The sequence below is a fragment of the Pseudoalteromonas sp. SR45-4 genome (assembly GCF_014163535.1).
GTDB lineage: Bacteria > Pseudomonadota > Gammaproteobacteria > Enterobacterales > Alteromonadaceae > Pseudoalteromonas > Pseudoalteromonas nigrifaciens.
On record NZ_JACJDO010000027.1, the window covers coordinates 1 to 56,527 of the forward strand.

Here is a 56,527-nt window from a genome sequence, read left to right on the forward strand (position 1 = left end):
TCACCTGGGAAATCGTATTCTGAAAGAAGTTCACGAACTTCCATTTCTACTAGCTCAAGTAGCTCTTCGTCATCAACCATGTCACATTTGTTCATGAACACGATGATGTAAGGAACGCCAACTTGGCGAGAAAGTAGGATGTGCTCACGTGTTTGTGGCATAGGACCATCAGTCGCAGCTACTACTAAAATAGCACCGTCCATTTGAGCAGCACCAGTGATCATGTTTTTAACATAATCGGCGTGACCAGGACAATCTACGTGTGCGTAGTGACGAGTAGGCGTATCGTATTCAACGTGAGACGTTGAAATTGTGATACCGCGCTCGCGCTCTTCTGGAGCGTTGTCGATTGATGCGAAATCTTTAGCAACACCGCCGTATACTTTTGCAAGTACGTTAGTGATTGCTGCAGTTAATGTAGTTTTACCGTGGTCAACGTGGCCAATTGTACCTACGTTAACATGCGGTTTTACGCGTTCAAACTTTGCTTTTGCCATGACGGAACCTATCAGTTTTGTGTATCTATATTACATATGAAAATAATCCACCATAGGTAGATTAAGTTGATTTTTTCAAATTTCAAATAGTTTTTTTCTGACAGATAAAGGAAGCGCTTAAGGAGGTTCTTAAAACTGGTGCTGATAGGCAGAGTCGAACTGCCGACCTCACCCTTACCAAGGGTGCGCTCTACCAACTGAGCTATATCAGCATCACCATAAACTGGAGCGGGCAGCGGGAATCGAACCCGCATCATCAGCTTGGAAGGCTGAGGTAATAGCCATTATACGATGCCCGCGTTAGGAACCTGTTCTTAAAATACCTCTAACCGTCAAGAATAAAGTGGTGGAGGGAGCTGGATTCGAACCAGCGAAGGCTGAGCCGTCAGATTTACAGTCTGATCCCTTTGGCCGCTCGGGAACCCCTCCACGATAATTCTTTACTAATGCACTTTCGGTAAAAAGGAAAGTGGTGCCGACTAACCGAGTCGAACGGTTGACCTACTGATTACAAGTCAGTTGCTCTACCAGCTGAGCTAAGTCGGCACTGCTTTAGTACGGGGCGAGATATTAGAGTAAGCTTTATTGGGATGCAACTATAAAATTAAAATAAATGAGAATTTATTGTTTAAATGCTCACAATTCAGGCAAAAACCGGATTTTTTATAATTTATTGCTGTTTTCATCTAATTCATACCAATAATTTAAGCCTTTAATAACCAACATAGGATCAAAAATACTCTCTTTGAATTGCTGTTGTAATAACGAACCATAACCACCGGCAAAAATAATTTGCGTATTTTTATCATTTAAATAAGGTTTAGCTTGGTTAATTGCTCCTATGGTGGCAACCAAGGCACCATTTTTTAAACCATTTGGGGTGTTTATTCCCAGTTGATTAGTAAATGGCGTATTTTCATCATCAAAAACGCGCTGGGTATTTTGCGTTAACGAGCGGGTCATTAAATCAAGGCCAGGTAAAATCCAGCCACCTAAATGCTGCCCGTCACAATTGAGTACATCAATTGTGGTAGCCGTACCGGCATCAACAACTATGCAGGCCTTATTTGGATACAAGGTAAAACTTGCAATAAGTGCCAGCCATCTATCTATACCTAAATTATTAAAATGCTCGTAAGCACAGGTGAGCCCGCCTAGCGTTTTAGTTACTTTAGCTTCAAAGCAGCTAATACTATTAAAGGCGGCTTGCGCTAAAATAGCATTAAGTAGCTCACTGCGCCCTACGCAAGCATAAATAACGTGTGTAATTGCATGCCAAGGTAAATTATTTAAATCACATGCTTGAACTTGCTCGTTTTGCCACAGCTTAGCTTTAAGTGAAGTATTGCCTACATCTATGAGTAATTTCATAGTTGCGCCTTTCTGAGCGAAATTTCGCCGCCGTAATAGCTTTTTACTTCACCATCTTGGCGAATACGAATTCCGCCTTGTGGGTCTATTCCCTCACATATTCCGCGCCAACTACGATGCCCGGTATTTAGCTCTACACATTCACCAGCAAATGCATTTAAAGCATTCCATTGCTGATGCATGCTCTGTAAGCCACTTTCACTATACTGCTCTAAACGCTGCTCTAAATAATAAGTAAGCGAGGCAACCAACTGATTTTTATTAAGCTGCTGCGTATGTTGACTTAAATCAGTCCATGCTTGATCAATGTGCTGACTAAAGCTCTCTGGCATTTGTAAGTTAATACCTATGCCTATAACTAACTGACAAGGACCTTGCGGTTGCGCGTCGAGCTCAACTAATACGCCAGCGAGCTTTTGTTTATTGAGGTAAATATCGTTAGGCCATTTTAGCTCTACTTCTATGTTGTATAGCGCTTTAATAGCATCATATACAGCTAAGCCAATCACTATAGATACGCCCATAGCGGCTTGTATGCCATCATCTAAACGCCAAAAGTAACTATAATATAAGTTGGCTCCAAATGGCGACTGCCAAACCCGGCCCCGACGCCCACGCCCCAACTGCTGCATTTCGGCCACAATAACAGTACCCGATTCAAGCTCAGTTTTTGCTTGTATGCGGCGCATTAGCTCACTATTAGTGGAGTCTATTATGGGGTGTACTTCTACTTTGGCGGTAGTTGCACCTAACGCTTGATAGTGTTGTTGTATTTGCGCTTGGTTTAACAGTCCGACTTGGCTATTTAAGCTGTAACCTTTACCAGTTACCTTAAAAATATCTAAGCCCATTTCTTGTAAGCTTTTAATATGCTTACTAATAGCTGCGCGGCTAATACCCAGTTGCTCGCCTAATACCTGCCCTGAAATAAAACCACCTTGATTGAGGGCATTTAAAATGGCGAGTTTATTTCCATCGGGTGCTTTCATGGCGTTGGCTCCGCTGTAATATGGCATTCACTATTGTTATTAATTAAGCGTACTTCGTGCTCTAACATAATGTTGTAACGAGAAAATACGCTGTGTTGAATATGTTTAATCATCGCAATTAAATCGCTTCCTTGGCTTTGGCCGTAATTTACTAGCACTAGGGCTTGTTGTTTATGTACCTCAATACCTGCAATGCGGTAGCCTTTTAAACCCGCTTGCTCTATTAGCCAACCCGCAGCCACTTTATGGTGCTTTGCACCGTGTTTATAATGCGGTAAATCTGCAAAGGTTGTTAATAAGGCAGCTAAACATTGATTAGTAATAATGGGGTTTTTAAAAAAACTACCTGCATTAGGTAAGGTATAAGGATTGGGCAATTTGCTGTTACGTGTTGCTATTACTTGCTCAAATAACGCTTGTGGCGTAACGGCTGCAAGTTGCTGCAGCGGTCCATAACTCAATACCGGCTGCCACTCTTTAGGCAAGGCTAAATGCACAGTAGTGATCACCGCTTTATTTTTTAACGCGTGTTTAAAAATAGAATCGCGATAGCCAAATTCACATTGCGCATTATTTAAGGTATTAAAGGTTTTGTTTGCTATATCAAAATACTCAACCGACTCTACAAATTTAGCCAATTCAACTCCGTAGGCACCAATATTTTGCACCGGCGCAGCACCCACAGTACCGGGAATAAGCGCTAGGTTTTCAAGCCCGGGAATGTTTTTAGCCAACAGCTCGCTGACTAGTTGATGCCAGTTTTCGCCAGCGGCCACGCTAATTAAGTAATCGTTTGCGCGCTCTTTTATTTGTACACCTTGAGTTGCCATTTTAATAACAGTACCGGTGTAATCATTTAAAAATACCGTATTACTGCCCTCGCCTAATAGGCAAAATGGGGGCTTAAAGCTTTGCGTTTTAAGCTGCTCTAGGTTATTAATTTTAACAAATTGTTGGCATTGGCTGGTTAATGCAAATGTATGTAACGTTTGTAATGAGTGCGCCACAAAGCTCTCTAAATATACCGGTAACTAATCGCGTTAGTTTAACGCATTGTCGCAAATAGCGCATCTGAATGTAAAAATTGCTCAACCCGCCTCGCCAATCATGATATAAAACCAACACTTATTTATTTGTGTTCAGGGTAATTATGAAAATCACACCTCTTTTTTTAAGCCTAGCTATGGCTGGTATGTGCTCACAAGCAATGGCCAATGCTATTGATCAAAACTCGTATGCTAATCTTAATGACGTTATTACTACGCATTTAAACCTTGATTTAGATGTCGACTTTGCCGACAAGCAATTAGAAGGTTTTGTTGAGCACACCCTAGAATGGCAAAATAACAACAGTAAAACTCTAGTGCTCGATACTCGCGATTTAGATATTGATAAAGTAATGTATCAAACGCAAAACGGCACATGGCATAAAGCTAAATTTAGTTTAGCAACACGCGATGATGTTAAAGGCTCAAAATTAACTATTACTTTTAAAAGCCAAGCGCCAAAAGTACGTATTTACTATAATAGCCGCCCTGAAGCGTCTGGCCTACAATGGTTAACACCAGAGCAAACAGCCAGCAAAACACACCCGTTTATGTACAGCCAATCGCAAGCAATTCATGCACGTAGCTGGATCCCAGTACAAGACACGCCAGCAATGCGAGTAACGTACTCGGCGCGCATTCATACTCCTAAAGATATACGTGCGGTAATGAGTGCCGACAATAAAGACGCACTTTATAAAGATGGCGACTACATTTTTGATATGCCACAAGCTATTTCGCCTTACTTAATTGCTATTGGCGCAGGTAATTTAGAATTTAAAGCAATGTCGCATCAAACCGGTATTTTTGCTGAGCCAACTATTTTAGATGCTTCAGTTGCCGAATTTAACGACACCCAAGCGATGATCGATAAAACTAACGCACTTTACGGCGATTATGCATGGGGTCGTTACGATTTGCTTATGCTACCGCCAAGTTTTCCGTTTGGTGGCATGGAAAACCCACGCCTTTCGTTTATTACCCCAACCGTGGTTGCAGGCGATAAAAGCTTAGTAAATCTAATTGCACATGAGCTTGCTCATTCTTGGTCTGGTAACTTAGTTACCAATGCAACCTGGGAAGATTTATGGTTAAACGAAGGTTTTACCTCGTACGTTGAAAACCGCATTATGGAAGAAGTATTTGGTCGCGACCGCGCAGTAATGGAACAAGCCCTTGATGCAGCAGGTATTCGCGCCCAAATTAAAACGCTTGATGCACCAGACACGCGCCTTAACTTAAAGCTTAATGGCCGCGATCCTGATGATGCGTTTAGCTCTGTACCTTATACCAAAGGGCAATTATTCTTAATTTACCTAGAAGAAAAATATGGCCGCGATAAGTTTGACGCCTTTGTAAAAACTTACTTTAACGAATTTGCCTTTAAATCTTTAACCACTGCACAATTTGTTACTTACCTAAAAGCTAACTTAATTGATAAGTACCCTGGTATTGTGAGCATGGATAAAGTAAATGAATGGATTTTTGCGCCAGGTTTACCAAGCGATACACCTAATCCAACATCAGATGCTTTTGATAAAGTAGATACAGCAACAGCTACTTGGTTAAATGGCGATATCACAGCAGCGCAATTGCCTACAGCTAATTGGTCGGTGCATGAATGGTTGCACTTTTTAAATAACTTACCGCGCGATTTAAGCCAAACACATATGAGCGAGCTTGATACTGCGTATAACTTAACGCAATCAACTAACGCTGAACGTGCCTTTGCTTGGTTTATGCTAGCGGTAGGTAATGGATACCAGCCAATTTATCCGGCGCTTGATAAGCACTTAACCAGTATTGGTCGTCGCAAGCTAATTGTCCCGCTTTATAAGTCACTTATTGATAACGGCAAAAAAGACTGGGCACAAAGCGTGTACTTAAAAGCACGCCCGGGTTATCACCCACTAGCACATGGCACTATAGACGCATTATTTGAATAAATTATTTAAATAAAAACGAGCTTAATAAGCGAGTGTTTAAAATACAAAAAGGGCCGACATTCGGCCCTTTTTAATTGTATAAAAGCTACTTGGTTACTTTTTCTAAAAAGGCTTGTTGCTGAGCTGGAGTTGCTTGTTGCCACCAAAAGTCGAGCATTGCTGCTGCGCTGGGCATGCCCTTACCATTAATAGGTGCAACGAGTTTACTTACTTCGCTTGCGCTTGTTGCCATTGCCGTTGTATTACTAACTTGCTGTACTGGCACAGTGTTTGTAAGCTGGGCATTAGAAATTACACTTAATGGCGCAGCCAGTGCACTTCCTTTTGCTTTTAAGCTTACTTGTGGCGACTGTGCAAATACTTTAGCCGCAACCGCATTTTTGGCACGATTAAACTCTAAAATATAATCTTTACCCGCTTCAATAGTTACATTTACCCAAAATGGTTCAGACTCTACCACTTCGTGATCGTCGTAACCTAGGTCATACAAGTCAGTATATTTAAGCTTTAATTTATAACTACCCGGTGCTAGCTCTATGTCGTCAACGCGGCTAAATATCGAGCTTTCAATAATACGCTCACCAACTTGCAGAGGTACAAACTCTTCTGGAAAGTGAATATTTTCTGCCATGCTCGACACACTAAACAATAGCGCTGCGGCACTACCTAATAATATTGATTTACGCATATTTTCTCCTTTATTTGATTTCAGTTTGACACTGCTTGTAAAGTTTGTCATTAGTGGAGCTTATTTTAATCATACTTAATTAGGGGCCATATAATGAGCCAAGAGACTATTTTTACTAAAATAATTAATCGTGAGATCCCAGCTGATATTATTTATGAAGATGAGCATACTCTCGCCTTTAAAGATATAAACCCTCAGGCGCCATTTCACGCGCTTATTATCCCCAAAAAGGCAATTGCTACTATTAACGATGTAACGCCTGAAAACTCGCATTTAGTAGGTAATTTATATGTAGTAGCGGCTAAATTAGCCAAGCAACTAAACTTTGCCGACGATGGCTACCGAGTGGTCATGAATTGCAATGAACATGGTGGCCAAACCGTATATCATATTCATTTACATATGCTTGCAGGTAAAGAGATGGGCTGGCCTCCTTATCAAAACACCAAAAAAGTGGCGCTATAAACAGCTATTTATTTTATACAATTAGTTATAAGCTTTTTAGGTTGTTTTATTTTGTAATCGCAATCAATAAATAATTACTTATTTGCAACATTTTATGTTTAAATAATCATAATATCGTACTTGCTTTTTGCGTTACAACGCGACTTTCTAATACAAAAGGTGTGGAGGTCGTGGTAAACTTAATCATAAGCTTTATAAAAGAGTAAAAATAATATGAGCAGTTCAGCCTTTTTGTTATTAGATGAAGAGCCCATTAACACTATTGGTATTAACGTTTTAGAACCTTTGTTAAAAACGCAAGGTATTAGCGTAACCACAGGCACCAATATTTTAGATGTGCCTGTAGGAACACGACTTTTGTTTATCGAAACATCGAGCAAAGATGCGTGGGGAAAATTAAAAGAGCAACTGGTTAATTTACGGATTAAATGCGATATCGTATTATTTAATTTGGATGAAAACCCAGAGCTTGCTAATCGTGCCTTACTTAGCGGAATTCGTGGTGTATTTTACACCACAGATAACGCCGATGTATTGATGAAAGGTATTCGCTTACTACTTGAAGATCAACTTTGGTATCGCAGAGATATAATGTGTAATGCATTAAATCGTATGTTGCAGTTTAATAAAGATGCACTGCATAAGCTTACCGAAGGCGATATTGAGCCAGTTAAACTTACCAAGCGCGAAAAAGCCATAATTTCATTAATGAGTAATGGCTCAAAAAATAAAGAAATTGCTGAAGAGCTAAGCATTAGCCCTCACACAGTTAAAACTCATTTATACAGCGCATTTAGAAAAACAAAATGTCGTAACCGTATTGAGCTACTATCGTGGGCACAGCAGCATATTCCAGACGAAATACGTTAATTTAAACTTTAGTTTAAATACAAAACAGGCACATACGTGTCTGTTTTTGTATCTGGGCAAGCTTAATCAGCAAACTCAAACTTTAAATAATAAGTCGCTCCCCAGCAAATAAAATATACGTTTTAATTTCAATACAGTTCAATGTGTTAAACAATATATTGAGCTATTTTCGGTTAAGTAATTATTGTTATACTTTTAATCTAATAACACGCTATTGGTGCCTCAATGCTCGACTCTTTTACCCTATATTTTGCCAGTATCGCCGTTATGGTTGTAATGACCCTGCTAAATTTTTTAACCTGGCGCACCAATAAACACACTCCAGGCACTCTGCTTTATATTTTTTATCCTGTTTTATTGCTCGGCGTTATTATTGGCTTTACTCTGATCGGGCGAGTCCCTGAACTTGTCGCCATTAGCATTGCCAATATATTGATGTTTGCGGCCTCAATTGTGCATTGTCTTGCTATTAGCCAGTTTTTAGATTATCGCGGTATTGGCTTTAAACTTGTTTGTGCATTTACTGCTTTTAGCAGCGTAATGCTGGGTTATTACAGCTTTTTTTCGCCATCTATTCAAGATAGGCTGTTTATATCTGATATACAGCATATAGCTGAAGCTGCATTTTTACTGTTTATATTTATAAAGTATGCACGTAAGCCCTATCCCAACGGCAGCATTGTTTATATTATAATTTTAACTTTAGTTGCCGTAAGCTTTATTGCCCGCTCGATATTTATGCAAAAAATTGAGCAACATGACACCCTATTAAGCCCTTGGTTTAGCTCGTTACTTTTTTTAAACGGGGTTATAGCACCTATGTTTTATGCCGCTGGCATGGCACTGTTGTGTAATGAGCGCAGAGAGCAGCATCTTAATAAGCTCACTAAAAAAGCCCGTAAAGATCTAGAAATACGTGGGTTGTTTTTATCAACTATCAGCCACGAAATTCGCACCCCTTTAAACGGCATTTTAGGCAGTGCTCAGTTAGTTATGAACCAAACAAGTGATGCTCGCAATAAAGCCTATTGCGAGGCAATTATTAACTCTGCCGAATCCCTTAATTTACTGGTTGATAAAGTACTCGACTACGCCAGCCTTGATCAAAGCGACGAAGCTCTTTACGAAGAAGATATTGAGTTTAAAACTTGGATACAAAATTTATGCTTATTACTAAGCCCTCTGGCAGAGCAAAAGCAACTAAAGTTTGAGCTACTTTGCAATATACCCGATCAAGCCTGTTACTACTGCGATCAGCAAAAACTCAGACAAATTATTATTAACCTTGTGGGTAACGCAATTAAATTTACCGACCAAGGTAGCGTTAAAATTCAAATTGATCTAATCACTGAAAAACAACTTGAACACACTATTAAAATAAGCGTAAAAGACTCAGGCCCCGGCATCGAGAATGACGAAATAGCCTACCTAACCGAACCCTATGTGCAAAGTAGCGCCGGAAAAGAAAAAGGCGGTACAGGCCTTGGTTTAGCAATAACCAGCCGCTTACTCGAAAAACTGCATAGCAAGTTAGAAATAGCCAGTAGCCTAGGGAGTGGCAGCGTGTTTAGCTTTGATATTACGTGTGCGCTGGGCGAACTCAGCCTAGTAGCGCAACGTCATCAAAGTAAAGATTATTTAACCGGTTTAAAGGTGTTGTTAGTAGAGGATTTAGATTTAAATCAAAAAATAGCCGTAGAATTTATGGCCGACGACGAACATAAAATTAAGTTAGCAAAAGACGGTAAAACTGCAATAGAGTTAATGCAAGCGCATCATTTTGATGTAGTGCTGCTCGATATGAACCTACCTGATTTGACCGGCCAACAAGTACTTAAAACATTGGCTAAAATTGAGCATAAAAACCAGCGCACTCCCGTACTAGCCTTTACTGCAAGCTTAAGCCCTAGTGAGGTAAAAGAGTACTTAGCGCTGGGTATAAAAGACATTGTAGGTAAACCTATTAAACACCAAAAATTGCGCCAAGCACTAAGCGATTCACAGTCAACTAAAACGGCTACTGTAGCTGTAGATTTGGTTGATACTTTATATGACGCAAACGCTAGCGAAACGCTTACCAGCTCTTTTAGTATTGATGAAGTGTCGTCTATTTATAACGAGTTTGTGCTCTCTACCCGCAGTAAACTAAATCACTGCCAAGCGCTCGTAGAACAACAGCCCGAGCAATGCATTAAATTATTACATCGCCAAGCCAATACCGCACTACAGCTGGGCTTTAACCGTTATGGTTTAGCGCTGAAAAAAATAGAGCGTCGTATGCTTGATAAAAAGCCGCTAAAAAACGCCATCAATGAAGCGCTCGACCTTTGGCAGCAAAGTTTAGAAGAGTATTTAAGGTGTGTACGCAAAGGGCTGCAGTAAAGCGTTGTTAGTTTCTGCCATATTTATCATCAAACCGTTCAATGTCGCTTTCATCTAAAATAGTGCCTGTTTGTACCTCAATTACTATTAACGGTGTATTTTTATTATTAGCCAAACTATGAATTTGCTTAGCGGCAATATAACAAGACTGATCTGCACTGAGTGTTAGTGCTTGCTTATCAATGCATACATCGGCAACCCCAGATACAACTACCCAATGCTCGGCACGATATTGATGGCGCTGCGTAGAGAGCTTAGCGCCGCTGTTTACGGTTATTTTTTTAACCTTAAATCCACTGCTTTCTACCAAGGTACGATAATTTCCCCACGGCCGATAAACAACTTGGTGGTGGGTTAACTTGTCAGTTTGCGTAAGCGCTACTTTTTTGAGTAATAACGGCAGTGCATCAAGCTCATTTTGATTCGCAATAAGCGTGGCATCGTGGGTATGAATAACAGCTAAATTACTTACCCCTAAGGTGGCAATAGTATGATCGGTTTCGCTTATTATTAGATTGTTTTTACTGTTTTGCGCTACATAGTTAGTATTTAAGTTATTGCCTTGCGGATCTTTTTTTAGCAACTTAGCAAGTGATGAAAAACCACCTACGTCACTCCAGTTTAAGGCAACAGGCATGACAACTACGTTATCACTGCGCTCTAAAATAGCATAATCTATGGAGTCACTCGGGCAAGCTTCGAGCGTTTTTGCACTGGGGCGTGTAAAGCCTAAGTCCTGACTAAAATTGGCGGCGTTAGCCACACAATTGGCAATTTTAGGTGCAAAGCGAGCCAACTCTTGTAAATACGCTGCAGCAGTAAACAAAAACATACCGCTATTCCAACTATAACTTCCATCTAACAGGTAGCTTGTTGCGGTGGTTAAGCTGGGTTTTTCTTTAAATTCAGCTACTTCAAAGCAGTCAGTACCGGTAATGGCGCTTCCTTGTTTTATATACCCGTAACCTGTGTGTGGCTCGGTAGGCGTAATAGAAAAGGTAACTAATTTACCTTGCTCAGCTAATATTGTCGCGCCGTGTAACTGCTCGGTGAGTAAGTTAAAATTATTTATATGATGATCCGCTGGCATAACTAACAGTGGCCCTGTTATGCCATTTTGTAGCGCATAATGCGCAGCTAAAGCAATTGCTGGGGCAGTATTTTTACCTGTGGGTTCTAAAAGTAATACGCGCGGATTTGCACTAGCAGCTTGCTCAGCGGCAATAAATCGGTGCTGTTCGTTACACACTAAAATAGCTCGATTGAATACCCTACCGGTTACCCGTGTTAGGGTATTTTGTAATAACGACTGCCCAGTAGGTTCAGCATCGAGTAAGGGTAAAAACTGTTTTGGCATTGCTTGGCGCGACAACGGCCATAAACGAGAACCAATGCCGCCCGCTAAAATAACTGGAGTGATTAAAGAGTTGTTCATAGTGCTGCCGCCAATAAATATCAGCGGCTATTTTAACACTTAATTAGCCGCTGGCTAATTTAAGCTGCTTTATACTAAGTTAAAAGCATCCGCATCTAAATGCGCCGGAAATTTAGCCTTAAAGTCATTTAATGGTGCTTTGTGCAAAGTAATGGTTATTAGCGCTTGGCTATTATCTGCAGCTTTTACTAAAGCATCACCTTTAAAGTCATATACCGCTGTGCCACCATTGTGAGCAACACCATTGGCATCATCACCAATGCGATTTACCCCAACCACATAACATACATTTTCCATCGCTCGCGCCATTAATAATGTATCCCAAACATGGCGTCGCACTGCGGGCCAATTAGCAATATTAATCATTACATCGTAATCGTTGTTATTGCGCTGAAATACCGGAAAGCGTAGGTCGTAGCACACTTGTGGTAATAGCTTAAAGCCATTAATAGTAAACACTTTGCGCGCTTGTCCTGCTACTACAAAGTCGCCTTCGTTGCCTAAACAAAACAAATGACGCTTATCGTAAAAGTCTACTTCTCCATTGGGCTGCACCCAATAAAACCGGTTGGCCTTTTTACTGCCTTGCGTAACAAATACTGAGCCTGCAATTACTGCATTATGTTTATGCGCTTGCGCCTTTAACCAGGTAAGTACTTTGCCGTTTTCAGGCTCAGCGCAATCTAAGTTTATTGCAAAGCCTGTGGCAAAGGTTTCGGGCAGTAAAATCAAGTCTGACTGCTGAGTCACTGCATCTAACTGCTTATTAAACATAGCTAAATTAGCGTCTTTATCGAGCCAGTGTAGTGAGCTCTGCAATAATGTAAGTGTTAACGTTGACATAGCTTTGTGCCGCCCTCTTTTAAGTTTTTAGTGTTTTTAGCTAAACCAACTTAATTGTTATTAGAGTTTGATAAAACATACCTTATGCTGGTAGCTTAGTTATTAACACTCTATATCCTTAATTGTGGTTTTGCACGCAAAGCGGTGCTACCATCACTTAAGATAGAAGTTTAGCCGTCTAAATACAATTAACTGATGCTCGTTTGTGAGGAATATATGCAAAACAACAATACCGCTATTTCGCAACTTATTGAAGCTGGGAAGTGGGTTAGCCAAAAAGAGTGGATACCCGCAACCGGTGGGAATTTTTCAGCAAGAACTGAGTCGGGCTTTGTAATAACAGCTAGTGGCCAAGATAAAGGCAAGTTGACCAATGAGCACTTTTTACAGCTAGATCTACAAGGCAAGCCTCTGGCAGGAACAAAAAAACGCTCAGCCGAAACACAACTGCACTTGAGCTTGTATCAGCTAATTCCCGAAGCGCAATGTGTACTGCACACGCATTCTGTTGCGGCTACCGTGCTTTCGCAAATAACAAAAAGTCATAAACTCGATTTAACTGGCTACGAAATGCAAAAAGCTTTAAGCGGTTTTACCTCGCATTTAGAAACCCTAAGCATTCCTATTTTTAATAACGACCAAGACATAGACCATTTAAGTTTATTGGTAAGCGACCATCATTTACACACTCCTATTGAACACGGAGTGCTTATACGTGGCCATGGTTTATATGCTGTAGGGCGAAATATTGATGAAGTTCGTCGTCATTTAGAAGTGCTGGAATTTTTATTTAGCTGTGAATTAGAGCGTTTAAAAATTACCGGCATTCAAGCAAATAATAAATAAATAAAATTAAGGCCCATTGTTATATTACGTAACAATGGGCCTTAATTAATGACCTAATAAATATTGAGTACATAAAAAAGCAGCTTAGTTTAGTGCGCTTAAGCACTCATATATTTAATGCTCACTGTGTTATTTATAATTTTCGTAAATTTTATCTAATGGCTCTGAAAGACCACTTTCTTGAACTATACGCACATGTTCACGTTTTAACTCTCGCGCACTAGATACGCCGCACGAGTGCGCGATTAAGCCCGCTCCATAGTGCACATACTTATTATAGTTTGCCACACGCTGTGCTTTGTCTGCCACATTTAAGCCACGTTGCAGGCGCTTGTCGTGCGTGGTGATCCCTGTAGGGCAAGTGTCTTTATTACATTGCATTGCTTGAATACACCCTAGTGCAAACATATGGCCGCGAGCAGATACAACAAAATCAGCCCCCAGTGCTAATGCCCATGCAACTTTAGAGGGTACGATTAACTTACCTGAGGCAATAACCTTTACTCGCTCTCTGAGCCCATGTTTTTCTAACAAATTAATTACTAATGGCAAGCTTTCTCGCAGTGGTAAGCCCACTGAATCTAATAATGACTGTGGTGCGGCGCCTGTGCCACCGTCTGCACTATCAATAGTAATAAAGTCGGGCGCTGACTCAATACCGCGATGATTTATTTCAGCGAAAAGAGTTTCTAACCAAGTATACTCACCAATTACCGCTTTAAAGCCGGTTGGTTTACCGGTTGCGTTACGTACGGTTGCCAACATATCAAGAATATCTGACGGCTTTTTAATTTCAAGATGGCCATTAGGGCTAATTGAATCTTGCCCTTCGGGAATACCGCGTATTTTTGCAATTTCAGCGTTAACTTTTCGCCCAGGTAACATACCGCCTTTACCTGGTTTAGCGCCTTGGCTTAGCTTTATTTCAAACATTTTTACTTGTTCGTGAGCTGCTATTTCTTTTAATTTAGCAGTGCTTAAATTGCCATTATCGTCGCGCACACCGTATTTAGCAGTACCAATTTGAAATACAATATCTCCCCCGCCTTCTAAATGATACGGGCTTAAACCGCCTTCACCGGTATTATACCAACAGCCAGCAAGCTTAGCTCCTTTAGATAAAGCACGTACTGCAGGTTTTGACAAAGCACCAAAACTCATACCTGAAATATTAAATATTGAATTAGTGGTGTAAGGTGTTTTACAGTAAGGGCCTAAAGTCACATTACTAGGATCGAGCGCTTCTTCATCTAAAGTAGGAAATGCACAGTTCATAAACATCACTGTACCGGTTACTTCAAGGCTTTGAGTCGAGCCAAACGCAGCAGTATGATCAACATCTTTTGCAGCGCGATATACCCAACTACGTTCAGCACGATTAAACGGCATTTCTTCTCTATCAAGTGCGAAAAAGTACTGGCGGAAAAATTCTCCTTGGCGCTCAAAAAAATATCGAAACCGACCAATTACCGGATAGTTGCGCCTAATTGCATGCTTTGTTTGGGTTATATCTCTAAAATAAAAAATAATAACCGATAAAACTATAAACCCTAATACAACAATAAAAAGGCTCGCAAATACATTAATACTTAGAACTATAAAATTGTTCACTCAAAACCCCTCTGCAGTACTTTTTCGCCAATAAATGAAAATGGCTTCAATAGACAAATGCGCATATCACTTATTATAGATGATATGCGCATTTTATTAATTTATAACCCTAATATAAGCCATTACGATTGATGCGGATTAATTAAATATCCTGTTTAGCTAGTTCGTTTTTAATATACAAACGAATTTGCTGCTCAAGTACAGATAACGGTACTGAACCATGGCGTAGCACTTGATGATGGAACTCTCGCACATCAAATTTTTGGCCAAGGGCCTGCTCCGCTTCTTTACGTAAGCGCTTAATAGTTAATTCTCCAATTTTATACGATAACGCCTGCGCAGGCCATGAAATATAACGATCTGTTTCAGTTTTAACGTTGTGCAACGACAAAGCAGTGTTATCGCCCATAAAGTTCATCGCGCGTTCACGGCTCCAGCCATACATATGCATTCCCGTATCAACAACTAAACGTGCAGCGCGCCACATTTCATAGGTTAAACGTCCGAAACGGCTATATGGATCTTGATAAAACCCAGCTTCTATTCCTAAGTACTCAGAATAAAGCCCCCACCCCTCGCCAAATGCTGATAAATAAGCATCACGACGATAACTCGGCAAATTTTCTAGCTCAGCATTAAGTGATATTTGTAAATGGTGCCCTGGTACAGCTTCATGCAGCGTTAACGCCTCTAGCGCGTAAAGAGGTCGCTTATCTAGCGCATAAGTGTTTACCCAGTAATAACCAGCTTGATCGTCGCGGTTCGAACCCGAGTAACGCCCTGTAGTATATTTAGGAGCAATATTGGCGGGAACAGCCACTACGCCATAAGGTTTGCGCGGCAAGGTATGAAATAATCTAGGCAGTTGCGCATCCATTTTTTTAGCAATATAAGCAGCTTCTTTTAGTAACTGCTCTGGAGTAGTTGCGTAAAACTGCGGATCAGTACGTAAAAAGTGGATAAATTCAGCGAACGTGCCTTTAAAACCAACTTCTTTTATTACCTCTTCCATTTCGCTACGAATACGTGCCACTTCTTTTAGGCCCAACTCATGAATTTCTTTTGGGGTCATATCTGTAGTGGTGTAATGCTTGGCGCGATTAGCATAAAAAGCAGCCCCATTAGGCGTTGCCGAAATACCAATACTGTCTCGAGCACCTGCTTGATACTCTTCAGTAAAAAAGGTGAGATAATCTTTATATGCTGCTATTACTTGTTCTTTAATTATTGTTTTAGCTTGGAGTTGCAGCTCATAAAATTCGCTGCTACTTAAGCCTGCAGTATTCGTTAAAAATGGCTGATAAAATTCAGATTGTGTTACATCATCAACAATATAAACACTAATTGAATCTTCATAACCTTTAAGTACAGCTTTAGGCTGCGTTAACCCTATTGCTAAACCTTGTTTCATCCAATAAATATTTTGCTCAAAAAAGCGTGGTACCTGAGCTAATCGCGCTAAATAATTTTTATAATCTTGTAACGTTTTATATTGTGAACTTTTAACCATAAACGACAAGCTTGAATGAAACCCATATTCAGATGTAAGCGGCATATAGTGGGCATTAAATACATATTCATCCACGCTATTTTGCACTTGAGCACGCAAAATACTAAAGTTAATCCGATTTTCATCACTTAACTTATCAATGTTTACCGTATCTAAATCGGCAAGTAGCTGGGTATTTTTTTTATATTCTTGCGCTAAATACTCGGCAGTTAAGTTAGGTAGTAAGTAGCCATCTACCCCCTGAGGATTATTACTGTAGGGGCTAGCATCTTGTCTATTTTGCACAATGTTTTCGGCAACTTGAGTAAATTGCTTATCGGCATTAAGTGAGGTTGTTTGGCATGCACTTAAGGTGCATAAAAAAGTAATTCCCAGTAGCGAGTGGCGTAATGGTCGAGATAAAAGTTGATTCATTATTATATAGCTTCACAATTAAATAGATTTTGTAAACCTATCGCAGGCTAAATAAATAGCAAGATAAATACGACCAAGCACGCAAAAACTGATACGACTGATATAAGCAGGTTGGTATTTAATAACCAGTAATAAAACATGCTTTTGAATGAAACAAAAAGTAATTGATGATAAAAGCAGCCATTATGTTGCTAAAGTTACAATTTAGATAACTAACTGTCGTTTTTACTTTTAAATAACCGATATAATGATTATGGTACAAGTGCTTGGATGCGAAACGCTTCATTGGATGAGTTTATAAATTAATACGCATATGTATTTAGTTGGTATTTGCAAATGATGTTCCATGACTCTATGGCTGTAGCACAAGATAAAATGACAAAAGTGTGTGTATTTTTAGAGCGCCATGTTTTGCCACCTACACCACTTAATTATCAGGTTGTTTATACTTATATTAGCCAAGTAAACAACGACCTTAATAGCGCCATTGAGCGCGCTATTGCAAGTAACACTCTTATTGACAGTTTATTTACCGAGCAACTCTACTTTGAGCATTTAAATCAAGGCCATGCCACTGAAGTGTCGATGATAGAGAATGTTAATGGGGTAATTAACTCGCTGTCTAAAAGCGCACAACACACTGAAAAACAATTTATTAATTTTGCCGGCCATATTAGCGAGTGTATGCATTCGCTTGATGAAAATAACATTAAAAATAGCCGGATCGCACTTACAAGGCTAGATCAGCAAACAGCAACACTGTTAACGCAACACAAACAGTTTAAACAACAATTAAGTAATGCTAAACAACTCCACGAAAAAACTAAAAAGCAGCTTAACACCCTGCGTAAACAACATATTATTGATAGTCAAACTGGCTTGTATAAACGCCATTATTTAACCAAGCAAGTGCAAATATGGGCAAATCAACATAAACCGGTTTGTGCTATTGCTATTCAAATAGACAATTTAGATCACTTTATTGATAACTTTGGCGATGTAATCGCAGAAGCAATTTTAAGCAAAGTGGCTAAACAAGTACAAAAATATGTGTTTCAAAGCGGCCTAGCGGGGCGTACTGCAAAAGATCAATTTACTGTACTACTTACCGACGTAGATTGTGAAACAACCAATTTAATTGCAGAAAAAGTACGCGCTGGTGTTGCAAAGCTGCGCTTTATCAGCTCAAAAAACGCGCTGGCATTACCTGCAATTAAGCTCTCTTTGGGGATTGCACAGCAACAACAAGCTGACTTTGAGCAATTAACTAAAAGTGCTTCTAATGCGGCATTTAAAGCACGCTCTTTAGGGCAAAATAGCTTTACTGCGGAGCATTAATTAGCTGATAAATCATATTCAAATTGCACCTTCAGGGCACAATCAAGTACACTAGTCTTTATTACCACGATAGAGATTAATGATGAGCGAAACACCACAAAAGACCACGCATTTTGGCTATAAAACGGTAGCCGAAAACGATAAAGCCTCAATGGTTGCAGACGTATTTCATTCAGTTGCGGCAAAATATGACGTAATGAATGACTTAATGTCTTTTGGGGTACATCGTTTATGGAAACGTCAAACAATAGCCAGCTCTGGCGTTCGTAAAGGCCACCATGTTTTAGATTTAGCCGGTGGTACGGGCGATTTAACTGCAAAATTTAGCCAACGAGTCGGAGAAACCGGTCAGGTTATACTCGGTGATATTAACTCGTCTATGTTAAAAGTGGGCCGTGAAAAACTCCATAATTTAGGCTTAGTTGGCAATATTGACTACGTGCAAATGAACGCTGAAGCCTTACCATTCCCAGATAATAGCTTTGATCTGATCACTATTGCATTTGGTTTACGTAATGTAACCGACAAAGACAAAGCATTACGTTCAATGTACCGCATTTTAAAACCAGGCGGGCGCTTACTGGTATTAGAGTTTTCAAAGCCAGAGCATGAAATACTCAGTAAGGCATACGACTTTTATTCATTTAACTTATTACCAACTATGGGTAAGTTAGTGGCAAACGACAGCGAATCGTACAAGTATTTAGCTGAGTCGATTCGTATGCATCCAGATCAAGACACGCTTAAAAGCATGATGTCTGATGCAGGCTTTGAGCAAACCACTTATCAAAACTTAACCGGTGGTATTGTTGCGCTGCATCGCGGCTTTAAATACTAAGGTAAATAATTATGGCGCTTGAGCAAGCAACCGAAAAAAATTCTACTGAGGCTCCCTCAACTGATTTTTTTATGTTACCCAACTTAGTACTTTCGCTCGTGGAGCGAATACTTAATCAAGCACTTAAACTCGATACAAGCCTATCGGGAAAGTTGGCAGCAGTTAAGCATCAGCGCTTAGTCGTTGATGTTAGGGGCTCTCAGCTAAAGCTGCTGCTAGTGTTTAGCGACAAGCAACTTCATTTATATAGCGCAACCAGTGATACAGACGCAGATTGCATGATTAGCGCCGACCTTAACACCCTGCTTGCGCTAAAAAACCCAGCCATGCTTACCCAGCTAATTCGCCAAGACAAACTTGATTTACAAGGCGATTTAAACATAGCTCAAACCTATAGCAATGCATTTTCAACACTAGATATAGATTGGCCTGAGCAGCTTTCATCGCACCTTGGTGATGCTCCCGCACAGCAATTATATTTACACTTCAAAACGCTCCAGCAACACGGCAATAAAGCAAAAACGCAGTTAAGCCGCACCCTAACAAGCTTATGCCAAGATGAATTGGCAATTACCATTCATCCGTTAGAGCTTAAACAATTTAAACAACAAAACCGTGAGCTTAAAGGCCAAGTTGCTGCTATAGAACAACGTATTAATGCCTTACTAACCACTTTGACTACCCGCTAAGGATTTTTTGTGTCAACTGCACGACTGTATTACATCACTAAAACACTGCTTAGCTACGGATTAGATGAGTTAGTACCAAAACATAAAATCCCTTGGTTTGCGAAAATAGCCCGAGGTAGTTTATTTTGGCTGCGTAATCAGCATAAAGATAAGCCCGCAGGGCTGCGATTACGTTTAGCCCTACAACAGCTTGGCCCAGTATGGGTTAAGTTTGGCCAAATGCTTTCTACGCGTCGTGACTTACTGCCGCACGAAATTGCATTAGAGCTGGCATTTTTGCAAGATCAGGTTGAACCTTTTCCCGGCGAACTTGCACAAAAAATAATAGAAAAAGCTCTCGAAATTAATGACATAAGCGAGCGTTTTAGTGAGTTTTCACAAACACCACTGGCGTCGGCATCAATAGCACAAGTACATACCGCAACGTTAGTTGACACAAATGGTATAGAGCAAGATGTAGTTATTAAAGTAATCCGCCCCAACATTAATCAACAAATTAACGCCGACTTAGCCTTAATGGAAAAGCTCGCTAAGGTGTTAGCAAAAGTACACCACGAGTCAAAACGTCTGCGTCCTGTGGAAGTAGTAAAAGAGTACAAAAAGACCCTACTTGATGAACTTGATTTAATGCGCGAAGGTGCAAACGGCATTCAACTTAAACGTAACTTTGAAGACTCAGATTCGCTTTACATCCCTACCGTTTATAGCGATTACAGCCGCCATAATATATTAGTAATGGAGCGTATTTATGGTATTGCGGTATCAGACACTGATGCTTTATTAGCGCAAAACACCAATATGAAACTACTGGCTGAGCGTGGCGTTGAAGTGTTTTTTACCCAAGTGTTCAGAGACAGCTTTTTTCATGCTGACATGCACCCAGGTAATATTTTTGTTTCTCGTGAGCACCCCGAAAACCCTAAATATATTGGTATAGATTGCGGTATTGTAGGCACCTTAAACAAAGAAGATAAACGCTATTTAGCGGAAAACTTTATAGCCTTTTTTAATCGTGATTATCGCCAAGTTGCGCAGTTGCATGTGGACTCGGGTTGGGTACCGCCCGACACCAGTATTGAAGAGTTTGAATTTGCTATTCGCACTGTCTGCGAGCCTATATTTAATAAGCCTTTAGCTGAAATTTCGTTTGGTCATGTATTGGTTAATTTATTTAATACTGCAAGGCGCTTTAATATGCAGGTACAACCACAATTGGTATTACTGCAAAAAACCTTACTGTATGTTGAAGGTTTAGGCCGCCAGCTTTATCCACAATTAGATTTATGGAAAACCGCTAAGCCCTTTTTAGAAGACTGGGTTAAGCAACAAGTTGGTCCGTTATCGGTTATAAAGCAAATGTATGCACAATTACCCTTTTGGGCCGAAAAAATGCCAGAGCTGCCCGATCTAATTTATCAAAGCTTAAAACGCCCACCACAAATTCAAGTACAGGCTCCGAAGGGATCTCATAAACCTTTGGTTTTAGGTTTGTTTAGCAGTGCGGCTATGGTTATTGCGGCATTATTTTATTTACAGCACGATTTAATTGCTGCAAGTATCGCTATAAGTAGCGCTATTATTGGTTTTATAGCAGCATGGCGTAGCACATAAACTAAGTGCTATTTACGTTTTTAGGCGTATAATTAGTATTTAAAATATACACTTTATAATTATGAAAACGGGAGATAAACATGGGATTTGGCGGTATTAGTCTTTGGCAGTTATTGATTGTATTAGCAATTATTGTACTTTTGTTTGGCACTAAAAAATTACGCGGTATTGGTGGTGATTTAGGTGGAGCAGTTAAAGGCTTTAAAAAAGCAATGTCTGACGAAAAAAATACAGATAAAGAAAAGCCAGAGCAGATTCAAAAATCAGAAGAAAGTGCACCGCTTGATTCTGCCCATACTGAAAAAAATAAAGACAATAACAAGGTTTAATTAGCATGGGGATGTGGGAGCTAATTGTTGTTTTAATTGTTGGTTTAGTGGTGCTTGGTCCAGAGCGTTTACCTGTAGCAATTAGAACGGTAAGCCGCTGGATAAAAACTGCAAAGTCGCTTGCTAACTCAGTGAAAGCTGAAGTGAGCGAAGAGTTGCGTGTGCACGAATTACACGAAAACCTTAAAAAAGCGGAGCAACAAAACTTAACCGATTTAAGTCCTGAACTACAAAGTTCACTAACTGAACTACAACAGGCCGCTCAGTCTGTGACCCACAGTTATAAAAAAAATCAAATCGATCCCTCTAATAAGCAAAATATTGATGATACAAAGTGAAATTAATTTCTCACTTTGTGGTCAACTTACTAAATGGTATAAAAAATAATGGCTGAGGAAGTAAAATCGGGGTTTGTCGCGCATTTAATTGAATTACGCGATCGGCTGATTAAATCACTATTAAGCATTTTAGTTATTTTTATTGCAATAGTGTATTTTGCAAACGACATTTATACATTTGTTGCAGCGCCATTAATTTCACATTTGCCAAGCACTGCAACCATGATAGCAACTGATGTCACAGCGCCATTTTTTGCCCCTTTTAAACTAACGTTATTTGTCGCATTATTTGCCTCTATTCCGTGGATATTACACCAGGTTTGGGGTTTTATAGCTCCGGGATTGTATAAGCACGAAAAACGCATGTTAATGCCAATACTCGCCTCAAGCATCTTTTTGTTTTATGGTGGTATTGCCTTTTGCTACTTTGTAGTACTGCCAATTATTTTAGGCTTTTTTACCAGTGCGGGTCCTGCAATGCTCACCTTAGCACCGGATATTAGTAGCTACTTAGGGTTTGTACTAAAACTATTTTTTGCCTTTGGTGTCGCTTTCGAAATTCCAGTAGCCATTATGCTGCTGTGCTGGAGCGGCGCTACAACAACGCAAAGCTTAAAAGAAAAACGTCCCTATATTGTAGTGGGTGTTTTTGTAGTAGCGATGTTTTTAACACCGCCCGATGTATTGTCACAAACTTTATTAGCGCTACCTATGCTTATTTTGTTTGAGCTAGGCCTAATTTTAGCTAAATTTTATACCGCTAAACCACAACAAGAATCTGAGGAATAACATGAACAAAAAACTACTCTCACTATTAGTTTTGTTAAGCGCACCGACTTTTGCAGCCACAGCTATTAACGAGCAAGCACTGCAAGCATGTAGCTTTATTGAAAACGACTTTAACCGCCTGCTTTGTTACGATAATACGGTTGCCGGTAAACCGCTGAGCAAGCCTACTGTAAATAAAACACTCTCACCAACAAATACAGAAGCCACCGCACCTGTTGCTGTAGCGGTAACACAAGCAGAAGAGTTTGGTTTAGAGCATAAAAATATTGCGAAAGAAAATGACAGCTCTATTAGCTCAACTGTATCAGCCATTAAAGAAGCAGCTTATGGTGAGTTAATTATTACTCTAGAAAACGGCCAACAATGGCGCCAAATTGGATCTGACGGCATAACGCTAAAAGAAGATGACAACGTGGTTATTAGTCGTGGTGTATTTAATTCTTTTTTATTAAAAAAAGAAGGTCAAAACCGCTCTATACGCGTTAAACGTACTCAATAATGCCATACAGCTTAATTGATGCTGGGGTTAATTTAACTAACCATCAGTTTGATGAACAGCATCAAGATATTATTGCCCGCGCTAATGCTGCGGGAGTAAAGCATATGCTGATTATAGGCTGCGACGTGGCAGCCAGTGAGCAGTCGCTTGAGCTGGCTATAGAGCATCAGCAATTTTCTACAGCAGGCGTACATCCTCACGATGCTAAATCGGCTACTGATGAGCTTGAGACACAACTCACTCAACTTGCAAGCCATAAACAAGTTATAGCCATTGGGGAGTGCGGCCTTGATTATAACCGTGATTTTTCGCCTCGCGATGTACAACGAAGCGTACTTAGGCGCCAGCTTGCCCTAGCTGAACAGCTAAACTTACCTGTATATTTGCATGAACGTGATGCCAGCGAAGACATGCTCAGTATTTTAAAAGAATTTAATGTACGCGGCGTATTACATTGCTTTACAGGTAACGCTCAGGCATTAAAAAGCTACTTAGCGTTAGGGCTTTATATCGGCATTACCGGCTGGGTTTGCGATGAACGCCGTGGAAAAGAACTACAACAATTAATCCCCAGTATCCCTTTTAATAAACTGTTAATAGAAACTGATGCGCCTTTTTTGATTCCGCGCACCGTTAGCCCAAAGCCTAAATCTCGCCGTAATGAACCTGCATTATTAACTTATGTGTGCGAAACAATTGCCCAATTATACAACCTTACTCCTGAGGCAATAGCGCAGCAAACTACTCTAAACTTTTATAATGTTTTTGGTTTAAAAGCTAAGTAATGAAAGTTATTGGAGTGTTATTAAGCTTATTAACTATCCTTTTTACTGGTTTAGCCGCCGCTAATACAATAGAGATCGATGAGCAGTTTACATCTGAAAAAATTAACTCTATTTATTATTCTTTTGCGCCTACATCCATAGCAACCGCCCAGCAGAGCGATCTTAAACAGTGGCAAACGTTAACCAACAAACCACTTAATTTAGGGATTGAACAACGCCCTGTTTGGATCCAATTTACAATTAAAAATACGCTCAATACGCGTGTAACGCCAATACTCTCTATCGATAATCCGCTATTAAATGAAGTACAGGTATATCACTTACTCGATAAGCGACGATCCTCCTCAATAAATATTAATGCCCCTCCTTTACTGCCACAACAACAAATAAAAAACGAACCTTTGCTGGTAAAATTAACGCTTCCTGCTCGCAGTAATACCACTGTTATCGTTAAAGTGAGCAATAGCTCAGGATTACGCGTGCCTTTAACCTTATGGCAGGCAGATGCGCTCTTTACATATAAAAGTAAGCTTAATTTGCTTTACGGATTATTAATTGGCTTTGTTTTTTCTTTAGCGATTAGCTGTCTTATTTTATATGCTTTTTCGCGTAAGCAATACTTTGCTTACACGGGCGCTATAACATTAATGCTCAGTATCTTATTATATTTTATTTGTGGCTTTAGTTTCATCCACACACGTTCTGCGGGCACAGTACAACTTATGATCCCCATGTTGGTGATGCTGATAACTGTACTTTTCTTACCTCTACAGCAACAGGTATGTCAGCCTAAAACCGTTACATGGTTTAAAGTGCAAAAAATTATAATAGCTATATATGCACTGCTTATTGCGTTTATTTGGCTTTTTCCCACACTTGTTGTCACCTTATTTTGCCTTATTACCACTCCCATTGTTTTAGGCTACTATGTTGTAACAACCTTACTTTGTATTCGCCAAAACCCATCAGAACCCCAAAAAGCACTTTTGCTAGCTTTATGCAGCTTTTTAGCCGCAATTGTTTATTTTATTATTACTGTTTCAGGGCTTTATATATTTACAAACAGTAGAGTGGCTTTTGTGTTTATTTGCTCTCTTAGCTGCGCTTTCTCCCTTGGATATGCGGTAATGAAACTCTTTATTTTACAGCGCGATGAACAAGTAACTACTCAACAAACCTTAATAGCTAAAAGTGCTGCCCAAGATGCCTTATTACATGAGCGGATATCTTTACAAGAAAGCGTGCGTCAAGAGCTCGAAACACAAGTAGATGAGCGTACTTTTGAGTTACAAGTAACACTAAGAGAACTAGAAGAAAAAAACCGTGAGCTTGAACAGCTAAACATGGAAGATCCCTTAACTGGTATTAAAAACCGACGCTTTTTTGATAAAAAATTAGTGATGGAGTTGCGCCGCTCGCGTCGCGAACAAACACCATTAAGTGTTATTATGCTTGATATAGACAAATTTAAGGTAATAAACGATACCTATGGCCACCTAACTGGCGATCAGGTTATTCGTACTGCTGCTGATACTATTAAAAAGCAATTACAACGCCCGCTTGATGAAGTAGCACGTTACGGCGGCGAAGAATTTGTGGTGCTATTGCCCAATACCCAAAATGATGGCGCGATAGCCATTGCTGAAAAAATTCGCCACGCTATTGCTACTAATAATGTGCATGTGGCTGGCACTACTATTTCATTTACAATCAGCGCGGGAGTGTATACTAGCGTTGCTGAAGATATAAATAACCCTGAAATTTTTACCGAACGTGCCGACAAAGCACTGTATTTTGCCAAGCAGCATGGTCGTAACCAAGTAATTAATTTTCCAATCCCACAATCCCAAAGTAGGAGCGTATAAATATGGCCCAATCTGGTCTAGATCTTTTCCCATATACTCGCATGCGCAGAATGCGCCGCGATGATTTTTCACGCCGTCTTATGGCTGAAAACCAGCTTAGCGTTAATGATCTTATTTATCCGGTATTTGTACTCGAAGGTAAAAACCGTCGTGAAGCAATTGAATCAATGCCCGGTATCGAGCGCTTATCAATTGACTTACTACTTATAGAAGCCAAAGAACTGGTTGAGCTCGGTGTGCCCGCCATTGCTATTTTTCCGGTAACACCGGCCGACAAAAAGTCATTACATGCTGAAGAAGCGTATAGCGATGATGGTTTAGCACAACGTACAGTACGTGCATTAAAAGAAGCATTCCCTGAGTTAGGTGTAATTACTGATGCCGCGCTAGACCCGTTTACCACCCACGGACAAGACGGCATTATTGATGAAAGTGGCTATGTAATTAACGACATCACAACTGACATACTAGTTAAGCAAGCACTGTCGCACGCCCGAGCAGGTGCTGACGTTATTGCCCCTTCGGACATGATGGATGGCAGAATTGCCGCTATTCGCGAGGCACTTGAAGCCGATGGCTACATTCACACTCGCATTATGGCTTACTCAGCTAAATACGCCTCAAGCTATTATGGCCCATTTAGAGACGCGGTAGGCTCTGCCGGTAACTTAAAGGGTGCTGATAAAAAAACCTATCAAATGGATCCAGCTAATTCTGACGAAGCCATTCGCGAGGTCGCGCTTGATTTGCAAGAAGGCGCCGACATGGTAATGGTTAAACCTGGCATGCCATATTTGGATGTTGTACGCCGAGTTAAAGATGAGTTTGGCGTGCCAACCTTCGCTTATCAAGTAAGTGGGGAATACGCTATGCACAAAGCTGCGATTGATAACGGCTGGTTAGCTGAAGAGGCCACTATTATGGAGTCGCTACTGGCATTTAAACGTGCTGGCGCCGACGGTATTCTTACCTATTTTGCTAAGCAAGCTGCACAATACTTAGCTAAAAAGTAAGCCTTACAAGGCGGGCAACAAGCCCGCCTTACTTTGCATTTACAATCATTCACACTGAATATTATTTTTGTAATATTTATTCTCTAAACTAATATCCTATCTGGAATTATAAACGGGAATAATGACCAATGTTTAAAACAAAAATAACCCCATTAGCGCTTATTATTGCAAGCATTAGTGCATCAGCCTCTGCCGAACTGATAATTTCTGAATACGTTGAGGGAAGTGGCTTTAATAAAGCTATTGAGATTTATAACACATCATCCGCAGAGGTTTCTTTAAATGGCTACTCACTTAGCTTGTATTCAAATGGCTCTGGATCAGCCAGTGTAACTGAAGAGCTTACGGGGTTGCTTGCTGCAAACAGTACCTATGTTATTGTCACTTCAGACTCTAGAGCAAATGATGAGCTTAAATTAAAAGCTCAGCTATTTAGTGGTGCAGTTAACTTTAATGGTGACGACGCATTAGTACTAATGCAAGGCTCTAATGTTATTGACAGTTTTGGGCAGCGTGGGGTAAAAGAAATTTGGTCTGCCGGGGGCGTAACTACAAAAGATAAAACGCTACGCCGTAAGGAAAATATTCTTATTGGTCGGGCAACCCCTGACTCCACTTTTAACCCAAGTGACGAATGGCTACAATTTGATAAAAACGACTTTTCAGGGCTAGGTTTTTTTGGTAGCGGCACAACACCTGAACCAGAGCCACTTGAACCACTGATATGTGGCAACGATAAAACAACCATTAACGCCATTCAAGGTACTGGTGCTGCCAGCCCATTGGTTAATACTACAGTAGAGTTAGAAGGGGTTGTAACGGCCAACTTCCAAGGTGACAATCAGTTAAAAGGTTTTTTTATTAGCTCTTTACCTGTTGATGACGATACTAACCCACTAACCTCTGAAGGCATCTTTGTTTATTTTGCAGCAGCAAATGTGAGTGTAGGCGACCATGTGCGTGTACAAGGCAGTGTTGAAGAGTATTTCAATGCCACTCAAATTGGTAGCGTTACCCAAGTGGCCGTTTGCAATTCGGGTTTAACTGTATCAGCAACTAAAATCTCACTCCCAGTTACAAATACAACAGATTTAGAAGCATTTGAAGGCATGCTTATTACACTAGAGCAGCCATTAATAGTGACTAATAACTTTGGTTTAGGACGCTATGGTGAAATAGAGCTGGCAACCGAGCGTTTGTATCAAGGTACACAAGTTGCCCTGCCCGGTGATGCTGCCAACACACTTGAAGCGAATAACTTAACTAAAAAAATTCTTTTAGACGATGGCTCAACTTTACAAAATATTGAGCCAATTTACCCTATACCGGGTTTATCTGCCGAAAATACGCTACGCACTGGCGATACCGTTAACACTGTAACTGGGGTACTTGCATATAGCTTTGATACTTATCGCATTCAGCCTACCATAACACCGCAGTTTATCACTACCAATGCACGTAAAAATGCTCCCGAACTTCACGTAGATGCGGATCTAAGGGTAGCTAGCTTTAACGTTCTTAATTATTTTAATGGCGATGGTCAGGGAGCCGGATTCCCCACTAGTCGTGGTGCCGATAGTGAAGCTGAGTTTATTCGTCAAGAAGCTAAAATTGTTAGTGCTATTAGTGCAATACAAGCCGATGTTATTGGCTTAATGGAAATAGAAAACGATGGCTTTGGTGAGTTTAGTGCAATTGCTAGCTTAGTAAATGCGCTTAACGACTTTGACACAGCTAACCAGTATGCATTTGTTAATTTTGGCCTTGAGAAAATTGGTAGTGATGCAATTACCACAGCCTTAATCTATCGTGTAAATAGAGTAGTAGAAGTAGGTAGTGCAGCAATCACCACACAACCTCCGTTTGACTTTGGAAACCGCCCACCAATTGCACAAAGCTTTAAAGTATTAGCAACAGATGAGGTATTTACCGCTGCAGTAGCGCACCTTAAATCAAAAGGTGGTTGCAATAGCGCAACAGGAGCAAACCAAGATAAAAGTGATGGCCAAGCATGTTGGAATGAAACACGCGTTGCCGGCGCTAATGCATACGCAAGCTGGCTTAATAGCAAGCCAACCGGTATTGATGATGAGGATATTATTCTTATTGGTGATTTAAATGCCTATGCCATGGAAGATCCTATTCGTGCATTTGCCGACAATGGCTATAAAAATGCAGTTGCAGAGCTTGATGGTAATACCCTTGGCTACTCTTATAGTTTTTCTGGACGTGCGGGTAGCTTAGATTATGCCTTAGTAAGCCCATCATTATTAAGCAAAATAGTTGCAACGAATGATTGGCATATTAATGCCGATGAGCCCACTTTACTCGATTACAATGTCGAGTTTAAAAGTGATGCTCAACAATCAAGCTTATACGCAGCAGGCCCATATCGTGCATCAGATCACGATCCAATAATTGTTGATATAAAATCTGAGGTTATTTTAACACCTGAGGAGCAAACCCCAGTTATAGCAGCTAACCAGACATTTATTGTTAATGAAAATAGCCCTGTTGGTACTGTGATTGGCCAGTTAGCGTTTAGCGATCCAAATGCTAATGACTCTCCCGTTGTTAAATTTATTGTGTCGGGTAGCAATAGCGTAACTATTAACAACCAGGGTCAGATCGTGGTGACTGCTGAACTTGATTATGAACAACAAAGTCTTATTACTTTAGTTGTGCAAGCCCAGGATGGTGCTGACAATATATCATTAGAGCAAACAGTTACTATAAATGTTAATAGTGATGAGGCTCAAAATGATGACGATGACTCTGGCTCATTATTTTGGTTAACTATTTTTTTGGCACCTCTTACTTTATTTCGCAGGTTTAAAAGCTAAAAGCCAACACTATAATTGTTAAAAAGCCGCTGTTGCGGCTTTTCTCTTTTTATACAAATGTAATTCAGACAAGCTTCAGTAAACTTTGTGTACTATCCGTACTAAATCTACTCACTCTCGTATTTAGCCTGTAAACAACAAAGCATACTTGAGCCTTTTTATACGTTTATTATTAAAAGTACCAATGAAACAAATTAATAAATCGATATTAATCTTAACTGTAAAAATAAGTCATGTTTTTATAAAGGAACGAAAATGAAAGCACCAATTCACCTAATATCAACATGGAAAAAAGCCTCAGTACCATTACTTAGCTTGTTTCTTGTTTTTTCAGCTCAGCAAGCATTTTCCGCTACGCTTGACGTTGCCATCCCGCAAGACAGTTTATTTGATGTGATCAGCGCCCGCGCTCAAAAATTAGCGAGTGAGGAGTATATTGCCCCTAAAAACATCGAGCTAGATGCGCTAAATAATATTGAATATCAAGATTATCGCTCTATTCGTTTTAAACAAGACAAGTCAATGTGGAAAGATGAAGGTCTTTACGAGCTACAGTTGTTTCACCCCGGCTTTTTATATAAAACACCAGTAACAATTAATACAGTTGATAGCGATTCTAAACTTAGCCGTTTGCCGTTTAGTACTGACTTTTATCAGTACGATGGTACTGCAGCACCTTTAAAAGATGAAATAGCCAAGAGTATTGCCAATAAACAATTAGGCCATGCTGGATTTAGGCTGCATTACCCAATTAATACCACTGAGTACAAAGATGAAGTAATGGTGTTTCAAGGTGCTTCTTATTTTAGAGTTGTTGGGCCTAATCAAGTGTATGGTCTATCGGCGCGAGGGTTAGCAATTGATACTGCTGAAGCGTCTGGTGAGGAGTTTCCTGTGTTTAAAGAGTTTTGGCTAGTAAAACCACAGCCAGAACAAACTAACATTATCATTTTTGCACTGCTTGATAGCCCATCGGTTGCCGGCGCTTATAAGTTTAGTATTGACCCTACCACCAACACCAGCGTTAAAGTAGATATGCAAATTTTTGCCCGTAAAGACGTGAAAAAATTAGGCGTAGCACCACTAACAAGCATGTTTTATCACGGCGAAAACAGCACTAAGTTTTTTGACGATTACCGCCCAGAAGTGCATGACTCAGACGGACTGTTAACCCAATCTCAGGATAACAACTGGATTTGGCGTCCGCTTAATAATCCGTCGCAACTTAGCGTAACCTCTTTTTCATACGAGAACCCTAAGGGATTTGGCTTAGCGCAACGTGATCGTGAATTTAATAATTACTTTGATATTGAAGCGCATTATCACAACCGCCCTAGCCTGTGGATAGAGCCTGAAGGTGACTGGGGAAATGGTCGAGTAGAGCTGGTAGAAATACCGACAGATACAGAAACAAACGACAACATAGTGAGCTACTGGGTACCTGAAAAACCATTTAAAGCAGGCGATTCGTTAAAGCTAAGCTATAAAATGACCACCTTTAATGCTTACTTAACTCAGCATGATAAGGCACGCGCAGTTCGCACTCGCATTGGTAGCGCGGCATTACCGGGTGAAGATAATCCGCCACCTAAAAGCCATCGCCAATTTACGGTTGATTTTGCTGGGCCTGATATAAATAAGCTTTCAGAAAAGTTAAATTTAAATGCCGACATCCAATTAACAACGGGTGAGGTTAGAGATGTAACTGTGCAAAAATTACCTGATTCATTAGGCTGGCGAGTTGCTTTTAAAATAGCTCCACAAAACGGCAAACCTGTAGACATGCGCTTATCGTTAAAGCTGCATGATAAAGAAATTAGCGAGGTATGGAGTTATGTTTGGTATCCAAATGACATCAAGTAAACAAACCACCAAAATATCTATGCCCTTTAAGGCACTTCGTATTTGGTTATTTGCCATTGCCGCAATTGGTATATCTGCGTATGGCATCTCTATTATGTTTGAAATTTTAAACTCAAATGGTATGACACCACTTGAATATGCTTTGCTGGCATTATTTTCAATTACCTTTGCATGGATTGTTACCGCATTTTGTAGTGGTACTATAGGGTTTGTACTGCAGTTACTGCGTATTGATCCGCTTACCCTTAGGCGCATAAAACCTATAATGCTTGATAGTCAGGCATTTTCTCAGCAAAAAACTGCCATAGTAATGCCTATTTATAACGAAGATACACACCGTGTTATTGCAGGCTTTGAAGTGAGCTTACAGTCATTAAAAGAGACTGGGGAATTAGCCAACTTTGATTTTTATTTACTCAGTGATACACAAGATCCAACAATAGCTAAAAATGAACTAAGTGCTTGGCATGCTTTGTGTGAGCGCCTAGGCGAGACATCAAAGCAGTTGTTTTATCGTCGCCGCGAAGATAATAAACACCGTAAAGTAGGTAATTTAACCGACTTTTGTGAGCGCTGGGGAAGCCAGTACGATCATATGATTGTCCTTGATGCCGACAGCGTTATGACAGGTAAATGCATGCTAGAGCTAACGGCAAGCATGATTAACAACCCGCAAGTAGGACTTATTCAAACCATTCCTATTCCGGTACGCCAAGATACCTTTTTTGGTCGTTTTTTACAGTTTGCTTCGGTACTTTATAGCCCTATGCTGGCAACAGGATCGGCATTTTGGCAAACCGATAAAGCAAACTACTGGGGCCATAATGCCATAATTAGAGTAAGCGCATTTATTGACTGCTGTGGTTTACCCACACTTAAAGGCAATGCTCCTTTTGGTGGTGAAATACTCAGCCATGACTTTGTAGAAGCATCATTACTACACAGTGCAAATTGGGAAGTATTACTGCTTGCAGATATTGAAGGCAGCTATGAAGAAGTCCCAAGTAATATTTTAGATTATGCCGTGCGCGACAGACGTTGGGTACAGGGTAATATTCAACACATTGGATTACTCCCGTCACCAAAGTTAAAGCTGATGAGCAAATTTCACTTTTTACTTGGCGCTACCGCTTATATTTCGTCATTAATATGGTTACTTATGCTCGCGTTAAGTACGGTTGATGCCGTAACACGTGCTTTAAATAGCGACGTTTATTTTAACCGCGCTTATCAATTGTTCCCTACTTGGCAAATAGCTAAAACCGATTTAATTGATGCTCTGCTCTATCTTACTATTGTTATTTTATTGCTACCAAAACTAATGGGTATAATCGTAACCTTGGTGCACAGAAAAAACCGCTTCGGTGGTGCTATTAAGCTTACGTTAGGCGCAATTATAGAAACAGTTTTTGCTATTGTCATGGCTCCATTAATGATGGTGTTTCATGCTTATTTTGTTGTTTGTGTGTTTTTAGGCAAAAAAGTTAAGTGGGATGCTCAACCACGAGAAGGCCGTATGGTGCCATGGAAAGAAGCGTTTAGTTATACGTTATTTTCTACTTTGGTCGCTATTGCTTGGGGTAGCACAGCGTATTACTTCACGCCGGTATTTTTTTGGTGGCTATCACCTATATTACTAGGTTTAGTACTAGCTGCACCTATAGTGCGTTATTCAAGCAGTATAAAACTGGGGGTTAAACTCAGAAAGCTAGGTATATTTATCTGCCCTAGTGAAGTAGATAACGATACCATGTTAGAGGCACTTAAAGTGCACCTTAAAGAGATTTCGGTACCCACCGCAGGGCAATACCCTTTAACTATACCCGCATTACCAAAAGAGCATTTGGTTACCATGCCAATACAAAGCTTTAAGAAATCACGCACGCCAAAGATGAAAGCGCTAAAAGAAAAGCTAATTAAAAAGCTTAGCTAGCGCCACACTTTAAAATAAAAAAGGAGCTACAAATAGCTCCTTTTTTATTGTCGGCAATTAGCTGTTTACACCTTTTTTATTAATTGTATTAAATTAGTAGCGTTTATAGGCAAAGGTATACCACTCAACAATAATATCATGGAGTATAGCGCATCATCGCAATACTCCTCACACTATATAACTTTTCATACACACAGCTAAGTTAATAACTCATTGGGCTCGCTGTAATCGTTATATTTAACGCCAAATTAGCGCATGCTGGGCATTTACGCGCCGTTATTACCTAGCCTTAAAAGGAAACGCAATGCTGTAAATTTAACCTCGAAAGATAAGCACACCCTAATATATCAATTTTATTATGGGCAATAAAAAACCCGCAACATGTGCGGGTTTTTTTAAAGAGTTAAGGTGCTAATTACTTAGCAGCTTTTTTCTCTTTTTCTGCAGCGATTACAGCTTCAGCAACGTTTTGTGGACATGGTGCGTAGTGTGAGAACTCCATAGAGAACTGACCACGACCTGATGTCATTGTACGTAATGAACCGATGTAACCGAACATTTCTGATAACGGTACGTCTACTTTAATGCGAACGCCAGTTAAACCAGGCTCTTGGTCTTTCATCATACCACGACGACGGTTAAGGTCACCGATTACGTCACCTACATGATCTTCCGGCGTGAACACGTCAACTTTCATGATTGGCTCAAGAAGTTGTGCACCCGCTTTAGGGATAGATTGACGGAAAGCACCTTTAGCAGCGATTTCGAACGCGATTGCTGATGAATCCACTGCGTGGAAGCCACCATCAAAAAGCTCAACTTCAACGTCAAGTACTGGGAAGCCAGCTAGAACACCAGTGCCCATCATTGACTTAAAGCCTTTCTCAACTGCAGGCCAGAATTCTTTAGGTACGTTACCACCAACAACGGATGATTTAAACGTGAAACCAGAAGCAACTTCGCCTGGCTTAATACGGTAATCAATTTTACCGAACTGACCAGAACCACCAGATTGTTTCTTATGCGTGTAGCTATCTTCAATTTCTTTAGTGATAGTTTCACGGTAAGCAACCTGTGGTTGACCAACAATAAGGTCTACACCGTAAGTACGCTTAAGGATATCTACTTTGATATCTAAGTGAAGCTCGCCCATTCCTTTAAGAATAGTTTCGCCTGAATCTTCATCAGTCTCAACTTGAAAAGATGGATCTTCTGCAACCATTTTACCGATAGCAACACCCATTTTCTCATTACCGCCTTTATCTTTAGGCTGTACAGCAATCGAGATTACTGGAGTTGGGAATACCATTGGCTCAAGTGTTACTGGGTGCTTAGGATCACATAATGTGTGACCAGTTTGCACGTTTTTCATGCCTACGATAGCAATGATGTCACCAGCTTGTGCGCTAGCTAATTCATTACGGTCGTCTGCTTGCATCTCAACCATACGGCCAACACGCTCAGTTTTACCAGTAAACGCATTAAGGATAGTGTCACCCTTGTTTAGTTTACCTGAGTAAATACGTACGAATGTTAACGCACCAAAACGGTCATCCATTATTTTGAATGCTAACGCTTTAAATGGTAGGTCTGTAGATACGATAGCGAATTCGCCGTTTTCATTACCTTCTTCATCCATAAGAGGTTGAGGATCAACTTCTGTAGGAGATGGTAAGTAATCAACAACTGCGTCAAGAATAAGCTGCATACCTTTGTTTTTGTATGCTGAGCCACAGTATGTTGGGAAGAAAGCAAGGTCACGAGTACCTTTACGGATACAACGCTTCACATCTTCAATTGAAGGGATTACACCTTCCATGTACGTTTCTAGTAGCTCATCGTCTTGCTCAACAGCAGTTTCGATAAGTAACTCATGGTATTCCTCAACTTGGTCAACCATGTCTGCAGGAACGTCTTCAATAGTGTAGTTTTCTGGAAGACCAGTCGCATCCCAAACATATGCTTGCTTGGTTAAAACGTCAACAACACCAACAAACTCATCTTCTCTACCGATTGGTAAAGTCATGATTAATGGAGTTGCACCAAGTACTTTTTGTACTTGATTAGTTACACGGAAGAAATCAGCACCCATACGGTCTAATTTGTTTACGAAAATAACACGTGCTACACCTGACTCATTCGCATAACGCCAGTTAGTTTCTGATTGTGGTTCAACACCACCAGAGCCACAGAATACACCGATGCCGCCATCTAATACTTTAAGTGAACGGTAAACTTCAACAGTGAAGTCAACGTGTCCAGGAGTATCGATAACGTTAAAACGGTGATCTTTCCAGAAACAGCTTACAGCCGCAGACTGAATAGTAATACCACGCTCAGCTTCTTGATCCATGAAATCTGTAACTGATGTGCCATCGTGCGTGTCACCACTTTTGTGGATTTTACCAGTAAGCTTTAGTATACGCTCAGTGGTGGTAGTTTTACCCGCATCAACGTGCGCGAAAATACCAATGTTTCTGTACTTCGATAAATCTGCCATTAGTTTACTCTTAATAAAGTCGAAAAATTATTCGGCCAGAGTATAACATCACTTAAAGCGAACATCACCATAGAAGTCGCTTAAAATGCAGCCAATTATATAAAAAAAATAATCCATCCTTTGAAATAGCTATTTTTTGTAGTGCGAGCGAGCGATCTATTTACCTAATGAGGCCTTACCTTACTCTGTACTCTTTATTTTATTGGCATATTTTATAGCAACGCTCTGGACGACCAATACTACCATAGCTTTGATCGGCTCTAACCTGTTCCGCTTCAAGCATATATTCTAGATATCGGCGAGCAGTCGATCGGCTTACACCCACTAAATCGCCCATTTGCTGAGCTGTAAATGCTGTTTCTTTATGTTCATTAAATGCAGTTATTATTTTTTTTAAGGTAAGCGAGTCGACTCCTTTGGGTAAGCGTGTTGTGGTGCTAACGCGCTCTTTTGAACCAAATAGAGTATCAACCATAGACTGCGTTACCTCAACAGCAGCCGAAAAACATTGTTGCCGAGCTTCAAAACGTGCCAGAGCTTGATCTAACCTACTTAACATGAGTGGTTTTATAACGCGGATTCAAATTGGTAGCTTTTTAAGTTATAAAAAAACCCGCAACAATGCGGGCTTAATTAATAAGCTATTATTAAAATGTCATTTCGGGTGTGTTTTTAGGGATAATTAAACGCCCCTGTGTTTTCGCTTGAATTTCTTCTACGCTCACTCCGGGGGCGCGCTCTAACAAATGAAATGCACCATCTTTAATTTCCAGTAAGGCCAAGTCGGTAATTACTTTATTAATACACCCCACGCCGGTGAGCGGTAAGCTGCACTCACTGAGTAATTTTGACTCACCATGCTTGTTAGCGTGGGTCATGGTGCAAATAATGTTTTTTGCACCGGCCACTAAATCCATTGCACCGCCCATACCTTTTATTAACTTATTGGGGATCATCCAGCTAGCAATATTGCCGTTTTGGTCAACCTCAAAGGCACCCAATACGGTTAAGTCAACATGACCGCCGCGGATCATCGCAAAGCTTTCGGCTGAGTTAAAAATTGCTGCGCCAGTGGCGGCAGTAACGGTTTCTTTACCGGCGTTTATCATATCAGCATCGAGCGCATCGGCAGTAGGATACTGCCCCATACCCAGTAGGCCATTTTCTGATTGCAGCATTACTGCAATATTATTGGGGACATAGTTAGCTACTAAGGTAGGAATACCAATGCCTAAATTAACGTAATAGCCATCTTGTAATTCCATCGCGACTCGCTTGGCGATTTGTTCACGTGTTAATGCCATTAGCTTACTCCTTACTGCTTTGCTGCTTGGGTGGTCACTTTTTCTATGCGTTTTTCAAACACCCCTTTTATAACCCGGTCGATATAAATACCGGGAGTGTGTATTTGGCTTGGCTCTAACTCCCCAGGCTCTACAATTTTTTCTACTTCGAGTACAGTTATTTTACCTGCGGTGGCGGCCATAGGATTAAAGTTCATCGCGGTATGGCGATAAATACAATTACCAAAGCGATCCGCTTTCCAGGCTTTTACAATGGCAAAGTCACCGGTAATACTGTGTTCTAACAAGTAGTCTCGACCATTAATATTGCGCGTTTCTTTGCCCTCAGCCACTGGCGTGCCTACTCCAGTGGCGGTATAAAAAGCAGGAATACCTGCACCACCAGCGCGCATTTTTTCAGCCAGTGTACCTTGTGGAGTAAGCTCTACATCTAGCTCACCACTAAGTAGTTGCTGCTCAAATAAGGCATTTTCGCCCACATACGAGGCCACCATTTTGCGTATTTGTTTATCCTCTAGTAACACGCCTAAACCAAAACCATCTACGCCACAGTTATTAGACACCACAGTTAAGTTACGAATACCTTGGCGTTTAATTTGACCAATAAGTCCCTCCGGTATACCACACAAACCAAAACCACCGGCAATCACTGTCATGCCATCTTCAAGCCCTGCCATTGCTTCGCTGTAACTGCTTACTACTTTATCGAATCCTGCCATTGTTAGCTCCTATTGTGCGGTCCAGCCGCCATCTATTGCTATAGCTTGTGCGGTAATGTTTCGCGCCGCATCAGCCATTAAAAAGGTTACCGTATGGTGTATTTCATCTAAACCAATAAAGGCTTTTTTAGGCATGGGTGCTAGCATAATAGTATCGATAACTTGTTGCTCAGATAAACCATGCTCTTTGGCTTGTGCGGCAATTTGCTGCTCTACTAGCGGAGTTTTCACATACGCGGGACACACGGTATTAATGGTTATATTGGCATCTCCTGTTTCAAGCGCTATGGTTTTACTAAAGCCAATTAAGCCATGTTTGGCGGCCACATAGGCCGACTTATATTTAGAGGCCACCATGGCATGAATAGAGCCAATATTAATAATTCGGCCAAAATTTTGTTCCCGCATTTTAGGCAATACCGCTTGGGTCATCATTGCGGGCCCAACGAGCATTACTTGCTGCAAAAATTGCCATTTATCAGCCGGAAATTCTTCAAGCTTTGCTACGTGCTGAATGCCGGCATTATTTATAAGTACATCAACAGCTTGCGGTAACTGCTTAAAAAAAACGGTAATTGCCTCGCTGTCGGCCACATTTAATGCATAACCTTGGGCTTTCCCGCCATTAGTAACAATATCTTCTGCCGCTTCTTTTGCGTACGCTGCATTTAGGTCGGTTACTATAATATGATGACCCGCTGCGGCTAATTGCTGTGCTATATATAAGCCAATACCGCTGGCTGCACCGGTTATTAAAATTGTTTTGCTCATGCAGGCCTCCTAGTTGGCTAAAAACTCACTAATTTGCTGCGCTTTAGGCGTAATCGAAAATAGCCCATCTAAATGACCCCAGCCTCCCGCAATTTCAGAAATAGTAACCTCCTTACCTAGTTCATCCATTATTGAGTGCATTTTGCGGACATTTTCGGGACGTAGTAATAAATCGTTAGTGGCAGGTAGCAATAAGGTTTTTGCCTGCACCTTTTTTAGGGCATCAGTTAAATTGGCTGATCTACCTGCGGTAAATAACTGCGATGCTCGCACTAAGTACAACACATGGTTTGCATCTTGTAGCTTAGCTTTAGCTAATGCTCTAGCCTCTAAAACTTGGTTTACTTTTGGTAGAGTACGAATATCTTGCAGTGCGTCGTCATCTAGCACCTCAAAATTTGGGAAACTAGCGTTATAAATAAGCGGATGCATAGCATCTTGGGTAATGTTTAGTAGCGTAGCGGTAAGCCCTGCAAGCGGGCGCTCTTTATTATAGTAATTACCTTGCTGCCAGTTTTTATCTAAACGAATTGGCATAGCCCACTTTTCTAGTGCCGACACAGTCCATGCATCCATGGTTGCTGCGCCAATTACATGTACTAAGCGCTCTACTTGCTCTGGATAACGTACCGCCCACTCCAGTGCCTGAAACGATCCCATTGAGGCACCTATTACGGCATGCAGTTTGTTAATACCTAAACTATCGAGTAAGCGTTTTTGCACTTCAACAAAATCTGTAATGGTCACTACCGGAAAATCAAGGCCATACGGTTTACCTGTTGCCGGATTAGTTGATGCAGGGCCAGTCGTAATTACATTAGGATCGTGCCAATTGGCATTAACTAAAGTGTCTGAGCTAATTACAAAGTATTTATTAGTGTCGATTGCTTTACCTGGACCAATTAACGCATCCCAATAACCCGCCAAGGCATCATCGGCTTTATATTTACCAGCTGCATGCGACGTGCCCGAAAAATAATGCGTAATTAGTACCACATTATCTTTAGCTTTATTTAAAGTACCGTAGCTCTCCCAGCCTACGTCTACTCGGCTAAGCGTAACTCCCGACACAGTAGTAAAATTTTTAGTGGTAAAATGTTGTTTTTCAACCAACATAGGCGCTGTTTTATCATTGCTATAAGCAACTGTGCTTACTATTAACAGCAGTACACTCATTATTAATTTAGTTTTCATTGTTATCCCTTAAAAGAAAATAAATAAGCCAATTGCTAATGCAACCCCAATTAGCGGTACTACGGTTGTTAACGCAGCCATAGACCAATAAGCACGCTGATGTGTTTCTTTACAAATAGCGCGGATCAAAGTAACTACATAACCATTGTGCGGCAAGGTATCTAGCGCACCTGAACTAATAGCTACCACGCGGTGTAGTTGCTCTGGGTTAACCCCCATATCTATATATCCTGGAGCAACCAGTGGTAATGCAATAACTTGCCCTCCTGAGGCAGAACCCGTTAGCCCCGCTATTACACTTACCGCTACGGCCGCGCCTACTAGCTCATTACCTGGCATATGGGTCATTACTTCAACCGCGGCAGTAAATGCTGGTGACACTTTGGCAACTGCACCAAACCCAACCACCGCGGCTGTATTTCCTATTGCCACTAATGCCCCGGTTGTTCCTACATTTACAGCGCCAGCCAGATCATGAAAGTACTTAAAGTTAATTACCATAATACTCAGCACGCCACCTAGTAGGGCAATAATAAGCGCGGTTTGTTGTAATGTATCATGTAAAGTGAATGACAATAGCAGCACCACTAATAGCGGAATAAGCCCAGTAATAGGGTGTGGCCTTTTACGATCAACCACGCTTGGATCGTCATCGCGTTCTTCAAAATGCTCACCATTGGCAAGCCCTTTTTTTATCATTTTATTGAGCCAATAATAGCCAAATGTCGCCATAAAAATAGCCACCACTAGGCTTACTTCCCATGCGGCATAGGGTGAGGTGCCTAAATATTTTATTGGGATCCAATTTTGAATTTCGGGCGATCCTGCCGAGGTCATAGTAAAAGTAACCGAGCCAAAAGCCAGCGTAGCCGGAATAAAGCGCCGTGGCAGGTTTGCGTCTTTAAATAAGCTAAGCGCCATCGGGTACACCGAAAAAGCCACTACAAATAAACTAACACCACCATAGGTTAATACCGCACACGCTATCACTATTGCTAAAACAGCATGTTTCATACCTAATTTGCCAACTATATAACTGGCCACACTATCGGCAGCGCCGGTGTCTTCCATAAACTTACCAAATAGTGATCCCAGCAAGAACATAAAAAACCATGCACTTAAAAAACTAGCAAAACCATCCATATAAACATTAATAAAATTAATATCGGCCGTGACAGGAAAAATTGCCATGTCGCTACTCAGTGCTACAAGTAACGCGCATAGCGGTGCGGCTATAAATAAATTTACCCCGCGCAAAGTTAAAATAATCAGCAGTATTAAACCACCTACTAGCCCTATCATGCTCAGCATAAGCTTTCCTAAAGTTATTGTTATTACAAAGATGAGGTGACATCGCAGTAATGTTAATTATATTGTTGCTTATTTGTAATTAAATACATAGCACTATGGTACTACATAGTTATATTTAGGCTTGCAGGCATTGTTATATATGGGTTTAACCTAGGTATAGCACTATGGTACTAATTCATTTTTTGTAACAATCTTCTAAAGTAGTTAACAGGTGACATGAGCAATGAGTAAAGGTCTGCAGCAATCTTAGTAGTTAGCGATGGCGAGGCTTAAACAACAGCACTTAGGTATAGGCAAATAAATAGCTGGTATTTATTCCGTTGGCATTAATCACAACAATAAAAGGTAATCAACATGATAAAGCTCAATAAAAAAGTCGCACCCGTTACACTCGCTGTGTCATTGGCGCTGATCGGTGCAAATAGTTATGCAGCAGAACAACAAACTAACCAAGTTAACAAAGGCGAGCTAGAGCGCATTGAAGTAACGGCGCGTAAAACGGTAGAAAACTTACAAGAAGTACCGGTAGCAGTAACCTCTATTGGCGCACAAGAACTGGCTGAAAACGGTATTAGTGTAATGACCGAAGTACAACAATTTTCGCCTAACACTACACTGCAATCTAGCCGTGGTACTAACTCAACTATTACCGCATTTATTAGGGGTGTAGGCCAACAAGATCCGCTATGGGGATACGAAGCCGGTGTAGGTATTTATATAGATGACGTATACATAGCGCGTCCACAAGGCGCGGTACTTGACTTGCTCGACGTGCAACAAATTGAAGTCCTACGCGGCCCGCAAGGCACGCTATATGGTAAAAACACTATTGGCGGCGCAATTAAATACGTCACCAAAGAAATGGATGGCGATGCAACCCTTAACATTAAAGGCACGGTAGGTAGTTATGGTCAAAAAGATCTAAAAGTTACCGGGCAACTACCGCTTATTGATGAAAAGCTCTATGTTGGCTTTGGTTTTGCTACTTTAAACCGCGATGGTTTTGGTGAGTTTTTAACCTCAGATTTAACCAATCAAGATCGTGAAAACTACAACAAAGATGTAACCGCAGCCCGCGTTACACTAGAGTACACGCCAACAGATGACTTATTTTTTAAACTTGCTTGGGATAAAACCAAAGACACCTCAAACTCAAAAGGCGGCTATCGTTTACTACCTAGTATACTCACTGACGCTCCAGTACCCGACAGCGTATACGACTCTTACACCAGCTTACCTACCTGGAACGAAGTAGAGCTTGAAGGTTATAGTTTTACCGCACGTTGGGATATGAGTGACAGCACAAGCATTAAATATGTTGGCGCCAGCCGAGATGGTTACTCGCCAACCAATATCGACTTTGATAACACCTCAAAGCGTATTTTTGATGTACCCGCTATATATGAAGATGAGCAAACCACTCACGAAATACAGCTAAATCATCAAGGCGATAACTATAAATTAGTGTCGGGCTTGTATTACTACGATGGCGAGTCATGTGGTCAATTCCAAGCAATTTTAGAAGAGTATGGTAAATCTTTAAACTTACCAGGCTTAACTCGTGAAGTAAGTGGTTGTAGTAACTCAACAAGTAAAGCTGCCTATATTCAAGGCTCTTACGACTTTGATAACAAATGGTCAATGACCCTAGGCGCGCGTTATACCAAAGACAGCAAAGAAGCGATTGTAAATAATGGCCTCATATTCGACACTGTTTACCCTGAGTCGGGCTGGATCCCAGGTTATGTTCGCCCAGAAGGACAACTAGTACCTACCGTACTAGATGATAGCGAAGATTGGTCGCGCTTTACCCCAAGAGCGGGCGTTGAGTACCAATACAGTAACGATATTATGTTTTTTGCCAGTTACGCCCAAGGCTTTAAGTCGGGTACATTTAACCCAAGAGCCACCACGCCTGAACCAGCAGCAAAGCCAGAAGTTGTTGATTCATTTGAATTTGGTATGAAAAGCGAATGGAATAATAACTTACGCGCAAACATAACCTTGTTTACCCTTGATCATAAAGACCGCCAGTATATTTCGGTACTCCCAGGGGACAGCGGATCTGACCTAAACCAACGTTTAGGTAATATTGGTGAATCAACATCAGATGGCGTAGAAATAGAGCTTAACTATGTTGCTACTGAGTCACTAAGCTTTAATGCCTCAATTGGTTATATAGACAGTAGCTTTGATAACGTAATTGATTTTGACCCAAATACCGGCGCAGCCTTTGATAAATCTGATCGCTTTAGCGTATCAAACACGCCAGACTTAACCTTTAACTTAGGCGCTACGTACCGCATGTACACAGATATGGGCGACTTTGTAGTTAATGGTAATTACTACCACCGTGGTGATTACGCCTTATTTGAAGAAGACAGCCTACTAACTCAAGACGCGTACGGACTGCTTAATCTAGGCGTTACTTGGTACAGCGCAGACGGCCATTGGACCGCTGGTGTATATGGTAAAAACCTCACCAATGAAGAATACATGATTGGCGGTTACCAGTTTGTAGCACCCGATCCGAGTGATCCAACGAATGTAAGCAAATACCAGCCTGGTTTAGGCGGTGATAATACCTTAATTGGCTACTTTGGCGACCCACGTACTGTGTCGTTAACTGTTGGCTACCGCTTCTAGTCTTTATTATGTGAAAGGTTTGTCTGTGTTATCCCCAACAGACAAACCTTGTTTCACTGTGCAAAATCACTTATAACTAAATGTATTGGAGAATATTTGGAATGTCTTTTGCTGTGAATACCATAATTGCCGACGACCACCCGTTGTTTAGAAGTGCATTACGCCAAGCAGCCGCAACCTGCGTTCCTGAAGAACATATACAAGAAACCAGCGACATAGACGGACTGTTTGCCTTACTCAAAATACACCCAGAAATAGAACTTATATTTTTAGATTTAACCATTCCCGGTGCTAATGGCCTACAAGCGCTATCGCAACTACGTAATCATTACCCCGACATTTTAGTAATTATGGTTTCTGCCAACGAAACTCCCAGCATTATAAAACAAGCTATGAGCTTAGGTGCCGCAGGTTATATTCCTAAATCATCATCGCTCGATATAATAGGCGAAGCTATTGGCCATGTACTCAATGGCGACACTTGGCTGCCCGCAGATATTGATTTAACCGACGTAGTTGTTAATGACGAGCAAAGCAGCTTTGCCCTAAATCTCGAAAAGCTTACCCCGCAACAATACCGCGTACTTGCCATGATTGCCGACGGTTTACTGAATAAGCAAATAGCTTTTGAAATGTCGATTCAAGAAACCACTATTAAGCAGCATGTTTCTGCTATTTTACGCAAACTCAACGTTTATAACCGCACCCAAGCTGGCATTTTATTTAACCAGCTATCGCAAGTCGGTAAGTTAGAAGTAAACTAGCCCACAAACACTACACGTTAACTTACTTGGTTAGTCGCTTAATCATACGCTTTAATGCCGGTGCTTTTAGCGGTTTATACAATAGCGGATAACCTGCATCAAGCACTTGCTCACGTATGCTTTCATCATGATTTGCTGTATTTACAATTACCGGCAAGTTAGTAAGCTGCGCCTTATTAAGCACCTCAAGCCCGGTTACACCATCATCGAGCTGATAATCAATAATAAGTAGTTGTGGTAATGCAGCGCTTGCTTTTAATTGCTCAAGCTCAGCTAAATTAGTTGCCGTGGCTATTTCGCAGCCCCAGTTTTGCAGTAGTTGTTTAAGTGCATCAAGCACATTTTTATCGTTATCAAGCAGCCAAATACGCAAGCGACCTAGTTCGGTATCGGGGTTAAGCATTACCCGCTGAGTAGGTTGTACCGCTTTACTTACTGTGCATGCCATGGTGAGCGTAAATTGCGTTCCTTTACCTAGCTCAGAACCCATAACCAAAGGTATTTGCAGTAAGTCGCAAATACGCTTAGTGATCGACAGTCCTAACCCTAGGCCTTCGGCATTGGGCTTTTCGCCCAGCTGTTTAAACTCTTGATAAATACTTTGCTGATCGCTTGCGGCAATCCCCACACCGGTATCTTCAATAACAAACGACACATGGCTGTCATCTTCAAGCAACACTTTTAAGCGTACCTCGCCGCGCTCAGTATAGCGTATGGCATTACTAAGTAAATTACGTAATACCCGCCGCAACAGTGCTTTATCTGTATGTATGCGTACATCGCATTGCTTTACAATAAATTTAAGGCCTTTTTCTGCTGCTAATGCCGAATAATCGTTGCGTAGCGGCTCAATTAAACTACTAACATCAAACTCGCTGGCCTGCACTTTAAATGAGCCAGAATCTAACTTGGTTAATTCTAAAATACTGCTAAGCAGCTCTTCTGCACTGCCCAATGAGTTTTTAATATTGAGTGCTAGCGCTTTTAGCTCAGAGCTTTGTGCTTTTTCGTTCATTAAAGAACAAAACAAGCTAGCGGCATTAAATGGCTGCAATAAGTCATGGCTGGCCGCCGCAAAAAAGCGAGTTTTGCTCACAGTAGCTTGCTCGGCTACTTGTTTTGCCTGCGATAACTCTTGGTTAGCTTGCGTTAATGCAGCGGTACGAGTTGCTACTTTTTCCTCTAGGCTTACATTGGCTAGCGTTAGTGCTTTTTGTTGTTTTACAAACTCGGTAATATCGGTATAAGTAGTTACAAAGCCACCACCGGGCAGTGGGTTGCCTTGCATTTCGAACACTCGGCCATCGCTGTGCGAACGCTGAAACTTATAAGCACTGCCTTGCTTTAAATACGCTAAGCGCTTATCTATTTCAATGGCAATATTACCGCTATTAAATAACCCTCGCAGCGCATTAAAGCGAATAATATCGGCTACTGGCCGGCCAATATATAAAGCTTCGTCTGGGTAAGTAAACATACGTTTATAGCCTTTATTCCACGCCACTAAACGCAATTCACTATCTACCACACTTATACCTTGTTGAATGTTTTCAATTGTGGATTGTAAAAGATCGCGGTTAAATTTAAGTACTTGGCTGGCTTCATCTACAAATTCGGCCACTTGCTCTAATGGTTGGCGCTGCTCATTTTTAGCTACGTCTAAAATAAGCCGTGCCGACGCACCGCCTATTACTGCCGACATTTCACGCTCTACCAATAACTCTAACTCGGCTTTAGCCGGGCTTTTCCATTGGCTTTTATCATCAGGAAAATAATGATTAACTAACGATTGGCTGGCCTCTTTTTCAGCAAAACGCTGCAATAAAGCCCCCAGGTCATGATAACTCAACGGATGCAATGTAGTGTCTAGGCGCGAATCATGGGGTTGTGCAATAAATTTATTACTTTGTAATCGCTCAGCAAGAGTGGCTTGGCTAAAAAAGGGCATTAATAAATACACTAAGCAATTTGCACCTAAAGATAGCAATAACGCTTGGCTAATACTCTCCAAACCAAGCGACAATAAATCGGTAGGTGCCAGCCAAGCTATTTGCCATGGCCCTTCTGTTAGCCAACTACTTTGGCTACCCAGGCCACTGGCCAAGTTTGGTAATAGTAAGGTATAACCCCAAATAACAAAGCCGGTTAAAATACCCAGTTGCGCGCCTCTGCAAGAGGCATGTCGCCACCACAAACCAATTATCATGGCAGGTGCAAACTGCGCCACTAAAGTAAACGACATTAAGCCCACTGTGGCTAAAGTGCTGGTTTCTCCAAGTACTCGGTGAGTAAAGTAACTAAGTAGTAAAATGAGTACAATAACAATTTTGCGCGCATGTAATAAGTTGTTTTTATCTAACCCACGGCTACTTGAGGTAAGCTGCGAGCGACGTAAAATAAACTGATTAATAAAATCATTAGTGATCATTACCGATAATACAATCGACGATACAATCACCATGCTGGTTGCTGCCGAAAACCCACCTAAAAATGCCAATAACGTTACCAGGGTATTGTTTGCCGCCATAGGCAATGCTAATACAAAAGAATCGTGGCCAATATCATTGCCATTAAAGTAAACCAAGCCGGCGTAAGCTATAGGTAAAATAAATAAATTAATTAGTAGCAAATAAAGTGGAAATATCCACCGCGCTTTGGCCAGTTCATTGTCGTTATTGTTTTCAATAAAGCTCATATGAAACTGACGCGGCAAACATAACGTAGCTAAAAGCCCTAGTAAGGTGTGCGCAACATATACATAAACAGGGCTTTGCGTAGCGGTAACTTGGGTGGGTAGTTTAAGCTCATAGGCTTTTTCGTATAAGGCGACTGGGTTATCAAATAGTGCAAAGCAAACATATAAACCCACTGTAATAAATGCCAGTAACTTTACCACCGACTCAAACGCAATACTGGCGATAAGCCCTGGGTTATGCTCACTTGGGCGTAACCGCCTAGCACCAAATAAAATAGCAAATAAAGCTAAAAGCAAGGTGATATAAAAAGTACTGTCGGCCCACACCGCATTACTTTGCGTGGGTGCTCGGTCGGTAAGCAAGTTAATACTTTGCGCCGTAGCACTGAGCTGCAAAGAAATATACGGCACAATTGCAATCACCGAAATAAGCGACACCAAACCCGACAAACTCGATGATTGTCCATACCGAGTGGCTATAAAGTCGGCCATTGAGGTAAGTTTTTGTTGCCGACAAATATGCGCAATGCGGCAATACAGCTGCCAACCAAAAATAAATAATATAATAGTGCCCGCATAAGTAGGGGCGAGCCACCAGCCATTACTTGCAGCCTGTGCGGTAGTGCCAAAAAAAGCCCACGAGGTACAATAAACCCCTAACGACAAACCATAAGTTAAGCCTTTAAAAGGTAAAACCTTACGCTTATCGGCCCACCCTGCAACAGCAAACAATATGCCTAAATACACCACGGCAATTAAGCTAATCGACCAAATAGAAAACATAGTTTTATTCTTTTAATTATTTTTATAATTATTTAACTAGCATATGTGTTTTTGCAGAAAAAAACAGCACCCACTTTAGTGCTAACAATTCAAAATATGCACGATAAAAATAAATAATAACTATTTGCATTTGAGTGTTGACACGCGCCCAAATCTAATTGATAATCACTATCAACAAGAAGGGAGTACATCCTAACTTGTTACGAAATAAACTGATTTGTTTCTCGACCCTGGAACAACGTGTAGCGCACGTTAACTGCTATGGTTACTTGTAAATTCAACACAACGCCCCTTGATGTTGATAACGAGTAACCGCCCTACTATTTTACTTGCTACATTGCTCATATCGGTGACGGTAGATATGAAACTAAAAAAGCCCTTACGGGCTTTTTTTATGTCTGTAATTTAACTATTAAATTACTTTCAGTTATCTAAATTCAGGTTAATTATTAACGACGATTTTTACGCGCTCGCGCTCGGCGTTGTAACTTTTCGTCTTCTTTGGCTTGCTTTTTAGCCGCCGCAGCCGCACGTAAACCAGCAACCATTATCTCTTCCTCCTCACGCATTTGTGGGGTTTCCATAGTAATGCGGCCAATAATGCCATCGCGTAGTTCGTTAATTAAAATTTCCGACATTTTGTAAGTGTCTATTTGGTTACCACCACGAATACAACCACGCTTTTTACCCGCTAATTCAACAAACTCCCAGTCACTCTCTGGTAGTTCATCTATTTTGTAGCGTGTTTTTAGTAGCTCAGGGTACGCCTTTATTAAATACTCAGCTGTGTAGCTCGCCACTTCTTCATACTCAAGTGCTGTATCGCGTATTGCGCCAGTTGCGCCTAAGCGGTAACCCGAGTTTTCATTTTCAACTTTTGGCCATAGCATACCCGGCGTATCGTAAAGCATAATGCCGTCTTCAAGCTTAATACGTTGCTGCGCTTTAGTTACCGCAGGCTCGTTACCTGTTTTAGCAACTATACGCCCAGCTAACACATTAATTAACGTAGATTTACCCACGTTAGGAATACCCATAATCATGGCTTTAATTTGCTTATCGGCACCCACCTTGTGAGGCACTAACTTTTTACACAGCTCATTAATACGGTGTACTTCAGCCGCTTTATCATTACCAAAAGCAATTGCTTTTACGCCGTTTTCTTGCTCAAAGTAATCTTTCCATATTTGAGTCATTTTTGGATCGGCTAAATCGGCTTTATTCAAAATTTTAATTACCGGTTTACCTTCACGCAGCGTCGCCACCATAGGGTTTTCGCTACTATAAGGAATGCGCGCATCAAGCACCTCAATAATCACATCCATTTGCGGCATTATTTCTTTAATTTCGTTACGGGCTTTATTCATGTGCCCAGGGAACCACTGTATTCCTGCTCTACTCATTTGATTTATATGACCTTTAATTAAAGGCCGCAGCCTATGGGTACTAATGTGGGTACTAAAAGTAAAACTATGCTTTTGTACTTTCGTTTATGGGAGTTAGTCTACTACAAAATTGCACTTGGATTCTTATGAAAATATATGAATAACTAAATATCAATTCAGCCCACACTCTATATATCTTTCTATAGGAATGTTATTCCCTTTCTCGCGTGCTTGTTGTGAGCTGATTAAGCCAATCAGTTATCCCTATTTCAATAAAAATTACGATGGTATAAGTATTTTGCAAACACCCGTTTTTTCAAGGAAATCTATGCCAATTAAATACGGCCTATAATATCCCTCTACTGGATCTTCCTTTTTATTAGAAGCTGATAAGTGTAAACATTCATGAAGCGGAAAGTTACCTCGGCTAAATATTAAATCGGCATGTGCTTCCCCAGTACAATCAAGTATCGTTCCATCGGTTAAAGTTAACCAAACATGTGCCTTAATAGGTTCATCTAAACTAGGAGAATTTAACTCACTTTTAATACTCTCATCCGACATTTCACAATAAATATAATCATGCCAATACCGATCCCCAATAGTAATATGGCTGTCTATATTTAAATCTTTCTTTAAAAAATACTGAAGCATTAGATGAACATCCGTACATTTACTTGCTAAGTCTTTGGATGATTTAAACCCATGAAATTGCAACACCTTAAAACAATGAATTAAGATTTCTTGTTTCTTATTGTCGCTAAGAGCTTCGCTAAATGGCAACGGGCTTGAAGACAATTTTAGCTGTAACTTTTTAGTTCTAAGTACGGCATCTTCAATTCTTTTTTTATAATTCAAATCTCTTACCTACAATTTATATAAAGTATCTACGTAATATAAAGATAAGCGCAGCTTTCGCTGCGCTTAGCTTAAATAAAATTATTTAACTATTTTTTACCGTTATAGTTAGGGTTGTTCGGATTTAACTGATTACTTCGATTATCTTGTGCTCTTTGGTATGGAGCATTGACGCCAGAAGTGCCTTTATTGCTGTTTCCTTGGTTTGATTTATGATCATTATTGTTAGACATATATGTCTCCTTAAAAAGTTAATTGTGATTCGACTTATGGAGCTTCGGCGTTAGCTAAAACTCCTTCAATCGTCGAATATCCATTTTAAAGTTTCTATATGCTCTAAAGTCACTTGGCGTGCTTGGAACTGTTATTTTGATACCTGATGGCGCAATCAGCCTTGGATGACGCCCACGCTTTAAAGACCAACCTTTTTTCTTCAATAACTTACAAACCAACGTGTTGATGTTTTTATCATTACTATATTTTTTCATTATTGCTCTCCCAGTGTTATCAAATTCTCTTTAATAACTTGCGGAAAGCTCGAAGGGTATCGGATTGCAAATGCTTTAACGTTAAAATTCACATGATTCAAAGCCTTAGAAACCCCTATATCCAATATTGAAGGACTAAGCGTTAACCCCTGACACGATGACGAGTTTTGGTAAAAGTTACCTTCTGGATTTATCATCAAATATGATTGCCACATATCGCAATTATCTTCAATTGCAATAACATTACTGTGCTCTTTATGCTTTTGAACATAAGAATCATATTTTTCTTGCGAGATAGTTAACTGATCACTATAGACAGGTAGTGCACGTAAGAGCTTCCACTTGTCGGGTTGCAATAATGCAATTGTTTCATTCAAATTCTCGCGGAAGTTGAATGCATTAACTACAGTATTTACTTTCAACTTACCTTGAGGATTTAACTGGCGATATAGCGCTGTAACAGTTAATGCTTTTTGCGGGGAAAACCATTCACCTTTACGATCTATTCGACCAATGCTTTGAGCAATTAAATAATCTGCAGTATCAAAACTTAAACCAAGCATATCTAAATGAGGGGCAATACGCCTTAACATTGCTGGTGACAAAAAATGTCCGTTAGTAATAAGTGACGTATTAAAGCCTATACTCTTTGCAAATAATAAAGCGCTAACAAAGCGAGCTCCTAACATTACAGGTTCTCCACCAGCAAAATTAATCCTTACTGATTGATAACCTAATTCTTGTCGTATTTTATTATTCGAAAAAAAGTACTCAGCTAGCATTAGCAGTAAATCTTGAATACTCTCTGAAGAATGATGTAACTCTGTTGCTGACGTATTATCTTGCCACTTAGCGTAACAATAACCACAACGGTAATTACACGCTTCGGTCATGTGAAAGTTAATAACAAGCTCTTTAATATTTGTCATGTAAATCTCCATCTATTGCTGATGGCTATAGATTCACTTAGTGCAATGCACTAACAAACATTATTTTTAATAATTACATTTTTTGGAAATACCCTAATAAATCATCAAACTCCTCTGCTTCCTTGTGCCGAGATGTTATATGCTCTACTAATTGCTTAATACTATGATTATTTGTATCTAATTGCCTTGATAATGCTAACGCTTTGTCTATATCGTTATTTAAATAAGCTAAAAGCAAGTTATCTGTTGAGCTGGTAAGGGCAGATTGCGCAAGTAATGCATGCAATAAACTGAGATTTTTCCCTAAAGCTAGTTGAGGCATTACAGCAAACGGGTTAGGTAATCTCTTTTTGCGCAAGTCACAATCACTAGCAAGCGCATCCGCAAATTCAGCAGCAGTTGTTTTACTCAGAGCAATGCCCAATAATGAATTACTTTCACCAAACAACTGACTAACAATCACAGCACAATGGTATCTAAAGTCCTTATCTTCAAATATTCTTTTTACGTCTTTGGGATCATGAAAAATTGCATTGAGTAGTAAAGCATTAAATAGCACATCTAGCTGCCCATCCGCCAAACGCTTTGTTGCTCTTTGAACCCTTAGCTCAGTTTCAACTTTAATAAGCTTATTACGGACAAGAGAATTTGCTTTGTCTTTTAAATATGTACTTTCTTTGGCAACATCGATCCCAAATAAGAAGCGAATAGCATCAGGAACGGTCATACCACTAGCCATTACAGTAAGCCGCCTCAAGTAAATGACTCGCTTTAAGCCTTTCTAGTTGCTCTGCACCAAATGACATATTCGCAATTGTTTGTGCTAAGTCGAACCAATTACTCTTTTTATAATATCCATATCTTTTTTTACACGACGGTGAGCTCTTAATATATTGTTGTAATACGCCTATACAGTAGCCAGCACGCATAGCCTCTGATACAGAAGTATGAAGAGCAGCATACTTCCCAGGCTCTTGTTTTCGGTCAAATATCTCAATCACCTCTGTGCAAGATGATTGCAAAAATACAGAGTCATCCGGTTGGAATACTTGCTCTTTTGCCTCAAGGCGGGCCGTACTAAAAAAAAGCGCTAAGGTAACTAAACTTAAAATTAATTTTTCCATTGTTCTACTTCCAAACATTTGTAAACTTAGCTCATCGCTTCTGGTTGATCATTATTTGATTCATTGTCAGGCAAGTTGCTGGCTGCATCATCTTTATTTTTAAAAAAATTGGGCAAAGGCGTACTCGCATAAATTGCAATAATTGTAATAAAAATAGAAAGAAAGGTTTGAATATCAGCATATCTATTTAATATAGCGACCCCCAGTACACCTTGGTCGATTAATTCAATTATTAAATAGAATGTAAAAAATAACGAAAGAAATAGCTCAGCAAAAGCAATAACAAATACAAAGCGTTTAAGTGCTTTCCATTTAGTCCAGTTCAAAGCAAAACAACGCGCGAAAAACCGCCATACTGAGGCTGCAAATATAATGAAAAGTCCGACTTCACTCAGATCTAAATCAGATAAGCCGGCATCATACTCAAAAAAATAAAGAGGAATAGATATCAAGTTAAAAGCAGCGATTAAGCTTAAGGCCAAATAAAGAAAAACAATTATAAAACCACGAGCAAAATGCCCAAATAAAATATCAACAGTATTAAAAACAGACTTCATTTTCATCCTTGAATTTATATTAAAGATAGTTATTTTAAAAAACTATGACTACTTATTGACTCAGATTAGGCTAAGCCACAAGTAACAATTTAATCAGAAAACAGCCCTTTCTAGTAAGACCAAACATGGTAACTAACATTATTAAGTGCAAATTCGTCTAAACACTCAGGGCCTATTTCAATTTTCAAAGTATTTCGAAGGGTAACCTAAGTAAGTTAATCTGATATTCAAAGCCTAGCCAAAGCACGGCACAAAAGGGAAGCATCGCGCTTCCCTTTAAAATAGTTTTAAGCTGTTTGTGCTTTTAAATTTAGCCAGTCTTCTTGTTTTTACTTTATTCCAAACAACAAAGATCTAGGCATCCTTCACTTACATGCGAATCAAAAATTGTGGCAACTTCGTTATTATAAAAATAAATCATTCTGCTGCACATGATTATCTAACTTTTGGCTATATGAAAATATTTTTTCAACTGTTTTGATTCCAACACCTTGTATCGATAAAAGCTGATTTAATTGATATATACGGCCTTCCTTAATTGCTTCTAAAATCCTTTCTATATAAATAATTTTGACTCCACTCTCAGCGGATATTTGTTCACTTGATAAAGGGGTTATTTTTTTAGCGAACTCAACGTACAAATCATCATTAGCCGTTACTGAATAGTCATAAATTTCAACATCAATATTAAGGTCTGATAGGTATGACTGCATAATAGCAAGACTAACTTTGCCATCTATCCCGCCTCGTCCCCCACCCAAAATAGGAAAAGCTATCGATTTTATATTTCTACTTTCATAGGTATCTACAAATTTTTTAAGGCCTTGGTGAAGGTATGACTCTTTTGACGGGTATTTCCAGCTCAACTTAGTCGGAAAATTTAAAACCGATTTAAGCTCTGATTTATATATCCACAGGAGCCCTATATCTAGTTTTTTTGCATCACATAAAGCTTCATATTTTATAAACATGTCTGGATAGCGTAATTTAAATTCTAGAGCTAACCCAGCCCCCATAACACCATCACAGTTAACAGGGTTTACTAGGTAATTGCATTTAGAATTGAATATATTTCCATTTATTACTTCAACACCCATATTTTAGGCCTTAATTTTTTATGTTTTTTACTATTAGAAAAAAAGCATGGGATCAACAGCAACGTTGATATGTATTTTTTTGTCTTCGCATACTTTTATTATGCGCTGCTGTACTTCTATATCCTGACAGTAAATACAATGAAGCTTATCAATAGCGACCTTTTCATAAATCAAACATTCACTCATCATTTTTGATTTTAGGTCTAAATCTACAAGCCCATTTACCTTCCAACTCGAACTAAAAATTGCACTCCAATTAAATGAGGCTAATTCTTGTATATATGGTGTAAATGTAGAAGCTATGGTAGAAGCATTACCGTTCGAAAAAATAGCTTTGGGAGATGCTATAGCTTCCTTATAAAAAGATAAAATAATAACTTCTGCTCCAAACTCTTTTTGAACCTGGAATAGCATCGCATTTCTAACGTTAAAATAAAAAGGTACGTAGTCATGTATTGAGTGTTTATGTATAGGCTCTTTTTTTGCTCTTCTTGCATTTACTAAACTATTACTGATATCAACTTTTTGTGCTTTATTATTGTGAGGCAATAAGCCTTTAGAGAGTATGCCTGGGAGATTGGCAGTATGTGTAATGTGCATTAAATAGTTAATGTTTAATCGATCAAACAAAGGACGTTTGAAATTATAGAGCACAGTATGAAGGTTATCACATGACCACACAACCCATCGATCACCTTTGCTATTTGTTCGATACCTACCACCAAACAGCTTTCCCTTATCAGTTAAGTGATATTTCTTATCTTTAAAAAAAAGTAGCTCGTATTCGATTAGGTATTTAAAAAAATCAGATGTGCTTTTTATTCCATTAGCTTTGCATAGCATTGTTGTAGATAGTAAGTCTGTAACTACTTGCTCTTTTTCATTCTTAGCTTCAACATTTTTTTTATGCTTTAGTATTGTCTGCCTTAATTTATATTTGGTATTAATATAATGTTTACTTTTAGCAAGTTGTACTCTCTGGTGTTTTTTTTGTTGCAGTAGATCCGAAGAATCGCCTTGAGGATTAATAGCGAACCTGTTTTCTTTCCCTACACTGTCAAGCTTTGACAGCTCATCATTTTTTGCGATATTTAACTTGTGAAGCTCACCATGAAGATTAAAATTATAGGTTAATTCTCCTGCTTCTTTTCTAACAGTAGAAGCACTATGGGTATCTGGGCCCTCGCCTCTTTCAACATGATCATTCTGACTATTTTTATCACAGGCTATTTTATGAAGTAGCCCATCTTTCTTAGGTTGTGGCCTAACCTGCTTAGGTTTTTCCTTGCTTTCAGGTACGTTTACTCTAAACGCTTTTGCCCTAGCCCTCAAAGCCTCTAACTCTAACTTATAGATCTCTCCCTGAGCTCTCCTCTTAGAAGTCTCGGCATCTTTCTCAAACTTTGCTGCCTTTTCATCAAAAGATTCAGCAAAATTTACCAAACGATCTAAAGTAGGTATCTTAGTAGAGTTATTACCATCTTCAGCATGAGAATATATACTTTTAGAAGACCCCGTATTATTTTTTGGCGCTGATTTATCAACTGATGGATTTTTTGTGAGCTTATTAATTAGAGTGCCTAAAACAACTGTAATTAATAAAACATGAGGCATGGCTGCTATCAAGCAAATGTAAGCGCGCAATTAAACCCACATACCAATATTAATGCTACCTATGCATAATTTACTCAGCATATTAACCTGAGGTAATTATGAATAAACAGCAAAAAATAAAACACTGGCAAGGCATTTTTGA

At 40.1% G+C, this 56,527-nt stretch carries 48 protein-coding genes and 4 tRNA genes; 21 read left to right on the forward strand and 31 right to left on the reverse strand.

Going from position 1 to position 56,527, the window contains the following annotated elements:
* The 8 genes from H5058_RS11930 to murB form a co-directional block, all read right to left on the reverse strand.
* Positions 1-497, reverse strand: a 497-nt coding sequence (locus H5058_RS11930) for a GTP-binding protein (RefSeq protein WP_182677340.1), incomplete at its 3' end; no start/stop codon positions are given.
* A gap of 136 nt (positions 498-633) precedes the next feature.
* Positions 634-709 (reverse strand) — tRNA-Thr (locus H5058_RS11935).
* 12 nt (positions 710-721) lie between these two features.
* A tRNA-Gly gene (locus H5058_RS11940) sits at positions 722-796 on the reverse strand.
* A 45-nt stretch (positions 797-841) separates the two neighbouring features.
* A tRNA-Tyr gene (locus H5058_RS11945) sits at positions 842-926 on the reverse strand.
* Positions 927-967: 41 nt separating this feature from the next.
* Positions 968-1,043, reverse strand: a tRNA-Thr gene (locus H5058_RS11950).
* Between the two features lie 117 nt (positions 1,044-1,160).
* The gene (locus H5058_RS11955; RefSeq protein ID WP_011329539.1) at positions 1,161-1,868 is read right to left on the reverse strand and encodes a pantothenate kinase; all 708 of its coding nucleotides are present in this window, start codon (positions 1,866-1,868) and stop codon (positions 1,161-1,163) included.
* Positions 1,865-2,857, reverse strand: coding sequence for a bifunctional biotin--[acetyl-CoA-carboxylase] ligase/biotin operon repressor BirA (gene birA, locus H5058_RS11960; protein WP_182678382.1), 993 nt, complete (start codon positions 2,855-2,857; stop codon positions 1,865-1,867). Before birA ends, H5058_RS11955 begins: the two co-directional genes overlap by 4 nt.
* On the reverse strand, positions 2,854-3,864 hold the full coding sequence (gene murB, locus H5058_RS11965; RefSeq protein ID WP_182678384.1) for a UDP-N-acetylmuramate dehydrogenase: 1,011 nt from the start codon (positions 3,862-3,864) through the stop codon (positions 2,854-2,856). The genes birA and murB overlap by 4 nt, the downstream gene beginning before the upstream one ends.
* 143 nt (positions 3,865-4,007) lie before the next feature.
* Here murB and H5058_RS11970 point away from each other — a divergent pair, with 143 nt between their 5' ends.
* Positions 4,008-5,849, forward strand: coding sequence for a M1 family metallopeptidase (locus H5058_RS11970; RefSeq protein ID WP_011329542.1), 1,842 nt, complete (start codon positions 4,008-4,010; stop codon positions 5,847-5,849).
* Between the two features lie 85 nt (positions 5,850-5,934).
* On the opposite strand, the gene H5058_RS11975 is transcribed toward H5058_RS11970, so the two are convergent.
* Positions 5,935-6,537, reverse strand: coding sequence for a DUF2057 family protein (locus H5058_RS11975; RefSeq protein WP_182678386.1), 603 nt, complete (start codon positions 6,535-6,537; stop codon positions 5,935-5,937).
* Positions 6,538-6,630: 93 nt separating this feature from the next.
* On the opposite strand from H5058_RS11975, the gene H5058_RS11980 reads away from it, so the two are divergent.
* The 3 genes from H5058_RS11980 to H5058_RS11990 all read left to right on the forward strand — a co-directional run bounded on the left by H5058_RS11980 (position 6,631) and on the right by H5058_RS11990 (position 10,254).
* Positions 6,631-7,002, forward strand: a complete 372-nt coding sequence (locus tag H5058_RS11980; protein ID WP_011329544.1) for a histidine triad nucleotide-binding protein — start codon at positions 6,631-6,633, stop codon at positions 7,000-7,002.
* Positions 7,003-7,215: 213 nt separating this feature from the next.
* Positions 7,216-7,872, forward strand: coding sequence for a response regulator transcription factor (locus H5058_RS11985; RefSeq protein WP_086994433.1), 657 nt, complete (start codon positions 7,216-7,218; stop codon positions 7,870-7,872).
* 225 nt (positions 7,873-8,097) lie between these two features.
* A complete protein-coding gene (locus tag H5058_RS11990; RefSeq protein ID WP_182678388.1) occupies positions 8,098-10,254 on the forward strand; it encodes an ATP-binding protein in 2,157 nt (718 codons plus the stop codon).
* 7 nt (positions 10,255-10,261) lie between these two features.
* Here the strand turns inward: H5058_RS11990 and H5058_RS11995 are convergent, their stop codons facing one another.
* Both H5058_RS11995 and H5058_RS12000 read right to left on the reverse strand, forming a co-directional pair.
* Entirely contained in the window at positions 10,262-11,689 is a 1,428-nt protein-coding gene (locus tag H5058_RS11995) for a mannose-1-phosphate guanylyltransferase/mannose-6-phosphate isomerase (protein ID WP_182678390.1), read from the reverse strand.
* A gap of 69 nt (positions 11,690-11,758) precedes the next feature.
* Entirely contained in the window at positions 11,759-12,532 is a 774-nt protein-coding gene (locus H5058_RS12000; protein WP_086994424.1) for an amidohydrolase, read from the reverse strand.
* Between the two features lie 216 nt (positions 12,533-12,748).
* Between H5058_RS12000 and H5058_RS12005 the strand changes: the two genes are divergently transcribed.
* Positions 12,749-13,378, forward strand: coding sequence for a methylthioribulose 1-phosphate dehydratase (locus H5058_RS12005; RefSeq protein WP_182678393.1), 630 nt, complete (start codon positions 12,749-12,751; stop codon positions 13,376-13,378).
* 129 nt (positions 13,379-13,507) lie between these two features.
* On the opposite strand, the gene H5058_RS12010 is transcribed toward H5058_RS12005, so the two are convergent.
* Complete coding sequence (locus tag H5058_RS12010) at positions 13,508-14,989, reverse strand: FMN-binding glutamate synthase family protein (RefSeq protein WP_011329550.1); 1,482 nt, start codon at positions 14,987-14,989, stop codon at positions 13,508-13,510.
* A 142-nt stretch (positions 14,990-15,131) separates the two neighbouring features.
* Positions 15,132-16,913: a DUF885 family protein gene (locus H5058_RS12015; protein WP_086994415.1), complete on the reverse strand. Its 1,782-nt coding sequence runs from the start codon at positions 16,911-16,913 to the stop codon at positions 15,132-15,134.
* 354 nt (positions 16,914-17,267) lie between these two features.
* Here H5058_RS12015 and H5058_RS12020 point away from each other — a divergent pair, with 354 nt between their 5' ends.
* The 14 genes from H5058_RS12020 (at position 17,268) to mdoH (ending at position 33,646) form a co-directional block, all read left to right on the forward strand.
* A complete protein-coding gene (locus tag H5058_RS12020; RefSeq protein ID WP_041454617.1) occupies positions 17,268-18,251 on the forward strand; it encodes a GGDEF domain-containing protein in 984 nt (327 codons plus the stop codon).
* A gap of 82 nt (positions 18,252-18,333) precedes the next feature.
* Complete coding sequence (gene ubiE / locus H5058_RS12025) at positions 18,334-19,089, forward strand: bifunctional demethylmenaquinone methyltransferase/2-methoxy-6-polyprenyl-1,4-benzoquinol methylase UbiE (protein ID WP_182678430.1); 756 nt, start codon at positions 18,334-18,336, stop codon at positions 19,087-19,089.
* Positions 19,090-19,100: 11 nt separating this feature from the next.
* Positions 19,101-19,778 (forward strand): SCP2 domain-containing protein, encoded by a 678-nt coding sequence (locus tag H5058_RS12030; protein WP_011329554.1) that lies wholly within the window; start codon positions 19,101-19,103, stop codon positions 19,776-19,778.
* Between the two features lie 9 nt (positions 19,779-19,787).
* Positions 19,788-21,389 carry a ubiquinone biosynthesis regulatory protein kinase UbiB gene (ubiB, locus tag H5058_RS12035; RefSeq protein WP_011329555.1) on the forward strand — a complete coding sequence of 534 codons (1,602 nt, stop codon included), beginning with the start codon at positions 19,788-19,790 and terminating at the stop codon, positions 21,387-21,389.
* A gap of 80 nt (positions 21,390-21,469) precedes the next feature.
* Positions 21,470-21,718 carry a Sec-independent protein translocase subunit TatA gene (gene tatA, locus H5058_RS12040; RefSeq protein ID WP_008467382.1) on the forward strand — a complete coding sequence of 83 codons (249 nt, stop codon included), beginning with the start codon at positions 21,470-21,472 and terminating at the stop codon, positions 21,716-21,718.
* Positions 21,719-21,723: 5 nt separating this feature from the next.
* The gene (gene tatB / locus H5058_RS12045; RefSeq protein ID WP_008467380.1) at positions 21,724-22,056 is read left to right on the forward strand and encodes a Sec-independent protein translocase protein TatB; all 333 of its coding nucleotides are present in this window, start codon (positions 21,724-21,726) and stop codon (positions 22,054-22,056) included.
* Positions 22,057-22,104: 48 nt separating this feature from the next.
* Positions 22,105-22,845, forward strand: coding sequence for a twin-arginine translocase subunit TatC (gene tatC, locus H5058_RS12050; RefSeq protein ID WP_011329556.1), 741 nt, complete (start codon positions 22,105-22,107; stop codon positions 22,843-22,845).
* A gap of 1 nt (position 22,846) precedes the next feature.
* Entirely contained in the window at positions 22,847-23,344 is a 498-nt protein-coding gene (locus H5058_RS12055) for a hypothetical protein (RefSeq protein ID WP_011329557.1), read from the forward strand.
* Positions 23,344-24,129, forward strand: coding sequence for a TatD family hydrolase (locus H5058_RS12060; RefSeq protein WP_179807651.1), 786 nt, complete (start codon positions 23,344-23,346; stop codon positions 24,127-24,129). Before H5058_RS12055 ends, H5058_RS12060 begins: the two co-directional genes overlap by 1 nt.
* Positions 24,129-25,994, forward strand: a complete 1,866-nt coding sequence (locus H5058_RS12065) for a diguanylate cyclase (protein ID WP_179807652.1) — start codon at positions 24,129-24,131, stop codon at positions 25,992-25,994. Before H5058_RS12060 ends, H5058_RS12065 begins: the two co-directional genes overlap by 1 nt.
* Positions 25,995-25,996: 2 nt before the next feature.
* Positions 25,997-27,007, forward strand: a complete 1,011-nt coding sequence (gene hemB / locus H5058_RS12070; RefSeq protein WP_011329560.1) for a porphobilinogen synthase — start codon at positions 25,997-25,999, stop codon at positions 27,005-27,007.
* 128 nt (positions 27,008-27,135) lie between these two features.
* Positions 27,136-29,850 carry an ExeM/NucH family extracellular endonuclease gene (locus H5058_RS12075; RefSeq protein ID WP_182678395.1) on the forward strand — a complete coding sequence of 905 codons (2,715 nt, stop codon included), beginning with the start codon at positions 27,136-27,138 and terminating at the stop codon, positions 29,848-29,850.
* Positions 29,851-30,105: 255 nt separating this feature from the next.
* Positions 30,106-31,713, forward strand: a complete 1,608-nt coding sequence (locus H5058_RS12080) for a glucan biosynthesis protein G (protein ID WP_182678397.1) — start codon at positions 30,106-30,108, stop codon at positions 31,711-31,713.
* On the forward strand, positions 31,685-33,646 hold the full coding sequence (gene mdoH / locus H5058_RS12085) for a glucans biosynthesis glucosyltransferase MdoH (protein ID WP_182678399.1): 1,962 nt from the start codon (positions 31,685-31,687) through the stop codon (positions 33,644-33,646). Before H5058_RS12080 ends, mdoH begins: the two co-directional genes overlap by 29 nt.
* A gap of 415 nt (positions 33,647-34,061) precedes the next feature.
* Here mdoH and fusA read toward each other — a convergent pair whose 3' ends face one another.
* The 7 genes from fusA to H5058_RS12120 form a co-directional block, all read right to left on the reverse strand.
* A complete protein-coding gene (fusA, locus tag H5058_RS12090; RefSeq protein ID WP_179807656.1) occupies positions 34,062-36,146 on the reverse strand; it encodes an elongation factor G in 2,085 nt (694 codons plus the stop codon).
* 199 nt (positions 36,147-36,345) lie between these two features.
* Positions 36,346-36,705: an HTH domain-containing protein gene (locus H5058_RS12095; RefSeq protein WP_226898045.1), complete on the reverse strand. Its 360-nt coding sequence runs from the start codon at positions 36,703-36,705 to the stop codon at positions 36,346-36,348.
* Between the two features lie 88 nt (positions 36,706-36,793).
* On the reverse strand, positions 36,794-37,450 hold the full coding sequence (locus H5058_RS12100) for a 3-oxoacid CoA-transferase subunit B (RefSeq protein ID WP_179807657.1): 657 nt from the start codon (positions 37,448-37,450) through the stop codon (positions 36,794-36,796).
* Positions 37,451-37,461: 11 nt separating this feature from the next.
* Positions 37,462-38,169, reverse strand: coding sequence for a CoA transferase subunit A (locus H5058_RS12105; RefSeq protein ID WP_182678401.1), 708 nt, complete (start codon positions 38,167-38,169; stop codon positions 37,462-37,464).
* 9 nt (positions 38,170-38,178) lie between these two features.
* Complete coding sequence (locus H5058_RS12110; protein WP_182678403.1) at positions 38,179-38,940, reverse strand: 3-hydroxybutyrate dehydrogenase; 762 nt, start codon at positions 38,938-38,940, stop codon at positions 38,179-38,181.
* A gap of 9 nt (positions 38,941-38,949) precedes the next feature.
* On the reverse strand, positions 38,950-40,134 hold the full coding sequence (locus tag H5058_RS12115; protein WP_182678405.1) for a homoserine O-acetyltransferase: 1,185 nt from the start codon (positions 40,132-40,134) through the stop codon (positions 38,950-38,952).
* Between the two features lie 9 nt (positions 40,135-40,143).
* Positions 40,144-41,445: a GntP family permease gene (locus H5058_RS12120; protein ID WP_182678406.1), complete on the reverse strand. Its 1,302-nt coding sequence runs from the start codon at positions 41,443-41,445 to the stop codon at positions 40,144-40,146.
* Positions 41,446-41,799: 354 nt separating this feature from the next.
* Here H5058_RS12120 and H5058_RS12125 point away from each other — a divergent pair, with 354 nt between their 5' ends.
* Positions 41,800-44,091, forward strand: coding sequence for a TonB-dependent receptor (locus tag H5058_RS12125; RefSeq protein ID WP_182678408.1), 2,292 nt, complete (start codon positions 41,800-41,802; stop codon positions 44,089-44,091).
* Between the two features lie 101 nt (positions 44,092-44,192).
* Complete coding sequence (locus H5058_RS12130) at positions 44,193-44,855, forward strand: response regulator transcription factor (RefSeq protein ID WP_011329573.1); 663 nt, start codon at positions 44,193-44,195, stop codon at positions 44,853-44,855.
* 22 nt (positions 44,856-44,877) lie between these two features.
* On the opposite strand, the gene H5058_RS12135 is transcribed toward H5058_RS12130, so the two are convergent.
* The 11 genes from H5058_RS12135 to H5058_RS12185 all read right to left on the reverse strand — a co-directional run bounded on the left by H5058_RS12135 (position 44,878) and on the right by H5058_RS12185 (position 56,385).
* Positions 44,878-48,333: a PAS-domain containing protein gene (locus tag H5058_RS12135; RefSeq protein ID WP_182678410.1), complete on the reverse strand. Its 3,456-nt coding sequence runs from the start codon at positions 48,331-48,333 to the stop codon at positions 44,878-44,880.
* Between the two features lie 449 nt (positions 48,334-48,782).
* A complete protein-coding gene (gene ylqF, locus H5058_RS12140; RefSeq protein WP_011329575.1) occupies positions 48,783-49,736 on the reverse strand; it encodes a ribosome biogenesis GTPase YlqF in 954 nt (317 codons plus the stop codon).
* A gap of 261 nt (positions 49,737-49,997) precedes the next feature.
* Entirely contained in the window at positions 49,998-50,576 is a 579-nt protein-coding gene (locus tag H5058_RS12145; RefSeq protein ID WP_182678412.1) for a hypothetical protein, read from the reverse strand.
* 89 nt (positions 50,577-50,665) lie between these two features.
* Entirely contained in the window at positions 50,666-50,809 is a 144-nt protein-coding gene (locus H5058_RS12150; RefSeq protein WP_182678414.1) for an alpha-amylase, read from the reverse strand.
* Between the two features lie 54 nt (positions 50,810-50,863).
* Complete coding sequence (locus H5058_RS12155; protein WP_182678416.1) at positions 50,864-51,064, reverse strand: hypothetical protein; 201 nt, start codon at positions 51,062-51,064, stop codon at positions 50,864-50,866.
* On the reverse strand, positions 51,064-51,993 hold the full coding sequence (locus H5058_RS12160) for a viperin family antiviral radical SAM protein (RefSeq protein WP_182678418.1): 930 nt from the start codon (positions 51,991-51,993) through the stop codon (positions 51,064-51,066). The genes H5058_RS12155 and H5058_RS12160 overlap by 1 nt, the downstream gene beginning before the upstream one ends.
* 73 nt (positions 51,994-52,066) lie before the next feature.
* Complete coding sequence (locus tag H5058_RS12165) at positions 52,067-52,720, reverse strand: hypothetical protein (RefSeq protein WP_182678420.1); 654 nt, start codon at positions 52,718-52,720, stop codon at positions 52,067-52,069.
* Positions 52,721-52,724: 4 nt separating this feature from the next.
* Positions 52,725-53,117 carry a hypothetical protein gene (locus H5058_RS12170; protein ID WP_182678422.1) on the reverse strand — a complete coding sequence of 131 codons (393 nt, stop codon included), beginning with the start codon at positions 53,115-53,117 and terminating at the stop codon, positions 52,725-52,727.
* Between the two features lie 26 nt (positions 53,118-53,143).
* Complete coding sequence (locus tag H5058_RS12175) at positions 53,144-53,674, reverse strand: hypothetical protein (protein ID WP_182678424.1); 531 nt, start codon at positions 53,672-53,674, stop codon at positions 53,144-53,146.
* 404 nt (positions 53,675-54,078) lie between these two features.
* Positions 54,079-54,771, reverse strand: a complete 693-nt coding sequence (locus tag H5058_RS12180; RefSeq protein ID WP_182678426.1) for a macro domain-containing protein — start codon at positions 54,769-54,771, stop codon at positions 54,079-54,081.
* 33 nt (positions 54,772-54,804) lie between these two features.
* Complete coding sequence (locus tag H5058_RS12185; protein ID WP_182678428.1) at positions 54,805-56,385, reverse strand: DUF4433 domain-containing protein; 1,581 nt, start codon at positions 56,383-56,385, stop codon at positions 54,805-54,807.
* Positions 56,386-56,527 lie beyond the last annotated feature (142 nt).

Coding starts and splice junctions, on each gene's coding strand:
- H5058_RS11955 (WP_011329539.1), bottom strand. CDS start 1,868: ATGAAATTACTCATAGATGTAGGCAATACTTCACTTAAAGCTAAGCTG.
- birA (WP_182678382.1), bottom strand. CDS start 2,857: ATGAAAGCACCCGATGGAAATAAACTCGCCATTTTAAATGCCCTCAAT.
- H5058_RS11970 (WP_011329542.1), top strand. CDS start 4,008: ATGAAAATCACACCTCTTTTTTTAAGCCTAGCTATGGCTGGTATGTGC.
- H5058_RS11975 (WP_182678386.1), bottom strand. CDS start 6,537: ATGCGTAAATCAATATTATTAGGTAGTGCCGCAGCGCTATTGTTTAGT.
- H5058_RS11980 (WP_011329544.1), top strand. CDS start 6,631: ATGAGCCAAGAGACTATTTTTACTAAAATAATTAATCGTGAGATCCCA.
- H5058_RS11985 (WP_086994433.1), top strand. CDS start 7,216: ATGAGCAGTTCAGCCTTTTTGTTATTAGATGAAGAGCCCATTAACACT.
- H5058_RS11990 (WP_182678388.1), top strand. CDS start 8,098: ATGCTCGACTCTTTTACCCTATATTTTGCCAGTATCGCCGTTATGGTT.
- H5058_RS11995 (WP_182678390.1), bottom strand. CDS start 11,689: ATGAACAACTCTTTAATCACTCCAGTTATTTTAGCGGGCGGCATTGGT.
- H5058_RS12000 (WP_086994424.1), bottom strand. CDS start 12,532: ATGTCAACGTTAACACTTACATTATTGCAGAGCTCACTACACTGGCTC.
- H5058_RS12005 (WP_182678393.1), top strand. CDS start 12,749: ATGCAAAACAACAATACCGCTATTTCGCAACTTATTGAAGCTGGGAAG.
- H5058_RS12015 (WP_086994415.1), bottom strand. CDS start 16,913: ATGAATCAACTTTTATCTCGACCATTACGCCACTCGCTACTGGGAATT.
- H5058_RS12020 (WP_041454617.1), top strand. CDS start 17,268: ATGGCTGTAGCACAAGATAAAATGACAAAAGTGTGTGTATTTTTAGAG.
- ubiE (WP_182678430.1), top strand. CDS start 18,334: ATGAGCGAAACACCACAAAAGACCACGCATTTTGGCTATAAAACGGTA.
- H5058_RS12030 (WP_011329554.1), top strand. CDS start 19,101: ATGGCGCTTGAGCAAGCAACCGAAAAAAATTCTACTGAGGCTCCCTCA.
- tatA (WP_008467382.1), top strand. CDS start 21,470: ATGGGATTTGGCGGTATTAGTCTTTGGCAGTTATTGATTGTATTAGCA.
- tatB (WP_008467380.1), top strand. CDS start 21,724: ATGGGGATGTGGGAGCTAATTGTTGTTTTAATTGTTGGTTTAGTGGTG.
- tatC (WP_011329556.1), top strand. CDS start 22,105: ATGGCTGAGGAAGTAAAATCGGGGTTTGTCGCGCATTTAATTGAATTA.
- H5058_RS12055 (WP_011329557.1), top strand. CDS start 22,847: ATGAACAAAAAACTACTCTCACTATTAGTTTTGTTAAGCGCACCGACT.
- H5058_RS12060 (WP_179807651.1), top strand. CDS start 23,344: ATGCCATACAGCTTAATTGATGCTGGGGTTAATTTAACTAACCATCAG.
- H5058_RS12065 (WP_179807652.1), top strand. CDS start 24,129: ATGAAAGTTATTGGAGTGTTATTAAGCTTATTAACTATCCTTTTTACT.
- hemB (WP_011329560.1), top strand. CDS start 25,997: ATGGCCCAATCTGGTCTAGATCTTTTCCCATATACTCGCATGCGCAGA.
- H5058_RS12075 (WP_182678395.1), top strand. CDS start 27,136: ATGTTTAAAACAAAAATAACCCCATTAGCGCTTATTATTGCAAGCATT.
- H5058_RS12080 (WP_182678397.1), top strand. CDS start 30,106: ATGAAAGCACCAATTCACCTAATATCAACATGGAAAAAAGCCTCAGTA.
- mdoH (WP_182678399.1), top strand. CDS start 31,685: ATGTTTGGTATCCAAATGACATCAAGTAAACAAACCACCAAAATATCT.
- fusA (WP_179807656.1), bottom strand. CDS start 36,146: ATGGCAGATTTATCGAAGTACAGAAACATTGGTATTTTCGCGCACGTT.
- H5058_RS12095 (WP_226898045.1), bottom strand. CDS start 36,705: ATGTTAAGTAGGTTAGATCAAGCTCTGGCACGTTTTGAAGCTCGGCAA.
- H5058_RS12100 (WP_179807657.1), bottom strand. CDS start 37,450: ATGGCATTAACACGTGAACAAATCGCCAAGCGAGTCGCGATGGAATTA.
- H5058_RS12105 (WP_182678401.1), bottom strand. CDS start 38,169: ATGGCAGGATTCGATAAAGTAGTAAGCAGTTACAGCGAAGCAATGGCA.
- H5058_RS12110 (WP_182678403.1), bottom strand. CDS start 38,940: ATGAGCAAAACAATTTTAATAACCGGTGCAGCCAGCGGTATTGGCTTA.
- H5058_RS12115 (WP_182678405.1), bottom strand. CDS start 40,134: ATGAAAACTAAATTAATAATGAGTGTACTGCTGTTAATAGTAAGCACA.
- H5058_RS12120 (WP_182678406.1), bottom strand. CDS start 41,445: ATGCTGAGCATGATAGGGCTAGTAGGTGGTTTAATACTGCTGATTATT.
- H5058_RS12125 (WP_182678408.1), top strand. CDS start 41,800: ATGATAAAGCTCAATAAAAAAGTCGCACCCGTTACACTCGCTGTGTCA.
- H5058_RS12130 (WP_011329573.1), top strand. CDS start 44,193: ATGTCTTTTGCTGTGAATACCATAATTGCCGACGACCACCCGTTGTTT.
- H5058_RS12135 (WP_182678410.1), bottom strand. CDS start 48,333: ATGTTTTCTATTTGGTCGATTAGCTTAATTGCCGTGGTGTATTTAGGC.
- ylqF (WP_011329575.1), bottom strand. CDS start 49,736: ATGAGTAGAGCAGGAATACAGTGGTTCCCTGGGCACATGAATAAAGCC.
- H5058_RS12150 (WP_182678414.1), bottom strand. CDS start 50,809: ATGTCTAACAATAATGATCATAAATCAAACCAAGGAAACAGCAATAAA.
- H5058_RS12155 (WP_182678416.1), bottom strand. CDS start 51,064: ATGAAAAAATATAGTAATGATAAAAACATCAACACGTTGGTTTGTAAG.
- H5058_RS12160 (WP_182678418.1), bottom strand. CDS start 51,993: ATGACAAATATTAAAGAGCTTGTTATTAACTTTCACATGACCGAAGCG.
- H5058_RS12165 (WP_182678420.1), bottom strand. CDS start 52,720: ATGACCGTTCCTGATGCTATTCGCTTCTTATTTGGGATCGATGTTGCC.
- H5058_RS12170 (WP_182678422.1), bottom strand. CDS start 53,117: ATGGAAAAATTAATTTTAAGTTTAGTTACCTTAGCGCTTTTTTTTAGT.
- H5058_RS12175 (WP_182678424.1), bottom strand. CDS start 53,674: ATGAAGTCTGTTTTTAATACTGTTGATATTTTATTTGGGCATTTTGCT.
- H5058_RS12180 (WP_182678426.1), bottom strand. CDS start 54,771: ATGGGTGTTGAAGTAATAAATGGAAATATATTCAATTCTAAATGCAAT.
- H5058_RS12185 (WP_182678428.1), bottom strand. CDS start 56,385: ATGCCTCATGTTTTATTAATTACAGTTGTTTTAGGCACTCTAATTAAT.